The sequence below is a fragment of the Clostridium celatum DSM 1785 genome, assembly GCF_000320405.1.
Taxonomy (GTDB): domain Bacteria; phylum Bacillota; class Clostridia; order Clostridiales; family Clostridiaceae; genus Clostridium; species Clostridium celatum.
Window position 1 is genome coordinate 1 of record NZ_KB291624.1, and the last position, 57,671, is coordinate 57,671.

The following is a 57,671-nucleotide window of genomic DNA, read 5'->3' on the forward strand; positions in this document are numbered from 1 at the left end:
TAAACAGGGGGTTTTTCAACAAACTGAAAATACACATAATATTATTATGTGTATTTTAAAATATTTTTATTCTCTATTGGTTACTTAAAAAATTTACTAAATACTTACTATTGTTTAATGTACACATTTCTCCGCTTACTCTACGAAATGAGGACTTAAATTCTAAGCTCAATCTATGATTTCACTAAAAATTTAATGTCTCCTTGATAAGTAAAGCTACGTTCTCAGCAGTAGGATGTATCAACTCACTCACTTTGTTCGCTCTTTGACATCCCTTGTATGGAACGTGCTAAATACTTATCTTCGTCGCTCTCTCTCCCTGATAAGTAAAGCTACGTTCTCAGCAGTAGAATGTATCAACTCACTCACTTTGTTCGCTCTTTGACATCCCTTGTATGGAACGTGCTAAATACTTATCTTCGTCGCTATCTCTCCTTGATAAGTAAAGCTACGTTCTCAATATGAGCGGTATGTGGGAACATGTCTACTGGCTGAACTTCTATTGTTTTGTATCCATTTTCCTCTAATATAGCTAAATCTCTAGCTAATGTGCTTGGATCACAGCTCACATATACTATTCTTTCTGCATCTATATTAGTTATTGCATTTAATAATTTAATATCACAGCCCTTTCTAGGTGGATCTACAACTACTACATCAGCTTTTACTCCGCTATTTATTAAATCTGGAATAACAACTTCTGATTCACCAACAAAGAACTCTACATTATCTACATTGTTTTCTCTAGCATTTATATTTGCATTTTCAATAGCTTGTGGAATAATTTCTACTCCATAAACCTTTTTAGCCTTTTGTGATAAGAATAATGTAATAGTTCCAGTACCACAATATGCATCAAATACAGTTTCATCTCCAGTAAGTCCTGCATACTCTAAAGCCTTGCCATATAAAACTTCAGTTTGAATAGGATTTACTTGGAAGAATGATAATGGTGAAATATTGAATCTAAATTTATCTATATAATCACTTATAGTTGGCTCACCCCATAGTGTTATACACTTCTCACCTAATATAACATTAGTAGGCTTAGAATTAACATTTTGAATTACACTTTTAATTCCTGGTATATTATCTACTATTAAATTTATAAATTCCTGTTTATAAGGTAGATTTTCACCATTTGTCACTAATACTACCATAACTTCATTACTAGTAAAGCCACGTCTTATCATTATATGTCTAACAATTCCTGTTTCATCATAATTTCCATCTATATTGTATGGTTTTATATTATATTTTTTTATCCATTCTCTTGTTAATTCAACTACCTTATCTGCTATTTCATCTTGAATTAGACATGTTTCCATATCAATTATTTCATGACTTCTTGGCGCAAAGAAACCTATCTTTAACTCTCCATTAACTAATCCTATAGGTAATTGAACTTTATTTCTGTATCTCCATGGTTCTTCCATACCTAATGGAAATTTAACTAAGCTTGAATCTAATTTTCCTATTTTACTTATACAATCCTTAACTCTCTCAAATTTAAAGTTTAATTGTTCATTATATTTTGAATGCTGTAATTTACATCCACCACATCTATTATGTATTTTACAACTAGTTTCACATCTTTCAACTGAAGGTTCTATTATATTAATAAGCTTTCCATAAGCAAAATTCTTCTTAACTTTTACTATTCTAACATTTACTTTTTCGCCTTTTAATGCTCCTTCTATAAATATAGGATAACTATCATTTATTTTAGCTATACCTTCTCCTTCATATCCTTGAGAAACTATATCTACTATGTACTCTTTATTCTTTTCTACCAAATCTATCACCTATCACTTAATTAAATTTGTTCTGTTTATCCTTAAGTATATTAAATTATAACATAATAAAAGTAAATTAAGAAATAATTTAGTTTATCTTCAAATTTAGAAGATTTATATTAATCACTTATAGCTAAATTCATCTCATAATATCTACTCTAGTATGTTTATTATTCAAAAAAAAAGACACCTTTCGGTGCCAAGTAATGAATCAGTTGCCTTTACCATTTTAATTCTTTCGAACTTCTATGATATTATCAATTATACCCTAAAATTGCAATAGCAATTGTTAACTTTTTGTTAACTTTTTATGAAAATAGCCATTTTTGCTAGTCTTTCTTGCATTTTTCTTTGTATTTTATAAATATCATGAATTTTTTTATTCATTTTCTTGTGTAAAACTCACTATATAACTATATAACTTTAATTTTTAGAAAGTTAAAATTCTATTTTTTTAGTATTCATAATATAAAAAAATAAGAAGTGTAAAATTACACTTCTTATTTTATGTTAATTATTCAACTACGCTTACTTTTAAAAGGTTTGTTGATCCAACTTTGTCTAATCCAGCGGCTATTACAACTGTGTCTCCAGCCTTAGCAAATCCATTTTCAACAGCTAATTTAGTAGCGTTAGCCATCATAGCATCTGTTGAATTTTGATCTTCAGCAACAACTGGATATACTCCAAAGCTAAATGCTAAGCTCTTAGCAACTTTTTCACATGGAGTTACAGCTACGATTGGACAATCTGGTCTGCATTGAGAAATTCTCTTAGCAGTTGATCCACTCTTAGTTGAAGAAACTATTGCAGCAGCTTTTAATTCGTTAGCGGCATTGCAAGCAGCTCTTGATATAACTCCTGATATAGCTGGAGTGTGAGATTTAGCTTTAGAAACAGCAGTTTCGTAGCTTAATTTCTTTTCAGTTTCAACAGCTATCTTAGCCATAGTTTGAACTGATTCTACTGGCCAATCTCCGTTAGCTGATTCACCAGATAACATGATTGCATCTGTTCCATCTAATATAGCGTTAGCAACGTCAGAAACTTCTGCTCTTGTTGGTCTTGGGTTTCTCATCATTGAATCTAACATTTGAGTTGCAGTAACAACTGGCTTTCCAGCAGCATTACATTTTTCGATCATCATCTTTTGAACAGCTGGTAACTTTTCGAATGGAATTTCAACTCCTAAATCTCCTCTAGCAACCATTAAACCGTCTGAAGCTTCTAATATAGCATCTATATTATCAACACCTTCTTGGTTTTCTATCTTAGAAATGATCATGATGTGTTCTCCACCATTTTCATTTAATATTTGTCTTATAGTTTCAACGTCTGAAGCTTTTCTTATGAATGATGCAGCAACAGCGTTAACTCCGATTTCACAACCGAATTTTAAGTCAGCTATATCTTTTTCAGTTAAAGCTGGTAATTTGATTGAAACTCCTGGAACGTTAACTCCTTTGTGAGTTGCAACAAATCCTGTGTTTTGAACTGTACAGTGAATCTTGTTTCCTTCTATAGATTCAACTGTTAATCCTACTAAACCGTCATCGATAAGGATAGTATCTCCTGGTTTAACATCATTAGCTAATCCAGCATAAGTTACTGAACACTCTTCAGTGTTACCAACAACATCTCCACCTGCATGAACAGTGAATTTAGCTCCTGCTTGTAATTCAACCTTCTTAGGTTCAAATTTACCAGTTCTGATTTCTGGTCCTTTTGTATCTAACATAACAGCTATTTCTTTGTTGTGCTTCTTAGCTAATTCTTTAACTAAGTTTATTCTTGCTGCATGTTCTTCATGATCTCCGTGAGAGAAGTTGTGTCTTGAAACATTCATTCCTGCTTCTATTATTTGTGATAATATTTCTGGGTTTTCACTAGCTGGACCGATAGTGCAAATGATCTTTGTCTTTCTCATTTAAAACTCTCCTTTAATCTCTAAAATCATAATGTATTTAAAATAAAATTATTAGTATATTAATCTAATTTACAAATTAGAATTTAATTATTTAGAAATTTCTTCTGAAATTTCATATAATTTTTCATCAAATTTTCTATCTAATGCTAAAGCTTCATCTATGTCTTGGTCAAATATTTCGTTGTCTTTAATTCCAACAACTCTTGAAGTCTTACCTTCCATTAATAGTTCAATTGCTTTTGAACCCATTCTTGAAGCTAAAACTCTATCAAAAGCACTTGGGCTTCCACCTCTTTGGATGTGACCTAAAACAGTTGCTCTAGTTTCAATTCCTGTTTGAGCTTCTACGTATTTAGCTAATTCTGAAGCGCCACCAACACCTTCAGCAAGTAAAACTAGGTTATGCATTTTTCCTGATTTCTTACCTTCTAGGATAACTTTACATAATTCATCTTTGTCATATCCTTTTTCAGGTGTAATTATGTATTCAGCTCCACATGCAACACCTGTGTGAAGAGCGATATCTCCACAGTTTCTACCCATAACTTCTACAATAGATACTCTTTCGTGAGAAGTTGATGTATCTCTAATTTTATCTATAGCATCAACTACAGTATTTAATGCTGTGTCAAATCCTATTGTATAATCAGTGTAAGTTAAATCATTATCTATAGTACCAGGTAAACCTATTGTTTTAACTCCTAGTTTTGATAATAATTTAGCACCAGTGAAAGATCCATCTCCACCGATAACTACTAAAGCATCTACACCATTATCTGCAAGTATTTGTGCAGCTTCTTTTCTTACTTCTTCTTGTTTAAATTCTAAACATCTAGCAGTTCTTAAAATTGTACCGCCTCTTTGAATTATATCTGAAACTGATGATCTATTCATTGGGAATAACTCACCATTAATTAATCCAGCATATCCTCTTTGTACTCCCATAACTTCAATACCGTTATGTATTGCAGTTCTTACTACTGCTCTTATTGCAGCATTCATTCCTGGAGCATCTCCACCACTTGTTAAAACAGCTATTTTTTTCATAAAATATTCCTCCTCGATACTACTAAGGACTCTGCATGTCCACACACTTTGAAATATTCCTTATTATTCTTACATTGTTTATTATTAAACTTTTTACCACCTTATTTATTTTACTTGTAAACTGAAAGTAATGCAACTAAAATAAACATCAAATTGTCTAAATTTATCGATTATTTAAATTATTATGTGTATATTATACCCTATATTTATTGAAAATATATATTATATACGCTTGCCAAATTCTTTTATAGACTGTTTTCATTTATACATAATATCAAATTTATAGCTTTTAAGTAAAATTAACTAAAATTCACTTGAAATAATAAATATTTTTCTATTTTTTATTAAAAAATCTTTCCTCTTTTATTTTATAAAATTTATAATATATTTTATATTGTAATTTTTCACAAAATTAAAAAAATAAAGTTCTTAGCAAAGTTTATTGCTAAGAACTTTATAAATATTTTTTCTAATTTTCATATTTATTAAAATTATGCATTATTATCTATTCCACAATTTTAACATTCTCTTCTCCAAAGCTTTTTATTAATTCAATAACTACATCACTATTTAAATCAACCCACATTTCTTTTGGCATACGATAATTCTTTCTATCTTTTGCTGTAAATACATATATAGGTGTATTTCCTCTATATTCATTCACTATCTGCACTAACTGCGGTTTAATTTCTTTAGCTTTTTCTAAGCTTTCTACTCTTAAATAAAGTTTTTCACTATTTACTTTTTCTAGAGGCTCAATACTTTCACATATAAGCTTTGGCTCTTCATCTTCCTTAATACTAACTCTACCTTTTATTATTACCATAGAGTCTAAAGTTATTAAATTTCTAACTTTATCTAGTGTCTTAGGAAACACAACAACCTCAATAACACCACTTAAATCTTCTAACTTTAAAAATGCCATCATAGAATTATTTCTAGTTACTTTTTGATTTACTTCAGCCAGTATTCCACCTAAAACAACTCTTTGATTATCTTGAATTAAATATTCATCATCACCTAATCCATCCATTATAGCTTCATAGGAATTAAAAATAGTTTCTACTGTTGTTGATGTCATTACCTTTAAGCTCTTTTCATATTCATCTAAAGGATGACCAGTTATATAAAGCCCAGTCATTTCTTTTTCCATTGATAATAAATTATTTTTAGCAAACTCTTTAATATCTGGATATTTTACTTCCGGTGCTTTAATACTTTCCTCAGCCATTCCAAAAAGACTAATTTGTCCATCTATATTTCTTTTCTTTTCATTTGATATACTATCCATAAGCTTTTCATAGACAGCTAAAAGCTTAGATCTAAACACTTTAAATTCATCAAAAGCTCCTGCTTTAATTAAGCTTTCTACTGCTCTCTTATTTATAGTTGATAAATCTATTTTGTTTATAAAATCAACTAATGATTCAAAATTACCTTTTTCTTTTCTAGCTGCTACAATTCCTTCAACAACATTTACACCAACATTTTTTATTGCTGCAAGACCAAATCTAATACTATCATCTTTAACTGTGAACTTTGAGTAACTTTCATTTATATCTGGTGGTAACACTTGTATTCCTAAGCTTTCTGCAAATTTTATATAATGTGCTACCTTCTCATTTATACCCATAACAGAATTAACCATTGCTGCTATAGTTTCAACTGGATAGTAATGCATTAAATATGCTGTTTGATATCCTATTACTGCATATGCTGCAGCATGACTCTTATTAAATGCATATGAAGCAAAGTCCATCATTTGGTCGAAAATTTCATTAGCCGCTTTTTCACTTATACCATTTCTCAAGCAACCTGGAACTTCTACATTGCCATTTTCATCAACTATTCCATAAATAAAATTCTTTCTTTCTTGCTCCATAACGCTGTGCTTTTTCTTTGACATGGCTCTTCTAACCATATCACTTCTACCTAGTGAGTATCCTCCTAGATCTCTAACTATTTGCATTACCTGCTCTTGATATACCATTACTCCATATGTAACATCTAGTATACTTTCCAGTTCTGGTGTCTCATAATGCACACTGTCTTTATTTCTTTTACCTTCTATATATCTTGGAATTTCTGACATTGGACCTGGTCTATATAGAGATATACCGGCTATAATATCTTCTAAGCAGTCAGGTTTTAATTCTTTCATGAATGATGTCATTCCTGGAGATTCTAATTGGAATACACCAGCAGTCTTTCCTTCACCAATCATGTTATAAACATTTTTATCTTCAAAATCTATCTTATCTAAATCAATATCTACTCCGCGATTTTCTTTAATCATCTTAACAGCATCACTCATAACTGTTAAAGTTCTAAGTCCAAGGAAATCCATCTTTAGAAGACCAAGTTCTTCTAATGTTGTCATATCAAATTGAGTTACTATCATGTCTTCATTTCTTTGAAGTGGTACATATTCAACTAATGGCTTAGATGCTATAACTACACCTGCAGCATGAGTTGATGAATGTCTAGGTAACCCCTCTAAAGTTCTACTAACATCAATTAGTGTTTTTACTCTATCTTCACTTTCATATGCTGCCTTAAGTTCTGGATTTAAATCTAATGCCTTTTCTATAGTTATTCCAAGCATTGTAGGAATCATCTTAGCTATTCTATCAACTTCTGCATAAGAATAATTCATAGCCCTTCCTACATCTCTTAAACATAATCTAGCTGCCATTGTACCAAATGTAATTATCTGTGATACATTTTTTACTCCATACTTATCAACAACATAGTCAATTACTTCTTGTCTTCTTTCATAACAAAAATCCGAATCTATATCAGGCATACTCACACGTTCTGGATTAAGGAAACGTTCAAATAGCAAACTATATTTTATTGGGTTAATTTTTGTTATTCCAAGAGTATAAGCAACAATTGAACCTGCAGCAGATCCTCTACCTGGTCCTGTTGGTATTCCATGATCATTTGAGTATTTAATAAAATCCCATGTAATCAAGAAATAATCAACATATCCCATTTGATTAATTACTCCAAGCTCATAATTAAGTCTATCAACATAACATTTTGCTTCTTCATTACTTTTACTAAACTCATTTATTGCACTAACATCTATAGGCTTCCCCCTAAACTCATCAAATACATCGTATCTTTCTACAAGTCCATCAAAACAAACTTCTTCTAAGTAATCAAAATGAGTTTTATACTCCTCTGGAACAGGGAAATTAGGTAACTTAGATACATGGAATTCATAATCAAAATTACACTCTTCTGCAATCTTAACTGTGTTTTCTAATGCTTCTGGAACGTAAGAAAACATATCCCACATTTCTTCTGGTGATTTTAAATAGAATTGATTTGAAGGATATCTTCTTCTATTTTCATCATCTACAGTTTTACCAGTTTGAATACACATAAGAATATCATGAGCCGTTGAATCTTCTTGCTTTATATAGTGAACATCATTTGTTGCAATTAAAGGTATACCCGTTTCTCTAGATAACTTAATGTTTCCTTCTGTAACCTTTCTTTGCTCTTCCATTCCATGATCTTGTATTTCTAAATAAAAGCCATCTTTAAATATGTCTCTATACATAAGAGCTACTTCTTTAGCTTTTTCGTAATTCTCATTTAATAAATTTTTTTGAACTTCTCCACCAAGACAAGCACTTAAAGCTATTAACCCTTCACTATGTTTTCTTAAAAACTCATGGTCAACTCTCGGTTTATAATAAAAACCATCAATAGATGCTGCTGATACTATTTCCATTAAATTCTTATATCCAACTTCATTCTTTACTAATAAAACTAAATGATATGTACCATTATCTTTATCATTGATTTTAATGTCCATAGACTTGCCCGCAACATAAACTTCACAACCAAGTATAGGTTTAATTCCTTGTTCTATAGCCTCTTTATAAAAAGCTACACATCCATACATAACACCATGATCAGTAATTGCTATACTTTTCATCCCAAGCTCTTTAGCTCTACTAATAACTTTTTTTATCTTAGCAGAACTATCAAGCAAACTATATTCTGTATGCAAATGGAGATGACAAAACTCCTTATTTTTCAATAAAAACACCCCCTTTGGAAAACTAAAAGTGAAAAGCTAAAAATTAAAGCTATTTAAAGATTTTCCTTTTTATCTTTTCACTATTAATAAATTAATAATTTCCACTTCTAATTTCTTCTGCTATTTTTTCTATTTTTCTTAATCTATGATTTATTCCGGATTTACCTACTGGTGGATCTAGCATTTCACCTAATTCCTTAAGTGATTCGTCTGGATAACTTAATCTAAGTTCTGCAACTTCTTGAAGATTTTTAGGTAATCTTTTAAGTCCTATGGTACTTTGAATAAGCTTTATACTTTCAACTTGTCTTACTGCTGCATTTACTGTTTTACTAAGATTAGCCGTTTCACAATTAACAAGTCTATTTACATTATTTCTCATTTCCTTCATTATTCTTATATTTTCAAGTTCCAGTAATGACGTATGAGCACCAACAATGTTTAAAAGGTCAACTATTTGCTCACCTTCTTTTATATATATTATAAAGCTATTTTTTCTTTGAATAACTTTAGAGTTTAACCCAAAAGAATTGATAAGTTTACACAAATCAATTGCATACTCCTCACTATGAGTTACAAATTCTAAATGATATGTTTTTTCAGGATTAGTAATACTTCCTCCCCCTATAAACGCACCTCTAATATATGCTTTTTTGCATTCTTCTGTCCTAACCATTTCTGGATCTATTTTATAATCAAGAGTTAATACTCCATCAATTTCTTTAAATATTCCTGTTTCTGTTAATAAATCCCTAACGCCCATTTCCTCTTCTATTAAAACCATATATATATTATTCTTCTTTAACGAATTACTCTTCTTAACCATTAATTTTTGAATGTATATCAAAGTGTTCCTTTAATATAGTGAAGATATGTCTTGCTGAAGCTGGATTTTCCGTTGTTATTCTAAAGCTAAGACCTTTCCCACTAAACCCTATAGTTCCACTACCCTTCATTATTGCTGAAAGCTCTGCTAAAGCTTCCTCTTTAGATATGTCTATGTACCTACATATTTCTCCCTTTACTTTCGCTGAAAACGACATTTACTAATTCTCCTCACTACTTAAATAATATATTTCATTATATCATAAACTGTGCCGTATGTGTCATACTATAATATTGGAAACTTTAATAAATACTATTATATTAATAACTAAATTTCAAACACTCATTTTTATATAAATATTAATATCTATATTTCATTTTTATATCACTATATCAATACCATTATCTTAAATAACTTTTCCTCAAAATTTAAATTTAAATTTGAAAAATATTGATATAAATCAACGCAACATATATGCTAAATTCTAATTTAATACTTAGTAAAAGAAAAATTGAATTAATAGCCAACTCAATCGATAAAATGACTAAAAACTTAATCAATCTTCCTTAAACTAAATATAAAATTATTGCTAAAATATTATATCAATACTTTTTCATTTAATTTTTATTTGCAATAAAAGTTCTATTTTTTCTTTGATATCTTCTTTGATACGTACATATACTCAATTATTTTCTTTCTATCATAAAGTAATTTCTTATCTAAGATAGTAGTCATTAATATTTGTGCTAAATGCTTTGAATCGTGTTTTACGTATCCTTTTGTTATTTTAACTAAATCTGTTTCTATAACCTCAACACCTAATTTGTCTATTTCTTCATAATCTAATTGCACTAATTTTGAACCTTCATTTTTATATCTTTCTTCAATATCTTTAGGTATAGTTCCATTATTAGCAATTACATATTGCACACTGTCTTTTCCACTATATTTCATTAATGTTTTAATATGATCTGATACTGTAAAATCATCTGTTTCGCCTGGTTGAGTCATAACATTAGAAACATAAATTTTAATAGCATTACTTCTTCCTATACTTTCTACAATATCTTCAACTAAAAGATTAGGAATTATACTAGTATAAAGACTTCCAGGCCCCATAATAATTGCATCGGCATCTTCTATAGCCATTAATGCATCTACTAACGGTTTCGCTTTTTCTGGATTAATTTTAAGAGTCTTTATTCTACTATTTTGTTTTAAAGCCTCACTAGGTATTATTGACTCACCTTCTATAATATTACCATTTTCAAGCTCTGCTATTAATTTCATATCATCTAAAGTAACAGGTAATACCTTTCCTGTTACTGCAAGTACTGAACTCATCTTTTGTACTGCATCTTCAAAATTCTCACTTATTCCAGCCATTGCTGCTAAAAATAAATTACCAAAGTTTTGACCTTTTAACGTTCCCTCTGTAAATCTATATTTTAGTAAATCCTCCATTATTGGTTCAGTATCTGCTAAAGCTAATATACAGTTACGTATATCCCCTGGTGGAAGCATACCAAGGTCAGCCCTAAGCTTTCCTGAACCACCACCATCATCACCAACAGTTACTATTGCTGTTATATTATCTGTGTAAAGCTTAAGTCCTCTAAGCATAGTAGAAAGCCCAGTTCCCCCACCTATAACTACCACCTTAGGTCCATTGACATGAACTCTTTTTTCATCAACTAACTCTTCAATATTCTTATTGCTAATTGTAATTTTAACCTTTTCACTATTAATTAATGCTATTGAAGATTTAATAATTTCAGAAAGTGAAATAACCATTATTACAATTCCTAATATTGTTAAAAACAAACTAAAAACCTTTCGGCTTAAAGTATTATCAACACTTGAAATTAATCTAATTATTCCAAATATCAAAATTACTAATCCAATAAAACCAGTAAATAACCATCTTTTAATTTTTATACCTGGTTTCATCAAAAAATCCATTATCATAATTTCTTATCCCCTTTATGAACATCCTCTTTTATATCTCTATGCTCTATATATACATTATAATTTTTCTCGTGTAAACTTTTGTAAATTTCATTAGCTATAGCTACAGATCTATGTCTACCGCCTGTACATCCAATAGCAACTATAAGTTGTCTCTTACCTTCCTTTTTATAATTAGGTATTAAGAAATCTAACATGCCATTTAGTTTTTCTAAGAATTCTATAGTTTCTTCTTGTTCTAATACATAATCATTAACAGGCTTATCTAAACCTGAAAAAGGCTTTAATTCTGGTATATAGAATGGATTTGGTATAAATCTAACATCAAAAACTAAATCTGAATCTACTGGTATTCCATACTTAAAACCAAAACTTAACACAGTAATTGCCATTTGTTTTTCTGGAATGATTTCATCACCAAATCTTTTAGTCATTTCTTCTCTTAAATCACCAATTTTATATTTTGATGTATCTATTATTATATCTGCATTTTCCTTTACTTCTCTTAATTTTTCTCTTTCAAGTTCAATTCCCTTTATAACTCTACCATTTCCAGCTAACGGATGACTTCTTCTCTTTTCTTTAAATCTTTTTACAAGAACTTCATCACTTGCATCTAAAAATAGAATTTCATATTTAAATTGTTCTTTAGATAACTCCTTTAAACTTTGGAATAAATCATTAAAGAAAACTCCCCCTCTAATATCTATAACTAAAGCAACCTTGTCTATTTTACCAGCGCTTTGACTGCAAGCTTCAGCAAATTTTGTTATTAAAGTTGGTGGTAAATTATCTACACAAAAATACCCCATATCTTCTAAGCTTTTAGTAGCTTCTGACTTACCTGCACCTGATAATCCTGTTACTATAATAAATCTCATCTAATACCTCCAAAATCCTGTTTTTTACTGCTAGTATAACTTCATTATAACATACTACTTATTTCTAAATGCTTATCTAAAACCTAAAATTTTATATTTTATTATTACTAATTTCTTATTATCAATATTCTTCAAATAATAAATGAAAAAAGTTGCTAAATAGCAACTTTTTATTCTTCACCTATTATTCTAACTTCAGGATGAAGATCTACACCAAATTGTCTTTTTACTTCATCTTGAATGTATTTTATTAAATCTGTAATATCTTTAGCTGTAGCATTTCCTTTATTTATAACAAATCCAGAATGCTTTTCTGAAACAGCTGCTCCACCTATAGAATAACCTTTTAATCCAGCATCTTGTATAAGTTTTCCTGCAAAGTAACCTGTAGGTCTCTTAAATGTACTTCCTGCTGATGGATACTCAAGTGGTTGTTTTGACTCTCTCTTATTTGTTAAATCATCAATTAACTCTTTAATAGTTTTAACTGTACCTTTTTTTAAAGCAAAAGTGGCAGATAATACTACATATCCTTTTTTCATCACTAGTGATGATCTATATCCAAAATCTAACTCATCTTTTGTAAGAGTAACTACTTTTCCGTCTTCATTTATTACATCTGCACTCTCAATTACATGAGATATTTCTCCATCGTAAGCTCCTGCATTCATAAATACAGCACCACCTATAGTCCCTGGAATTCCACAAGCAAATTCAAATCCTGTTAGTGAATTTTCCATTGCTTTATCTGAAACAGCCTTTAACATAGCACCACATTCAGCTATTATTTTATCATCTTTTACTGTTATATTATTAACCTTCTTTAATGATATAACTACACCTCTAAATCCACCATCTCTAACTAATATATTAGAACCGTTACCTATAACATAAAATGGAATGTTATTTTCTTTACAAATATTAATGCTCTTTAATACTTGTTCTTCATTTTCAGGAATCAATAATATGTCTGCTGGTCCTCCAACTTTAAAATTAACATATCCACTTAACTTTTCATCTATTTTAACATCTGTTTCATTGTAAAATTCATTAAATAAACCTATAAATTTACTGTATTTATTCATTAATAAGCTCCTTAAACTACAAATTATTTTATAGTTTAATAGTATAAATTAATTTATGCTATTAAACAAGTGAATTTATTTTAATTATTGCCATTAAAGTAAATAAAAATACTTTCTGCCGATTTTTTATCTATTGATGGTGTTTCCAATAATTCTTCTATTGTAGCTTTCTTTATATTATCTACACTACCAAACTTTAAAAGCAAAGCTCTTCGTCTTTTTTCTCCAACATAAGGTATGTCATCTAATATGGAATGTAATGTTCTTTTATCTCTTAAACTTCTATGATATGTTATTGCAAATCTATGCACCTCATCTTGGATTCTTCTTATAAGTTGCATTAAATTAGAACTTCTATTAATAATTAACTCTTTATTATTATATATAATCCCCCTTGTTTGGTGCTTATCATCTTTAACAAGACCACATACAGGTATGTCTATATTTAAGCTTTGTAGAACCTCTAATGCAACATTAATCTGTCCTTTTCCACCATCCATCATTATTAAATCTGGAAAGTTCGAAAATTTTCCTGCGGAGAATTTTAGTTCCCTCTCTTGAATAGCTTTTATTTCCTCTAAACCATGATTAAATCTTCTAGTAAGTATTTCTCTCATACTCTCATAATCATTAGCACCCTTTACAGTTTTGATTCTAAATCTTCTGTAATCACTATTTTTAGCTCTTCCTTCTTCAAATACTATCATTGTGTTCCAACAGAATCAACGCCTTGAATATTTGAAATATCATATGCCTCTATTCTAGTAGGCCATTCTTCTAAATCCAATAGATTTTGAAGTTCTTCTAAAGATACTCTATTAATCTCTTTTTCCTTAAAGAATTTATCTTTAAATTTTTCTAAAGTTATTTTTGCATTGCTCTTAACCATTTCTAGCATTTCTTTCTTTTGACCTTTTTGAGGAACTTTTACCCAAACCTTTGACCCTCTTTTAATTGTTAAATATTCCTCTATTAAGTCATTATCAGAAATCGCTGGTACATATATAGTTTTAGGTACTTTAGCAGTGCCTCCATAAAATGATGTTATAAATTCCTCAAGCATTTCTTCAATAGACTCATTTGCAGTATTTTCAAATATAAAATGTTCTCTACCAATTACTTTTCCATCTCTTGAGAAAAATACTTGAATACAACTATCTTTTTCATCAAAATCAATATTGATAAAATCCTCATCACCTTCCATAGTTTTAAATATCTTTTGTTTCTCCACTATAGCTTCTATTGATAGTATTTTATCTCTTAAGGCCGCTGCCTTTTCAAATTCTAATTCTTCTGCTGCTTTTTCCATATCGGCTTTTAGCATTTTAGTTATGTACGTATCTTTTCCACTAAGTATGTCTATAATATCACTTATCATCTTTCCGTATTGTTCTTTTGATACATGCCCACCACATGGTCCTAAACATTTTTTTATATGGTAATTTAAGCAAGGCCTTACCTTCTCACCATTTTCTCTTATAGCTAATTTGCAAGTTCTTAATGGAAAAATCTTGTTTATTAAATTTATAGTTTCGTAAACGGCTGTCCCATTTGTATATGGGCCAAAATATTTGCTACCATCCTTAGCATAATTTCTCGTTACAAAAACTCTAGGAAAATCATCCTTTATTGTTATCTTTATAAAAGGATAAAATTTATCATCCTTTAATAGTATATTATATTTGGGACTATATTTCTTTATTAAATTACACTCTAATATTAATGCTTCCATTTCAGAATCAGTAACTATATACTCAAATTCAGCAATATTTTTCACCATAACTCTAACTTTTTCAGAGTGCTTTTTCGCATTTTGAAAATAACTTTTAACACGATTCTTTAAAATTTTAGCTTTTCCAACATAAATTACTTCACCTAAAGAATTCTTCATTAAATAAACACCAGGCTTATCTGGTAAATTCTTTAAATGATACTCAAAATCAAAAATAAAAACACCTCCGTTTTATATAGTTTAGATTTCTAGCTAGGAAGCTAGGAAGTTAGTAGTTTAAGGAATGAAATTAACTTTTTTAACTTTAAAATATATATTTTTTTAATTTAAGTACATAGTTTTATCATCAATTCCTAACCACTAACTCTTAACATCTAACTACTTCTAGTATCCTAAAACTGCTTGCCTTACTACTTGACTTGCTATTATGGCTGCTGATCCTGCTCCACTTTCACCATTTTCAACTATGACAGCTACTGCTATTTGTGGATCATCCATAGGTGCTACTGAAATAAACCATCCATGTGGTACTGCTTCAGTTCCATCTTCTAATGTATAATCTGCAGTACCTGTTTTTCCACCAGCATTAGTTCCTTCAAATGCAGGCCATCTCCATAAATTATTATCAATTAAATATTTCATATAACTTTGAACTGTTTGTGCATCCTCTACAGACATAACTTGCCTTAATTCTTTGCTATCTACTGTTTTAATAGTATTTTTATCTTTATCAACAACAGAATTAACTAATTTAGGTGTCATTAAAACTCCATCATTTCCTACTGTTGCTGCTACTAATGCCATTTGCATAGGAGTTGCTAAAACAGCACCTTGACCTATACCACTTTGTGCCATATTACCAAGTTCTGAGCTATTTAAAGTTGGAAATGTACTAGCAGATATAGTTACTCCTGGTCCTCTAATTACTGAGTTAAATCCAAAATCCTCTGCAGTTGCCTTTAACTTATCATTTCCAAGTTCCATTGCTAATGTTCCAAAAACAAAATTACTTGAAACTCTATATGCATACTTTAAATCAATATCTCCATGTGCTTGATAAGCATAATTATTTAAAGTTGTTCCATCTTCAAATTCAATTTTTCCTGTATCATGGAATATTTCTTCTGTAACTCCAGGTATATTTTCTAAAGCACTTGTTAATGTTACTGTTTTAAATACTGAACCTGGTGGATATATACCATCTATAGCTCTATTTATTAATGGCGTATCATCAGCACTACCTGCATTTGCTGCTTCCATTGCACTATCTAAATCATTAGGATTGTAACTTGGTTTTGATACCATTGCTAATATCTCTCCAGTTTTAGGGTTTATTGCAACTACTGCACCCCTATTATCTCCTAGTGCATCATATGCAACTCTTTGTAAGGTAGTATCTAATGTTGTGACTACACCATTTCCTACTTTATCTGATTCACCTAATATTTCATTAAATTTAATTTCACTAATAAATTCATTGAAGTTTTCTTTAAAATTAACACTTCCTGTAGACTCTTTATCGCTTTTAATATTTGATATAAGTCCTTTAATATCTATACTAGATAAAAAGTTTCTAAAATTATTTCCAAACATATTGTAGTTAGTAAGTTCATCATTATACTCTTCTTCTAATCCTGTTATTCCATATATTGAACTTACATAACCTAAAGGATGAACAAATAAATCTCCCTGAAGATAGGTTCTATCTTGAGTTGTTTCACTTGTTTTTTCACTTGCTGTAAGTGCTTCTCCATTTCTATCATATATAGTTCCTCTTAAAACTTCATTTTGCTTTGCCATAACTATAGTATTTCCTGGCATTGCATTTATTTCTGGCGCTTTAAAAATTTGAAAATATGCTATATAGGATATCAATGCTATAAAGCAAAAAAGAAAAATTGTCATTACATTTTTTACCCTCTTAGCTAAATCATTCATATCCTATGCCTCCTCCGAAATCTTTTGTAATATTCCTAACGCAAAGAATATTGTTAGTACTGATGATCCACCATAACTTATTATTGGTAGAGTTATACCTGTTAATGGTATAACTGAGAATATTCCACCTATAATAACTAATGTTTGACAAGCTATCATAGTACTAAATCCTACTGCTATTAACTGTGAATATTTATCATTAGTTATAAATGCTGCTCTTATTCCTCTATAGAACAATAAGAAGTATATTATCATTATTCCTATTGCAAATATTATCCCAAACTCTTGGCATATTACTGCATAAATCATATCACTATCACTTACTGGTAAACTATCTATATATCCTTGCCCTAATCCTGTTCCAGTAAATCCACCAGCAGAAATTCCATATAAACCTTGAACTATTTGAAGTGATTCATCATATTTATATTCCCACAAGTTTTTCCAAATCATAACTCTTCTTTGAACATGTGGAAATACTAAATATCCCCCTATAGCTCCTATTACTGATAATCCTAAAGCTGTAAACACATACTTTTTCTTTGAAGTTGCAACATATAATAATGTTATTGAAATACCAAAAAATATTAAAGTGGTACCTAAATCTGCTTGTAATACCATACAACCTAAAGAAAATATCGCTACTAATGCTGGTTCTAATAATTGCTTAAAATCCTCTTTAAAATTCTGTTTATTTTCATATGTTGTAGTGCTGAAGCTAAATATAAAACTAGAGCTATTTTACCAAATTCTGATGGTTGAAGCATAAATGGACCAATTGCAATCCAGTTCTTTGCTCCTCCAAATGTGCTACCAAATATCAGTGCAAGTGGCATTATTACAATTGTAACTATCATAAATTGCTTTCTATACTTTGCAAAACTCTTCAAATCTGGCAATATAACTACTATTAATATGTAACCAACAATTCCAACTGTAACCCAAATTAACTGTTTAATTGCGGTTATTTTATCTATCCTATATAACGTTGCTATTCCTACTACTGCTAATACACTTGCAAAATTTAATATGAATTTGTCCCCATCTGGAAAAAATCTTCTAATTACAAAGTGGGAATAGCCTATTAAAACACATAAGACTACTCCCATAATTATTGCAAATTTATCAAAAGGCTTTTCTATAAAGCCTAAAACAGTGAAAAGTAATAAGCATAGCAAATATATCATTCTTAATAATCTTTTTTCTTGCTTTAATGCCTTCATAAATTCACCTCTATTATTTAAATGAAACACCTTTTCATATTGTTAAAGATGTAATCTAAACTAACTAAATTAAAGATTTAAAATGTTACTTACCTGATCTTAATACTTTAAAAACAGCACTTCCTATTTTAATTTCATCATCAGCCATAAGTTTAAATTGTTCCTCAATTTTTTGATCATTTACATATATTCCATTAGTACTATTTAAATCTTCTATATATAAACTATTATTCTTTACATATATTTTTCCATGATTTCCTGATACAAAAGGTTCTGTAAAAATAATTATGTTATCTTGCTTTCTTCCTAAAGTAACATTTCCTCTTATAGGTATAACTGATCCTTGTTCAAGAGTTGAATTAACTCCTGCCTCAATAACTTCAAGCCCATATACTCTATCTGAATTGTTACCTTTAGTTTTTCCGCCGGTTTTAACATCTTTATACATTATTTTTAATGAATAATATATTATTAAATATAATATTATAATAAAAAGTATTCCACCTATAAAAGTCATTAACTTGGTAATATTCATATTTTCACCTCAAAATTTAACTAATATCCTCCATTATATATTAAATCTATTTCTAAAAAATAACAAGTCATAGCATATTAACTTAAAAGTTTCTTAAGATATTTACCTGTGTAAGACTTTTCTTTCTTTATTATATCTTCCGGCCTTCCTTGAGCTACTAATGTACCACCTTTATCTCCGCCTTCAGGACCTAGATCAATTATATAATCAGCACACTTAATCATATCTAAATTATGTTCTATAACAACTACACTATTTCCTGCATCAACTAATCTTTGAAGTATTTCAACTAATCTATTAACATCATCAACATGAAGTCCTGTTGTTGGCTCATCTAAAATATACAATGTTTTTCCTGTGCTTCTCTTAGATAATTCAAATGCTAATTTAATTCTTTGAGCTTCCCCTCCTGATAGTTGTGTAGATGGTTGACCTAATCTAATATATCCAAGACCAACATCATTTAAAGTTTGAAGTTTATTTTTTATTCTTGGAATATTTTCAAAGAACTCTAATGCTTCTTCAACTGTCATATTTAAGACATCATCAATATTTTTACCCTTATACTTTACTTCTAATGTCTCTCTGTTATATCTCTTACCTTTACATACTTCACAAGGCACATAAACATCTGAAAGGAATTGCATTTCAATTCTTATAATTCCATCTCCAGAACAAGCTTCACATCTTCCACCTTTAACATTAAAGCTAAATCTTCCTGGTTTATATCCCCTCATCTTAGCTTCTGGCGTTTGAGCAAATAACTCTCTTATAATATCAAAAGTTCCTGTATAAGTTGCTGGATTTGAACGTGGTGTTCTACCTATAGGACTTTGATCAATATCAATTATCTTATCTATATTTTCATATCCTGTAATTTCTTTATATTCACCTGTTGGATTTTTACTTCTATTTACTATTTTATTTAATCCTTTATAAAGAATTTCGTTAACTAATGTACTCTTACCTGAACCTGATACCCCTGTGACCATTGTTAACATCCCTAATGGGAATTTAACTGTTAAATTCTTAAGATTATTTTCTTTAGCTCCAACTACTGTAATAAAGTTTCCATTTCCTTCCCTTCTTACTTCAGGAATCTTAACTTCCTTTTCACCAGTTAAGTACTGACCAGTTTTGGATTCCTTACAAGCCATAATTTCATCAACAGTACCTGCTGCAATTATTTGTCCTCCATGTTCCCCTGCTCTTGGACCAATATCTACAATAAAATCCGCCTCTTTCATTGTATCTTCGTCATGTTCTACAACAATAACAGTATTTCCTACATCTCTTAAGTTCTTTAATGTTTGTATTAATTTGTCATTATCTCTTTGATGTAATCCAATACTAGGCTCATCTAATATATATAAAACTCCCATTAATGCAGAGCCAATTTGAGTTGCAAGTCTAATTCTTTGTGCTTCTCCACCAGATAAAGTCCCTGAGCTTCTTGAAAGATTTAAATAATCTAAACCTACGTTAACTAAAAATTGTAATCTACTTTTAATCTCTTTTATTATTTGATCACTTATTATTCTATCTTTTTCGCTAAACTCTATTGAGTTAATAAACTCTAACTCTTCCCTAATTGGCATTTGAGTAAATTCATATATATTTTTATCTCCAACTGTAACAGCTAATACTTCATTATTAAGTCTAGCCCCCTTACATTTTGGACAGTATTTATTACTCATATATTGCTCAATTTCACCTTTTAATACATCAGAATTTGTTTCTATATATCTTCTTTGAAGTGAATTTATTTCTCCATCATAAGAATAAAGATATTTAGCTGTTACACCTTCTTTAGTATATGTAACTGTTAATTTATGTCCTTTAGTTCCATAAAGTAATAAATCTACATGTTCCTTAGATAATTCCTTTATAGGTCTATTTAAATCTAAATCATATTCTTCGCTCATGGCTTTTAATATGGCATATGTCCATGAATCTTCTTTTAATCTTCCTTCACCCCAAGTAGATATAGCACCTTCCATAACACTTAATTCTTTGTTGGGAATAACCAAATCTGGATCTATCTCCATTAATGTTCCTAATCCATCACATTTTTCACATTTTCCAAAAGGAGCATTAAAAGAAAACATTCTTGGCTCAAATTCTTGTATACTTATTCCACAATCAGGACAAGCAAAATTTTCACTAAGTAAAATATCTCGTTCTCCAATTACATTTATAATAACCAATCCTTCTGCTAACTTTAAAGCTGCTTCTAAGGACTCACTTAATCTACCTTCTATTCCTTCTTTTATAATAAGTCTGTCAACAACTGCTTCTATATTATGTTTTTTATTTTTTTCTAATTTTATTTCATCTTCCGAAAGTTCATATATCTCGCCATCAACTCTAGCTCTTACATATCCGCTTTTCTTGATATTTTCTAATACCTTTTCATGAAGTCCCTTTTTTCCTCTTATAATTGGAGCTAAAACTTGTATTTTAGTTCTATCCCCAAGAGACATTACTTGATCTACTATTTGGTCAACTGATTGCTTACTTATAACCTTTCCACACTTAGGACAATGTGGAATACCTACTCTTGCGTATAATAATCTTAAATAATCATATATTTCTGTTATTGTTCCTACTGTAGATCTTGGATTTTTACTTGTAGTTTTTTGATCTATAGATATAGCTGGTGATAAACCTTCTATATAATCAACGTCTGGCTTATCCATTTGGCCTAAAAATTGTCTTGCATATGCTGATAAAGATTCAACGTATCTTCTTTGACCTTCTGCATATAAAGTATCAAAAGCTAAAGAAGATTTCCCTGAACCTGATAACCCTGTAAAAACTATTAACTTATCCCTTGGTATTTCTAAAGATACATTTTTTAAATTATGTACTCTAGCACCTTTTACTATAATTTTATCTTTCATTTTATACCCCTCTAGTAAATGATAAATTTAAAATGATAGTTATGCCTAAATAAAAACTTTAATTACACATAAATTCTTTCCATTTAAATAATCATTTCCTTAACTTCTATTATTATATTTTTATCAGAAAGAGTTTAATTTACTCTCGAACAAATATTCTTTATTTCATTTTAGATTTGTTATTTTTTATTGTCAATTAAATTTTAGCATTCTTTACATTTAACCTTTAAATATAACTAATTTTAATAAAAACTAATTAGTTTTAAACATAAAAAAACCTATAAGATAGTTTTTAACATTCTATCTCATAGGCTATATATTTTTAATATCTATAATTTTGTAGTGGTAAAAATTTTATGTTTTTTAAAATAACTGTATAACAAAATATATATTAATACTTAGTATCTTCTAATCCACAGAATGCATCTACTGGACTTACACCCTTAAATTCTGAACGTCCCATCATTTTATCAACTAATGCTTTAAGCGTATAATCTTTACTATCATAAGTATTTATATAAGTCTTAACTTGTGGTACATCAGCTAAATGGAATGGACATTGTACTGAAACAAAGATAGTAGGTATTTCATTTACATAGAATGGAATATCTGGAGTACCTTTACTTGGTGGCCATTGAAGACGCTGGTCAACACTTGCCCCTACATCAGCTAAATTTATAATTAAATCATATTTTGAAGTTAATTCAGCTATTGGACGCTTACCAGCATAAACATTTCCAAGTGCTGCACCCATTTCTTCTTTTGGTAATTTCATAATTTTGTCTATTGGTGATTCATATATTTCTATTTGGAATCCCTCTTCTTCTAATAATTCTTTCATTATATCTACAGGACCTTTTTGTACTCCTTGCATAAGAGCTATAAATTTACCAAATCCACCTTCGAAACCTTTAGCATTTACAAGTAATACTTTTTTAGTCTCATTTGGTGAAATTGGGAATATATCTTCATTATTCTTAACTAAAGTTATTCCCTTATCAGCTATTTCTAAAGCCGCTTTCTTATTTTCTTCTAAACCAATCTTGGCCATAGCTTCTTCTTTTGGTTGTAATATTTCAGCCTTAGCCTTCTTATGTAATCCTAAAGAAGCTTTTAAACCTAATATTCTAGCTAATGCATCATGAAGTCTTTCTTCAGTTATAACTCCATTTTTATATCCTTCCATCATCCATTGGAAATCTTCATCTGGATCATTGAAAAATAAGAATAAATCACTACCTGCTGCAATTGCAGTTGGTAACATATCTTTACGCTTCATAGCAGAAGTCATAGCAACCATATGAGATGCATCAGTTACAACTAATCCATTGAATCCCATTTGACCTTTTAATAAATCTGTTAATACGTATTTACTTAAAGTTGCAGGCATATTCATTTCTTGAATTGTAGCATTTGGATTGAAGTATCTTACGTATTCTGGTAAAGCAATATGTCCAGCCATTATTGATGGAAGACCTGCTTCAATTAATCCAGAGTATACTTTTCCAAAAGTAGCATTCCAATCTTCAACTGATAAAGTATTTGGAGCAAATGATAAGTGTTGATCTCTTTCATCTATACCATCCCCTGGAAAATGCTTAGCAGCTGGTAAAATTCCTGATTCCATTATACCTCTCATATACTCTAAAGATAATTCTAAAGTTTGATCAGCATCTGCAGACCAAGTTCTAGTAGATATTATTGGATTTCTCCAGTTCCTATTTATATCAACAATTGGGGCAAAACTCCAATTACATCCTATAGCAGATGCTTCAACCCCAGATATTCTTCCTAATTCATAAGCATAGTGTGGATCTTGAGTTGCAGCAATTTTCACTTCATTACCAACATATGTTCCATCTGTACAGGCTCCATTTCCACCCATTTCTGTATTAGCAGCTATTAATAGTGGAATTTTAGAATTTTCTTGTAATATTCTGTTTTGTTCATATACTTCTTCAGCTTTGCCTGGATTGTAACGAACAGCCCCTATGTGATAATTATCTAAAACACCCTTTAAATATTCTTCATCACGGCTCGCTCCCATGTTTACAAATAGTTGTCCTATTTTTTCTTCAATAGACATATTGTGTATTGTATCCTCTACCCATTTTATAGCTTCTTCATCTAAATTATATGGTTTTACTTTTAAATTTACCATTTAAGTTTCCTCCTTATATTCTAACATTTTTAAGTATACGTATACTTATTGTAGTTAATTTTATTAAGCTGCTCTTCTTTCTTCTAATGCTTTATTCATTTCAGCAACTTTTTTCTTAGAAAGATTATATACAAATATTAAAACTATTGTAGTTAATATAAATCCTCCTGCAGCCATTCCTATCCCTATATTTTTAATACCAATTCCAATACTTTCTGCTTGTACTGTAGCTCCTGATTGATATCCTAGTAAAGACAAGGCAAATCCTCCCATACCACCAGATATAACTTGTCCTAATTTTCTAGCTAATGAATATGAAGAATAAACTGTACCTTCATTTCTTTCTCCTGTAGTATATTCTTGATAATCAATAGCATCTGAAACTAATGCCCAAATTATTGTATTTACTAAACCAGATCCTAAGCCTGCTAAAAACGATAATACAAGAAATATTGATACTGTTAAGTTAGGAATAAATAACATTACTATATACATAGAAGCTGCAAAAGTTGATCCTAACACTGCTGATTCCTTTTTACCAAGTTTTCTAACTATTGCTCCTGCAAATGGTATTACAACTACAGAGGCTACCATACCAATCATTCCACCCAAAGCTGTAAAATTAGTAGCTTTAAAATAATCCTTGAATATATATACATTTAAACTGCTTAATGTAAATGTACCACCTAACATTAAGAATGAAGCTATTGCTACACCTAAAAATGCTCTATTCCTAAATAATAATCCAACTGTTTCTATAATCCCTTTTTTACTATTAGTTGTCTTGTGTACTATTCTTTCTCTAGTTAATCTAAAATTAAAGAAGAATGATACTGTTGAAATAATTGCTAAGATTACTGCACAAATTATAAATCCTTCTGCTGTAACTTCACCTTGTGCATTGAATATTATTTTTGGTACTAATACCATTACTAAAATATTAGCTAACATAGATCCAAGATTTCTAAAAGTTGATAAAGCTGTTCTTTCATTAGAATCATTAGTCATTACTGAAGCTAATGAACCATAAGGTATATTAACTGCTGTATACAACATTCCATATAAAATATATGTGACATATGCATATGGTAACTTAAGATTATCTGGTAAGCCTGGTATTGCTGTAAAAGCTAATATTCCAACAATAACCATTGGTAAACCAAATCTAATAACATATGGTCTAAATTTACCATGTTTAGTAGCTTGTGCCTTATCTAAAAGAACTCCCATTATAGGATCATTAATAGCATCCCAAAATCTAGCTACTACAAATAGAGTACCTACGGCTGCTGCACTAACTCCTAAAACATCTGTATAGAATACCATTAAGTAACTACTTACAAAAGCAAAGAATGCTGCACATCCAAAATCCCCAAATGCATATCCAACTTTATCACCCATATTAAACGATTTCACTTGTTCTTCTTTTTTACTTATTAAATCAAGAATCATAATTAATTTATCCTCCCAAACAATTCTTCATGAATACATTTACATTTTATTTTTTATGGTACCTTTATATAGAATGGAAAAATCATCTGCTTGAAATTTCCATTCTAATTTATCAATGATTATCTTTTAAAATATTTCTCTGAGTTTTTATAACAAATATTTTCTATAATTTCCCCTAATATTTCTTCATCATAAGGATATTGACCTGATTCCACTAAACCTCCTAAATAATTACATAATATTCTTCTAAAATATTCATGTCTTGTATATGATAAAAAGCTTCTTGAATCAGTTACCATTCCTACAAATTGACTTATAAGGCCTAGTTGAGATAATGCCATCATTTGTCGTTCCATTCCATCTTTTTGATCGTTAAACCACCATCCAGATCCAAATTGAATCTTTCCAGCTATATTTCCGCTTTGAAAATTACCAATCATTGTTCCAATTACTTCATTATCTTTAGGATTTAAGCAATATAAAATTGTCTTTGGAAGTTTATCTTCCTTATCTAATTCATCTAGTATTCTTGAAAGTGAATATGCTATTTCTCCATCATCAATACTATCAAATCCTGCATCTGCTCCTACTCTATTAAACATTCTTGTATTATTATTTCTTAATGCTCCTATATGAAGTTGCATTATCATTTTTCTTTCTGAATACATCTTTCCTAATGCTATTAATAATGCGCTTGAGTATTTTGATGCTTCTTCATTTGTTACGTACTCATCATTTAATGCCTTAGTAAAAATCTTGTTAATTTCTTCACATGAGTAATTATAAAAAATAACTCTTTCTAAGCTATGATCAGTAATCATGCATCCGTTGTCATAAAAATAGTCTAATCTAACCTCTAGAGCCTTTTCTAAATCACTAAATGATTTTATTTCAATCTTACTAACTTCTGATAATTTATTTATATATTCTTTAAATCCTTTATTTTGTATCTTCATTGCTCTTTCTGGTCTAAAGCTTGGATTAACTGAACATTTAAAATTATTATCCTCTTTTATTTCTTTATGATATCTTAAATCATCTATAGGATCATCTGTAGTTCCAATATAAACTACATTTGCCATATCTATTAACTTTTTTGCTGTTAATTTATTTTCTTTTATTGCTTTATTGCATTTTTTCCAAATTATATCTGCTGTTTTTTCACTTAATGTTTCTTCAACTCCAAAGAATTTCTTAAGCTCTAAATGTGACCAGTGATAAATTGGATTTCCTATTAAATAAGGCATCATTTTTGCAAATTGATAGAACTTATCATAATCACTAGCATCTCCAGTTATGTATTTTTCATCTATACCAAAGCTTCTCATAGCTCTCCACTTATAGTGGTCATGGTATAGCCACATTTCTGTTATATTTTTAAATTCATGATCTGTGGCTATTTCCATAGGAACTAGGTGACAGTGATAGTCAAACACTGGCACCTTTGAAGCGTAATTATGGTATAAAACTTTTGATACTTCATTTTCTAGTAAAAAGTCTTTATCCATAAATTTCTTCATTTTAATATCCCCTTACAAATTAATTATTCTTGTTTATTCTTTTTAATTGCCTCAATTAGTCCATTAATATACACTGCACCTAATGCTCTATCATATAATCCATATCCTGGTCTACCTGTTTCTCCCCAAATCATTCTTCCATGGTCTGGTCTGTAAGGCCCTTGGAAATCATAATCACAGTAAGCTTTAACTATTTCATAAAAATCTAAAGAACCGGCTTCGGATAAATGAGCTACTTCATTAAAGCTACTATCTCCTGTTATTTTTACATTTCTAAGATGAGCAAAATGTATTCTATTTCTTTCTTTTCCAAAATAATTAACCATTTCAACCATATCATTAACTTTTGTACACCCTAGAGAGCCTGTACATAATGTTACTCCATGATAAGGACTATCATATAAATCTATAAATCTCTTTAAATTATCAAAATTAGTTATAATTCTTGGTAATCCAAATATTCCCCATGGTGGATCATCCGGATGTATTGCCATTTTCATTCTTACTTCATCAGCAACTTTCATTATTCTTTGTATAAAATAATTTAAATTACTCCATAATATTTCTTCATCTATATCTTTATATTGCTCTAGTAAACCTTTAAGTCCACCTTCACCATAAGATGTATCCCATCCTGGTAATTCTAATTCACCTAATGCCGGATCCATCTTTTTAACTTGCTCTTCATCATATATTAGACAAGTTGAACCATCCTCTAATTCATAATTTAAATCAGATCTTGTCCAATCAAATACTGGCATAAAGTTGTAACAGATTGTATCTATCCCAGCCTCTGCTAAATTTCTGATTGTTTGTATATAATTATCTATATATTTATCTCTTGTTGGTAACCCAAGCTTTATATCTTCATGTACTGGTACACTTTCTATTACAGAAAGCTTTAATCCATGACTTTCTATCTCATTCTTTAATTCTAAAATTCTTTCTAATGGCCATACTTCTCCAACTGGAATATCATATATAGCCGTAACTATTCCTTTCATACCTGGTATTTGCTTGATGTATTCAATTTTAACTGGATCATCTTTTCCATACCATCTGAACGTCATTTCCATGATTTTTCCTCCATTTTAATAATTTAATTATTATTTTCAAACTTCAATGCTACATCCTTGTAAATACTAGTATACAAGTTTTCTTAAAAATTTTAAGCTTTAATTTTATCCATTTTTTTAACGAAAGCTTTAGCTGTATTTTCTATATCCTCAAGTGTTCCTTTTATTAATGAGCTTCCAACTCCAACACAAGAAACTCCATTTGCAAACCATTCATCAATATTATCTACTGATACTCCACCTGTTGGCATTATTTCAACATGTGGAATAGGTGCTTTTATTGCTTTTACATATTTTGCACCAAAAACATCACCTGGGAATAGCTTAATCATTTTATTTCCAGCATCCATAGCTTTCATTATTTCACTTACTGTCATACAACCTGGTAAATAAAGAACTTTCCTTTCTTTACAAACCTCATTAACTTCCTCACTATATCCTGGACTTACAACATACTTTGCACCAGCTTCAATTGCGTCTGAAGCCATTTTACCATTTAAAACACTTCCAACTCCAATTAATGCTTCTGTATGTGAGGTATATTCTTTTATAAGATCACATACATTGGGTATTGTATAAGTAAGTTCCAATGATTTAATTCCGCCTCTTAAGCAAGCTTCCATGTAACCTCTAGCTTCTTCATGACTTTTACCTCTAACTACAGCTACAATTCCATTTGCTTTTAATTCATTTAAAATCATTTTCCCTTTCCCCCTTATACTCCTGAATAAGCAGAAAATGCTCCATCTACTGGAATAACTACTCCATTTACAAATCCTGATGCTTCTTCAGATACTAAATATAGTAATGTTCCTATTAGTTCATCAGCTTCACCAAATCTTCTCATAGGTGTACTATTAAGAATCTTTTCAGTTCTTGCTGTTGGTGTTCCATCTTCATTAAATAATAATTTTTGATTTTGAGCTGTTACAAAAAACCCTGGTGCTATTGCATTAACTCTAACCCCTACTTTAGACATATGTACCGCAAGCCATTGAGTAAAATTGCTTACTGCTGCTTTTGCCCCTGAATATGCTGGTATCTTTGTAAGTGGTGTAAATGCATTCATAGATGATATGTTGATTATTGTAGCACCATCTTTATTAAGCATATCCTTACTAAATTCTTGTGATGGAAGTAATGTACCTAAGAAATTTAAATTAAATACAAATTCTACACCTTTTGGATCTAAATCAAAGAATGTTGTTAATTCATCATTTTCTAAATCTTCAATTTCTAAGTATTCTTTAGTTGTAGTTCCTTTTGGATGATTTCCTCCAGCTCCATTTATTAATATGTCAACTGACCCAAATTCTTTAAGAATTATTTCATGAGCCTTTCTTAAACTTTCTTTATCTAAAACATTGGCTTCAATACCAATTGCTATTCCACCTTTTTCATTTATCTCTTTAGCTTTATTATCACAAGCCTCTTGTCCTAATGCTAAAATTGCAATTTTTGCTCCACATTCTGCAAGTGCATCAGCCATTGCTCCGCAAAGAATTCCTGTACCACCTGTTACAACGCAAACTTTATCTTTTAAATCAATATTAAATGGTAATTTCATTTTCCATTCCTCCTTGCAATTACTATACTTGTATACTAGCATATTAATATATAAATTACAATAACTTTTTTGAAAACATTTAAATTTTTTTATATACTAAAAAAACCATATAATATTAACTTTAATATTATATGGCTTCCTTTTATATTATTATTTATATTTTTAATAAATTTATTTATTAATTCTTCAATATTTTCTCTCATTATTTAAATATATTTTTTAATTAAACTATATATTTTGCTATTTCAGAGTTCTCTTTTATCAGTTTCTTCCATTGCTCAACTGGTTCTTTTATATGATGTGATACAACCTCTTCAATATGATTTATATCTTTATTTTTTATAATATCTAAATACGTTATATGTTGGTCAACTAAAAATTCTTTATTTAACTTTAATTCAGCTAATAATCTCATTCTATTATAATGAGTACTTATATTACAAATAGATTCCCATACATTAACCTTATTTATACCTTTAAATAATAATTTATGAAATTCTTTATCTAAGTTATGGAATTCCAATAAATTATCACCTTTTTGTGCAACTAATTTTTGTGCAAATAAACATTTCTCCATTTCCATTAATGTATCTTCTGAAAATTTTTCACATGCTTCTTTTAATGCTTCTTTTTCTAAGTTATATCTAATAAAAATAGCTTCTTCTATTAAATTCCAATCTATTAACGAAACATAAGTTCCTGCCTGTGGCTTAACTTCTATCAACTTTTCAGCCTTAAGTTTTATTAAAACCTCTCTTATTGGTGTTCTTGATACATTTAAGCGTTTTGCTAATTCTGACTCACTTAACAACTCGCCTGGCTTTAATTCTAAACACATAATATTATCTTTTAATACTCTATATACATAATCTTTTCCAGTTTCTTTATCTAACTTATCATAAAGTATCACCTATAATTACCCCCTAATATTTTTGCTAATTTATAAATTACGAGACCTTTTATCCTAGTACACTAGTATAATTACATTTTATTATATCATAAAAAAATTAGGTATATATACTATACCTAATTTTTTTATTAATTTTATTAATATCTTATTTCTTATAGCCGAAATTTGGTATATTAGTCCATCTTTCACGTAAAGAATGAGCTATCATCTTAGGCTTTCTTTCTCTAGTAAATATCCCCTTTTTATTACCTTGGACTCTTATTATACCTTGACTTGTAGCAAAATCTGCAAAATTCCACGTTTGTTCTCCAACAAAGTTTTTACATTTGTCTACAACTTCATGATTAGCTTCATAATATTGTACTTGATATTCTTCAGTAAACATAACTGGTACTGTATCATGCATTCCTGCAACAGTGTCTGCACCATACTCTGTAAACATTATAGGCGTATTAGGACATCTTTCTTCCCAACCTCTTAGTTCTTCAGCAAGCATTCTTTTAGCTTCCTCTAAATCTCCACCTGCTACATACCATCCATAATATCTATTAAGGCATAATACATCTACTATATCCCCAACTTTACATTTATCCGGAGTAGAGTATAAATATGTAACTACAGTCACAGGTCTCTTTTGAGGATCTAATTCCTTTGTTAACTTTATTAATGGTTCAAAATATTCCTTTGCTCCTTCTGAATCAGAATCTGGTTCATTTGCTACAGACCACATTACAACACATGGATGATTTTTATCTCTTGAAACTAATTCTCGTAAGACTTGTTCATGTGCTTCTTTAGTACCTATCTCTTTCCATGTATCCCTTTTTACAGAATCACCAAATAATCCAGTGGCCATAAAGTTTAAATGTAATCCCACTGCTGGAGTTTCATCAATTACAACTATTCCTTCTCTATCTGCAAGTCTCATTATTTCCTCTGAATAAGGATAATGTGCAGTTCTAAATGAGTTTGCTCCAATCCATTTCATTAAATTAAAATCTTTTATATTAACAGCTTCGTTCATTCCTCTTCCATTTATATAAGAATCTTCATGTTTTCCAAATCCTTTAAAATAGAATGGCTTATTATTAATTAAGAACTTTCCTTCTTTAACTTTAACTGTTCTTACACCAAAATCTTCAAAATAAGTATCGATTACTGTATTATCATTTAATAATTCAACTTTTAATTTATATAGATATGCATTCATAGGTTCCCATAACTTAACATTATCTATAACTAAATTTCCACACTTTCCTGTTTCTTGTGAAACTACATTATTATTCTCATCAATAATTGATACATTAATATTCCCTTCTCCTACAGTCTTAATTTCATAATTAACATATCCTACTGTTTCTTTAAAATCAGTAACAATTGTTATGTCTTCTATATAATTCTTAGGAGTTGTATAAATTTTTACAGGTCTATGTATTCCTGCATAATTGAAAAAGTCAAAATTAACTAAATTTTTTACAACTCTTTTTCCATTAACCTCTACCTCTTTTACTAATCCAACTGGTAAAGTGCTCTCATCTATTATATTATTTACAGCAACAGTTAATCTATTTTCACCTTGTACCAATAGATTATTTATTTCAGCCTCAAAAGGAGTAAATCCTCCCTTATGCTCAACTAATAATTCTCCATTTAAATATACTTTTGCTTCATGAGTTACTGACCCAAATCTTAACACTATTCTTTCATTAGTTAAAAACTTAGGAACAATAAAATTTCTTTCATACCATACCCATCCAACATGATCTCTAATTTCTTGATTTTCTACTAAATCATTATATGAAGCTGGTACAGCCATTTCTATAGTATTTTTTAATGGTGATTTTCTCCATTCTTCTGTAAGGCCATATTCCTTATCTAGTTTAAACTTCCATATACCATTTAAATCTATTAATTGTCTTGATTCTGTAACTATTGGATATAACATAATAACCCCTCCAAAAATTTATTTTAATAAAATTTATTATTTTTTTAAAATTTTACCTTTTTACATTGCATAATCCATTATCTATAACTGAATTAATTGTATCTTCATCAATAATATTTATATCTCCTATTATTGAATGCTTCAAAGCACTAGCACATGTTCCAAATTCTACAATTCTTTCATTTTTCATTTCATTTAAAATTCCGTGAAGTATCCCTGCTGTAAAAGCATCACCACCACCAACTCTATCTAATATGTCAAATGTATGCTTATTTGATTTAAATAACTGATTTCCATCAAATAAATACCCCTGTAAAGTATTATTGTTTATTGAATTTACAATTCTCTTAGTACATGCTACATATTTTAAATTTGGATATTTTTTAAATAGCTTCTCGTAATTATATTGTAATTTTTCCTCAACCCCTAAATTATTATCCTCAAACTTTAATATATTTTCCATATCTAGCTGTCCTAAAAAAGCAAAATCTATATATGGTAATATTTCTTCTAAAACTTCCTTTGCCTCATCTATAGACCATAACTTCGATCTATAATTAGAATCATAAGAAACTAGTATTCCTTGTCTTCTACATTCCTTTACAATATCTATTATTAACTCTTTTAAATTATTGCTTAAAGCTGGAGTTATTCCTGATAAATGAACTAATCCAACATCTTTTAGCATTTTTTTTATATCAAATTCTTCTTTTTTAGCCATGGAAATTGCTGAATACTTTCTATCATATATAACTTCAGTACTTCTAAGTCCATGTCCTATTTCAGAATAATATACACCAAGTCTACCTTCACCTATCACAACATCGTTTACATCTACATTATAACCCCTAAACTTACTTATGACTTTTTCTCCTAAATAATTATTTGGTAATTTAGTTATAAACTTAGTATCATGACCCATAATAGCAAGACTTGCTATTACATTTGCTTCTCCTCCAGAATATACAGCCTCGAAAGAATTAGCTTGTATTATTTTTTGATTATTAGGAGGCGTAAGTCTTAACATTATTTCTCCAAAACCTAATACTTTTTTACTTTTGAATTGTATGTTTCTCATCCTACCCCTATCCTTTCCCAATTATATATAAGATTATTTAGATAAATTTAATCTAAATTCATTTATAACTTTTTCTTGATATTCACCTATATATAAATCACCAATAAATTTTTCTAAAGCCTCTTTAGTAAATCTTTCCCAAGAATCTTTTTCTTTTTTAACCATTATTGGATAATATAAAACTTCATTTGATTCAGCAGCTTTAAGATCTCCTAAAGCATCACCTACCATTAAAACCTTTGTTCTATCATATCCCTTTTCAATAAGCTTACTTATACAATAAGCCTTTGATCCAATATTTTGAGTTAAAACTATATCAACATTTTCTAAAAGTCCATTATGACTCCATTCATCTAAAACTGCTTTTTCATTTGCAGATGATACTATTGCTATATCTGCAATTTTTTTAGCTGCTATTATAGCCTCTTTTACTCCTTCGAATGGACATTTTTCATCGTCACTTAATAAATCTATTGATTTATTTACAGCTTTTGACCATTCTAAAGCCCTTTTTATACAAATATTATTTGTCTTTTCTAATTCAGCTTCTAAAGATTCATTGGAAAGTTCTAAAGTTTCCTCTGTCCATTTTAAAAATTCATCTAAACCTTCAATTTTTATATATTTATCATTAATTTCAGTAAGAGCTACTGCTAACCCCTTAAATCTATTTATTCCCCTAGTTAATGTATAAAGATTAACTTCATTCCAACTATCTAATATAGTCTTTCTCCACTTTTCAAGATTCCATTCTGTAATCATACAAGGTCCAAAACACTTTATATGCTTTATATCCATAGTATCTATTTCACATCCATCAGAATCTATACAAATAAGAAAATCTTTATTTTTTATAAACTTTTCTAATATATTACTCATCTTGTCAACTACTATTGTATTTTTATATTATATTTGGAGTTAGTACTTCAAATCAGTGTGTAGACTTTTGAGTATTATTAAAATTTTCCAATTCCCTAATAACATCAAATTTTGGTAATATTGCTTAAGTATAAAAGAATGGTACTAACTCAAATATAATAATTATAAATTTACTTTATACGAAAGTATTTATACTAGTGTATACTAGCATATTAATTTCCACATTTCAACTACTTATTTATTACTAAATTAGTTCACAACTATAAAAAGCAACTATATAAATATATAATTGCTTCCTTAATAAAAATATTTATTAAATTATTTACCTAAAAAATATATTAATTCCATACAATAGTTATTTTTAAATTCTCATCCTCTACTTCAGCACTTATTCTCTGGCCTAACTTCTCCACTAAAACATTAGTTATATATAAACCTAATCCTGTATTTCTATCGCTTCTTGATTTATCCACAGTATAAAATCTATCAAAAATCTTATCCACATTTTGTTCATTTAATCCTATTGCTTTGTTAATAAATTCTGTTATTATGATATCGTCTTTTTGTTTTAAAGTTATTTTTACAAACTTTTCTCCATGTTTAATCATATTACCTATTAAATTTGAAAATATTCTAATTACAGCACTTTCATCACATATTATATCTCTTATATTTTCATCTATTTCTATAATAGGCTCAATATTATTATTTATAAAATCATTATAGAACAATGCAATATTTTCACATAATATTTTGCTTAAATTTATTTTTTTATAATTAAATTTATATTCATTTCCTTCAATTCTTGATAAATCATAAAAACCATTAATTAATTCTTGCAAGGACTTTGTCCTCTTCTCTATTATTTCTAAATACTCTTTTCTTTCAATTTCTGAAAGATCCTTTTCCTTAACCATTTGCATATATCCCATTATAGAAGTTAACGGTGTTCTCAAATCATGAGACATATTAGATATACTTTGTCTTAATTCTTCTTCTGTCTTCTTTTTTGCAGCTACTACTTTTTGTCTTTCGTCATATAGCAAGTTGATATTAATCACTAATTTTTCTATATCTTTATCAATAGTTGAAGTTTTTATATTAGTATATTCATTTAAGTTTTTTTCAATTTGCATACTTATTTTTCTTAATTCTGTTTTATTTTTAATAATAATACTTATTAAAACAATAATTACCACTATTAAAAGATATATTATTCCCATTAATTCTCCTTTTCTACATATCAATATTATATATCTATCTTATTGTATTTTTATCATTAAATTTAACACTATAGTAATTACTTAATTATATTCTAAGTATTAAATATTTCCAATATAATACCTTTATAAACATAATAAATAATTTCACCTTCAATATTATTCATAATTCTAAAAAAATGATCGGTTATAGTTACCGACCATTTTTATTCATTAATTAAAACTATTACTTTTTTATACTAAAGTTCTTTAAATTTAGTTACTCCTTGATTAATTAATACTTCCCATGCAACTACTAACATTACTAATAATATTATAGCAACTATACTTAAAAACATTATAAAATTACTTATTCTAAATAAATATACTGCACCTATTCCTAATCCAATTGTGGCCATAACAAATACCATTGTAATAAATACACTTGTGCTTTGTTTTACTACTACTGTAGGGTTTGTCCAGTCCAATTTAGGGAAATATAAATTTCCTATCAATCCTACAACTGGTGATAATAATGAAAATATTAAGCTTATTACAAGATTAAATATTAAATACTTAATTTCATAATTTAATCCTATAAATAACAATATATTAGAAATAATTGTAGCAGGAACTGTTATAATTAAATTCATTAAAATCTTACCTTTAAATATTTTTACAGTATCAATAGGTAGTGATTTAATTATCCATAATCTATTACCTTCTAATGAAATTGATGAATTAGTAGTACATGATAACCCTATAGTAAATACCATTAATACTAATGCCATCATAGGAATTAAATCTTCCATTCCTTGATACCCTAATAAAACTAAAATCTGTTCTCTACTTAAAAATAAACTGACAACAGATGCTGATACTAGCAATACCATTGCAAATGCTGTATTAAAAATATATATTGGTGTTGCTATATATCTCCTTAATTCTTGTATCATTAATGCTTTTAGGATACTTTTTTCTTCTAAACTTCCAACCTTATAATTGGCTCTTCTATAAGTTTCAGATAGCTTTCCATTAATAATCTTAAATGTTTTTGCAAATACAAATATAAAAATCATAAATGGTATTATCGATATAATTATAAACTTAACTAAACTAATAAAATCAATATTTATTAATGCATTTTTTAAATATAAAGCCGGTGGATATATACTAGATAATCCATTTACTATTGATTCACTATTAGCTATAAATTCATTAACATATTTTTGTGAATTAAATGAGACTGCCATAATACCAAGTAAAATTATCATTCCTACTATTACAGTTGCTATATTTTTATGCTTAAATCTTGATGATATAAATGTTATTATAACTGCGATTATTGAAGCTGCTACTATAGGTATCATTGGTACAAATATTAATGATATTGTTAATATTAAAAAATACATCCATGATAAACTTCCATTATATCTAAAATAAACTATAGATGCTGGTATTAATATAAGTGCTGAGCTTATAAAATTTATAGACATAAGGCTAATTATTTTACTAGCTAATATTGTGGTGTTCTTTATAGGCAAAGACATTAATAAATCATAATCTTTTGCATTAAATAAAACACCTTGAGCCTTGTATATTGATGTAAAAAGTCCTAACATACAACTTACCAATATAGCCATTACTAATAATAAATCTAAATAACCTATTTCTTGTAATGCTTCCGCCATCATTAATGAATATGTCGTTGACATAAAGCAAATTAAAGCTCCAATAAATATCAACATAAATGTTGAAAATAATAGCTTTTTCTTCTCTTTACCTCCATTTATTCCATTAGCTAAAGAATTAATACCTGTATTATTTATAAATGAATTTTTTAATATAACTAATAAATTACTCATTATCAATCAACTCCATAAATACATCTTCTAAAGAGCTATTTCCTTTAACCTCTTCCATAGTTCCTTCTGCTACAATCTTTCCACCTTTAATAATTGCAATCTTATCACATAATTTTTCAGCAACTTCTAATACATGAGTTGAGAAAAATATAGAACTTCCTTCATTACATATTTCTCTCATTATTTCTTTAAGCGTATGAGCTGCCTTAGGGTCTAGTCCAACAAAAGGTTCATCTAAAATTAATAGCTTTGGCTTATGAATTAATGCTGATATAACAGCTAGCTTTTGCTTCATACCATGCGAATATGACGATATTAAATCCCCTAAATACTTAGTTAACTCTAATTTATCTCCATAATATTTAATTAATTTTTCTCTTTGAGCTTTACCAACCTTATATATATCTGCAATAAAGCTTAAATACTGAATGCCAGTTAACGCTTCATAAAGATCTGGATTATCAGGTATATAGGCCATAATTTTTTTACATTCTATTGTATCATTTTTAATTGATTTTCCATTAACTAATATATCTCCATCATTAAAATCTAATATTCCTACAATAGCTTTAATTGTTGTAGTTTTTCCTGCTCCATTATGTCCTATAAAGCCAAATATTTCTCCACCATTTACATTTAAAGATATATTGTCTACTGCTTTTTGTCCTTTTGAATATTCCTTAGAAAAATTCTTTATATCTAACATACTAACTCCCCTTTTTATCATTGATCTATTTATCCTAATTTATAAATTTGAGATTAATGCAAAAACTTGAATAAATATAGCTAAAACTGAAATAATTAACTGTCTTTTCCACTGATCAGTTTTACCATTCTTATTAGGTAAAAATCCTAATGCATATACTCCAATAGGTAAAATAACAGCCAATACTTTTGGCATATAGTTTTGTAATTGCCCACTAGCTGAAATTTGCATTCCTACTTTATCTGGCAATAGCCAAAATGAAACAATTCCTAAAATAGCAATTAATATGCCAAAGCCTAATTTAATATAATTTGATAATTTTCTATTTTCCATCTCTTTTTACCCGTCCTCATTAATTGTTGTTATACTATCTTTGTCTTTATTTTATATCCTGAGTCTTAAATATTTTTATTCCAAATATTAATGCAATTACAATGGTTATTGAAGCTATTATCATGGCTCTTAATACATCAGTATTACTTGAATAAATCGAAACAGCTAATGCTGAATTATAAAATGGTAATACTTCATATATCTTATCAAACCACGGATAGATCCCATAAAGAAATCCCCCTAGTGTTGGAGCTCCTATAAACAATGCAACTGCTATCCCTATAGTAGCACCATTACTTTTAACTAATGTAGCTATAATCATTATTAATGATGCAACTGCTAAATTGGTTAGAATTGCAGCTATAAATACCTTCATCATTCCTAATAATTGTGATAATTCAAAATTTTGTCCCCATCCATTAATAATAGTTGTACCTATGGTTGGAATTATTGTTAATAATGCTAACAGTATTGTAATTGCTATTACCATTGCTAAAAACTTTGATATATAAAACTCCTCTCTTTTCTTTCCATAAGCTAGGAAATTCTTAATAGTTCCTTGTGAATATTCCTTAGCCATTAATGAAGCTACTAAAATTCCTATTAATATCTCCATAAAACCAGATCCAAATGAAGAATGATATATTTCCAATGCTGTTGGATTCATTATATCTTTTGCTTGAATTTGAATTCCTAACGCCCCTGGGGTAACTATAGCTTCACTTTCTACTGAATTCATCATTTCTTGTATAAATATTTCTTTTTGATTCTCGGGCATATCCCCTAAGCTATCCATTAAAATTTTTTCTATAACAGATGATGCCATAACAACTGTTAAGATTGACATGGCAATTACTATAGTAACTATAACTTTAAATGTCCTATTTTTGAATAACTTATATAATTCTGCTTTTAGCGATTTAATCATTTAAATCACCTCCAATAACATTCATAAAGTATTCTTCTAAATTTTCTCCTTTTATTCCTATACTCTCAACTATAACTCCAGCTTTAGAAATAGTTGAATTAATGATACCAATGCTATCTAGATTTGAAAATATCTTTATTTTATTACCTTCCCAAACTTCATAATCACTTATATCTAATTCCCTTTCTAACAAAGCAACAGCTTTTGCTGTATCATCCACTATTAAATCTATATATTGTCTACACTTTTCATTTAATTCATTTGCAGTTATTTCTTCAATCAATCTACCCTTAGATATTATTCCATATGTGGTTGCAAGTTCTGATAATTCACTTAATATATGGCTGGATATTAATATTGTCATATCCTTTTCTTTATTTATCTTCTTTAATAACTCTCTTATTTCAACAATTCCCATTGGATCAAGCCCATTTATAGGTTCATCTAGTATAAGTAATTTGGGATTTCCCATTAATGCATTTGCAATTCCTAATCTTTGTCTCATACCTAAAGAAAAGTTTTTAACCTTTTTCTTTTCAACATCATTTAATCCAACTAAATTTAATACCTCGTCTATACAATTCTTTCCTGGTATGTCTCTTACTAATCTAGATACTTCAAGGTTTTCTCTTGCAGTCATATTCCCATAAAATGATGGTGTTTCAATTAAACTTCCTATCATAGTTCTTGCTTCATTTAATGCTTTTTCACCACTACCACCAAATAATTCTATCTCTCCATTACTTTTATGAATTAATCCTGTTATAAGTCTAATTAAGGTTGTCTTTCCCGCTCCATTTTGGCCTATAAAACCATATATATCTCCTTTTTTAATTGTCATATTAACATTATCTACAACTATTTGATTACCATATTTTTTTGTAAGGTTATATGTCTTTAATATAAGTTCTTTCACTTTTAATTTACCTCCTTATTAAAATTATCTATTACTCATTAGCTATTCCTTATTTAATTCTCTACTGTAAATTACAGTGTATATTTACAGTTATAAGATAGCTTAAAGAAAATATTAAGAAAGTATTAAGTTTGTAAAAAAGCAAAAAAATCAGCCTGGTTATTTCCTTGCTGATTTTTTTCTATTCATTAAAAATATTTTAATAATACTACTGCTAATAAAACTGTTATTACTCCACTTACTACTCCCAAAACAATCTTTAATAAATTTCACTATTATTAATTTTAAGTATAAACTTATTATTCTTTTAATTTAAATCCAATACCCCATACAGTTTGAATATATTCATTCTCTTTATCAGTCTTAGATATTTTAGACCTTAGATTACTAATATGAACATTAACAGTATTATCATCTCCAATAAAATCATCTTTCCACACAGATTCAAAAAGGTTTGCTCTAGTAAAAACTTTATTAGGATTAGTAATTAAAAGTTCTAATATATCGAACTCTCTAGCTGTTAAATTTATTTCTATATTATTAACATGAACTTGCCTGCTATCAATGTCTAATACTAAGTTTTTATGCTTCAATTTGTTATTTCTATTATCTTGATGTGAAAATCTAGTATATCTTCTTAACTGTGCTTCAACCCTAGCTAATACTTCATTAATATCAAAAGGCTTACTTATAAAATCATCAGCTCCCATTTTTAATACGTTAATTTTATCTTCTGAGCTAGTTTTAGCCGATGCTACTATTATAGGCATAACATGTAACTTTCTTATTTCCTTTATTAACTCTTCACCACATATTCCAGGTAGCATTAAATCTAAAATAATAAGATCATATTCATATTGTTCAACACACATTTTAGCTTCAGTTCCTGAATATGCACCTCTTACTTCATAACCGTTTTGAATTAATATTTTACATAAAAGTCCATTAATATCCCAATCATCTTCTACTACTAATATTTTTTTATTTAAATTCATTTTTCTTTCTCCTATAAACCAATTAACTATATAAATTATACCAAATTTAAAATTAATTAGTATTATACCGTTATCTTTAAATATAAAAATACTATAATACTATCTATAGATACAAGTCTTATTTCTTTTTAAATAAAAAATACTGATTTCTATAGATTATAGAAATCAGTTGTATATGTTATTTGCTATGATAGTTTGAAGTACTAAATGTTTTTCTTTTATAATAATTTATAAAACTTTTATCTTAAATAAATTTAATACTTCTAATAACTATATTTCAAAACATTTCTCATTTATTATATCACAGCTAAATAAATTCAATTATGAATATTATAAATGATAAATATAAAAATTGTTAATAATTAGATACTATATTAAAATTCAATCTCTACATATAGTTATTTTCATACACCTTATTTTACTCTTTAAGTTTATTAATCATATCTCTAAGTTCTGCAGCTCTTTCAAACTGAAGATTTTTAGCAGCATCTTTCATTTCATCAGTGTATTGTTTAATTAACTTTTTCTTATCTTTAGCACTTAATTCAACAGCTTCTTCTACATTATATTCTGCAGAGTCTTCAGCAACCTTGGTTGCTTCAATTACATCTCTTATCTCTTTAATAATAGTCTTAGGTGTAATGCCATGTTCTTCATTATACTTCATCTGAATTTCTCTTCTTCTATTAGTTTCTTTAATTGCTCTATCCATAGAGCCAGTTATTTTATCAGCATACATTACTACTTTGCTCTCAGAGTTTCTTGCAGCTCTTCCTATAGTTTGAATCATTGAAGTTTCAGAACGTAAAAAGCCTTCTTTATCAGCATCTAAAATTGCAACAAGTGCTACTTCTGGAATATCTAATCCTTCTCTTAAAAGATTGATTCCAACAAGAACATCAAACTCACCTAATCTTAAATCTCTTATTATCTCCATTCTTTCAATAGTTTTTATATCAGAATGCATATAAGTTGTCTTAACTCCAAGTTCAGTTAAATATTTAGTTAAATCCTCTGCCATTCTCTTAGTTAATGTTGTTACTAATGTTCTAAATCCTCTTTCTGTAGTCTTTAAAATCTCTGCATAAAGGTCATCTATCTGTCCTGTTACTGGTCTTATTTCAACTACTGGATCTAATAGTCCTGTTGGTCTAATTATTTGTTCTGCTATATTAGTAGAATGATCTAATTCATATTGCGCTGGTGTTGCTGAAACAAATACAATCTGATTAATTTTATTTTCAAATTCCTCAAACTTTAATGGTCTATTATCATAAGCACATGGTAATCTAAATCCATACTCAACAAGTGTATCCTTTCTAGATCTATCTCCTGCATACATTGCCCTACATTGTGGTAATGTAACATGACTTTCATCTATAAACATCAAATAATCTTCTGGAAAGAAATCTAATAATGTTTTAGGTGGTGTTCCTGGTGCTCTTCCATCTAAAATTCTTGAATAATTTTCTATCCCACTGCAATATCCCATTTCCTTAATCATTTCTATATCATAATTTGTTCTTTGTCTTAATCTTTGAGCTTCTAATAATTTATCTTGAGATGTTAGCTCTCTTAACCTTTCTTCTAATTCATCTTCAATTTTACTTATAGCTTTATCTAAAGTTTCTTTAGATGTTGCAAAGTGTGATGCTGGGAATATAGCAACATGCTCCCTTTCTCCTAATATCTTACCTGTTAAAACATCAAACTCTCTTATTCTATCTATTTCATCTCCAAAGAATTCAATTCTTATTCCTTTTGTTGAAGATGATGCCGGAATAATATCTAATGAATCTCCCCTTACTCTAAAAGTTCCTCTTGAAAAATCAATATCATTTCTCTCATATTGAATTTCTATAAGTTTCTTTATTACTTCATCTCTTTCTTTTTCCATACCAACTCTTAATGAAATAGTAAGCTTTTTATATTCATCTGGATTACCTAATCCATAAATACAAGATACTGAAGCCACTATGATAACATCTCTTCTCTCAAATAAAGCTGATGTAGCTGAGTGTCTTAATTTATCTATTTCATCATTTATAGATGCATCTTTTTCAATAAAAGTATCAGTTTGTGGTACATAAGCTTCCGGTTGATAGTAATCATAATAAGAAACAAAGTATTCAACTATATTATCAGGAAAGAATTCTTTAAATTCTGAACATAATTGTGCTGCTAATGTCTTATTATGTGCTAAAACTAAAGTTGGCTTTTGAACTTTTTCTATAATATTTGCCATTGTATATGTCTTACCAGAACCAGTTACTCCTAATAGAGTCTGATATTTTTCATTTTTATTAATTCCATTTGCTAAACTCTCTATAGCTTGCGGTTGGTCTCCTGTTGGTTTAAATTTTGAATGTATCTTAAATTCTCCCATTATATCAACTCCAAGTGTTCTCATATATATTAATTATATTTTACTTTTAAATTTTACTGTATTCAAATATTTTCCCCTATCTGTATTAACCTATATTCTATACAAATAACTTAGAAAATTCTATATAAATAAAAAATAATATTAAATATATTACACTCTAAATCTCTTCTTAAACTAAATAGAGACTGTTACAAATTTGATTTGTACAGTCTCTATTTATGTGAAGAATACTTTCTTTTGTTGAATCTATGTATCTCAATAACAAAATATAAATCTTTTTACTTCACTTATATATCATTTTTTACTTTTAAGTTCCTCTAGTATCCTCTTGAAATCTTCTGTATCAGCACCAACAATATCTTCAACTTTAACCATTTTAGGCACTAATAAAATTCCAATCCTTTTATTTCTAGGTTGAACAAAATATTCTAATACTTGTCCAGATTTTTTCTTAACACTCAATTGCATTTTAAACATACCATCTTTAGCAGCTTTTAAAATATCTGCTTCTGATGTAACAGATGTCCCATTTATACTTAGTATTTTATCACCACTTCTAATTCCCGCCTCATATCCTGGTAAATTTGGTGCTACTTCAAGAATCATAATTCCCTCATCATCACTAACATATAAATGATGATTATTATCATTTTCAAGCTTTCTATCATATCTAATTATAAATTCATATGCTAATGGCATAAAAGCTATAGCAATTATTTGCCCTATTATATTTAACCTAGAAAGTTGTGCGATAACTAATATGGATATTCCTAATATAAATATTAACAATCCTGATAACAATGGTTTTTTATTCTTTTCCTTTGTAAAAGTAACGCTATTATATCCCATCACTCCATATAAAGGAATACATGCCATCATTGCAGTAGTTAATAAATCTAATATTCCATTTGTCTTTATTATTGGCCACCAATTTGGCGTTTCTATAGCTATAGTACTAGATGATGATATCAATTCATTGTTAAATATCATTAATATAGCAATTGGTAGCGCCCAATATCTATTAAAAGAAAATCCACCTATTATTTTATTATCTTTTTTCGTAAATACAGGAATTGCGCCTCTTCCTCCATCTATCATAATCAATAAAGCTTCTATTATGTACATAACTGCTATAAATGTAGTAAGTGCTAGTATATCTACATCAAAATATAATTTTTTACCTACTATTACTTGAACAATATTCATAACTATTCCTATTGCTCCTAAAATAGCTCCAGTATACGCAAAAGAAATAAATTTCTTTTTATAAAAAAGCATTAATATTGATATTATAAATAAAAACTCTATGCCTGAATTTTCTTTAAAAGTTACTCCTAAAATAGTTAATATTATAGTACCAATTGCACCTGCTAATATTCCTAATACAATTTGAGATAAAGTTAATTCTAAGGGAGAGTTTATCCTCTCCCCTATTGTCATCCTTTGAATAGCTGATATTTTTTTATTTTTCAAATAAAACAATATCCCAAATATAATAAGCATCAGTAAATGCAATGGCTCAACTATTGCTACTGCTACAGCTTTTAAGCTATAGATTATTAAATCCATCTTGAGCCTCCTAATTAGTCTTTTCTCTTATTACCTCTAATGCTTTTTGGAATTGAGGATCTATACTTCTGTCATACTCCATTGTTGCTATTTCTTGAGGGATTTCAACTACTATATCTGGTGCTATACCAGTTCCATGAATATTTTCACCATTTGGAGTATAGTACTTTGATGTAGTTACCTTTAATCCACCCATATCATTTGAAAGTGGTATTAATTGTTGAACTATTCCTTTACCAAAAGTATTTGTTCCTATTATTGTTCCTGCATTATAATCTCTTAATGCTCCTGTTACAACCTCTGATGCACTTGCACTACCACCATCAACTAATATAACTAATGGCATTCCTATAGCATCTCCTCCTATTGAGTCAGAAACTATCTTCTCATCATATTTATCAACAGTATAAGTAACTACATTACCTTTTTCAATAAAATTAGATGCTATTTCAACGCATTGATCTAAGTATCCACCTGGGTTTCCTCTTAAATCTAATATTAGTTTCTTCATTCCTTTATCTTTTAATTCATTTAATTTGTTAGTAAATTTTTGACTAACTTCTTTATCACTAAAAGTAGTTATTTGAATATATCCTATATCATCTTCTAATATCTCACCTTTTACTGATTCAGTTTGTATTTCCTCTCTTACAATTTCCACTTCAAATGGTTCTGAATCTCCACGTACAATGGTTAATGTTACAGGAACTCCTTCGTCTCCTCTAACCCTTGAAACAACTGCATCAGTATTTAAATCAACAACTTCATAATCATCAACTTTAATAACTACATCCCCAGCTTTTAACCCGGCTTTTTCTGCTGGTGAACCCTCTAATGGCGCTATAATTGTTATTTGATTATTTCTAACTCCAAGCTGAGCTCCTATTCCATAAAAACTACCTTCACTGGATTCTAAAAAAGTCTTAAACTCTTCATTATCCATATAAACTGTATATGGATCACCTAAAGATTCAGCCATTCCCTTCATAGCACCTTCTAATAATTTATTATCATCAATTTCACCATCATATTTTGCAAACAATAAACTTCTTAATCCAAATAAATTAGAATATTTATCAGAATCCTCTATATTTTTTAAATCGTTTAATGCATTGCTAGGAATACTATTTAAGACTAACCCTTTAACAGCTAGAGTATTTCCTAAGTAAAACACACCACAATATGTTATTAAAAGTATTATTACTATAATGGTATACTTTATAGGTTTAAACTTTTGTTTATTTTTTTTACTCTCATTGCTCTCCATTTCTTTCTTCCTTTCACACCTTAAATTTATTTATATTTATTTAAAACTACAACTTCAAATAAAGAAGTTGTAGTTTTATCTTTAACTAATATTTATTATTTTACCTATTATTTAATTCTATATACTAAACAACTAAGAACTTTCTTAATGCAAATATACTTCCTATTGCTCCAACTATTACTCCACCAATAAGGAATAATCCTAATAATGTAGTTAATACAAATTGTGGTGCAACTAAATTTACGATAAACATTGAATTTACTATCCAATTAAATACTCCACTATAAGTAAAGTATAGTAATATTGTAGAAGCTACTGATCCTATTGCACCTATTACTATTCCTTCTATTACAAATGGCCATCTTATAAACCAATCTGTAGCACCAACGAATTTCATAATTCCAACTTCTCTTCTTCTTGAGTAAACAGTAAGCTTTATTGTATTCATTATTAAGAATACAGAAACACCTATAAATACTATAAATAATCCAATACCTACTATTTGAATTATATTAACAAATTTACTTATTGTATCTATGACTTCTTGTTGATTTCCTATGCTTTCAACACCGGTCATACCTTCTACAGCTTTTGTTACTTCAGTTGCTGCTGAAGGATCCTTTAATTTAACTATAAATGAACTTGGTAATGGATTATTATTTAAATCATAACCTTCCATTAACCCTTTGTTATCACCTAAATTTTCTTGTAAGTTTAAAAATGCCTCATCTTTTGATTCATATGTAACTTCACTTACTTGTGGTTGTTCTGCTAATTTAATTTCTATTTCTCTTTGATCAACTAACTTTATGTCATCATTTAAATAGACCTGAATTTGAATTTTTGATGCTACATCTTCTATACTCTTGTTAAAGTTAAGTGCTAATAGAGTAAATGTACCAAAAATAAAGAATGTTATTAGTACTGTTATCATAGCTGCAAAACTTATTGTTCTATTTCTCTTTATGCTTTTAAAAGCATCCACTATAACATAATTTAAACTACTAATTTTCATTTTCGTACATCCCCTTTCTATCATCCCTTATTACAGTACCCTTATCTATTGCTATAACTCTCTTTTTCATATTATCAACTATATCTTTTGCATGTGTTGCCATTAATATCGTAGTCCCTGATTTATTTATTTCATCAAGTAACTCCATTATCCCATTAGCTGTTTCTGGGTCAAGGTTTCCTGTAGGTTCGTCCGCTATTAAAAGACTTGGTTTATTAACTATAGCTCTTGCTAAAGAAACTCTTTGTTGCTCTCCTCCTGATAACTCATTAGGGAACATTTTATACTTACGATCTAGTCCAACTTTAGCTAATACCTCAGGAACTCTTTTTCTTATTTCCCTTGGTGATGCTTCAACAACTCTCATTGCAAATGCAACATTTTCATATACATTTAATGTTGGAATTAATCTAAAATCTTGGAATACCATTCCTATTTTTCTTCTATAATAAGGAGTTTGCCTTCTAGTAATTTTTGAAAGCTCTTTCCCTGCAACTATTATTTCCCCTGTAGTTGGATCAACTTCTTTTAAAAGCATCTTAATAAATGTAGATTTACCTGCACCAGATGCTCCAACTAAGAAAACGAAATCTCCTGATTTTATTTTTATGCTTACATTAGATAAAGCTTTTACATTGTTATTATATATCTTAGATACGTCCTTAAATTCTATCATAACTTAACACCTCTTACCTCATTAATTTAGCCAAAATACTAAACCTATAGAGTCATTATATCATAGAACTGACATAACACCAACATTTAAGAGCTCTTTCCCTATATTTTCCGTTTTTTAATAATCTGTAAAACCCTTTCCTAGGACTTCTGTAGATTCATTAACAGTTATAAAAGCATCAGGATCTTCTTCTTTTAAATACTTCTTTAATGTTATAAATTGTTTAGTATTTAGAACAGTATATATTATTTTAACATTACTTCCTGTATATCCACCATTACCATTTAATATAGTACATCCTCTATCTATGTTTTTAGTTATATATTGAGCTATTAACTTTTCCTTGCTTGTTACAATAAATACTTGCTTACATGTATTAAATCCATCAATAAATTTATCAATAACTAAGCCTATTAATATAACGCTAAAGAAGCCGAATAATCCTTTATCAACACCAAATACGCTAATTGCCATAATACAAACAAATGAATCTGTAAGTAATACTGATATACCAATTCCTATAGGAGTAAATTTACTAATAATTGCTGCTATAATACTTGTTCCACCTGTTGATGCTCCTTGATGAAATACTATAGCTGCTCCCATACCTAATATGGCTGATCCAAAGAAACTAGCTAAAAACATATTTTCTGTTAATATTCCTGGTGTAAAAAAATTCTCTATTATCCACATAAATACCGAAAGCATTATAGTTGCATAAATACTCTTGCCTCCAAAAGACTTTCCTAATACAACAAATGCCAATATAAATAGTAATATATTAAGAAATAATACAACTACACTTGTATCTAACCCTATCAGTTTATTAATAACTAAACCTATTCCAGACACACCACCTGCAGCAATATCACACGGGAAGAAAAAATATTCTAGTGCTATTGCCGTTAGTGCTATCCCTAATGTTGTTAATAAATATTCTTTAATTTTTTCCATAAGTATCTCCTATAACTTTTAATTTTTATTCATCATCTATATGCTTAAACCCTTCACCCATAACTTCATGTACTTCTCCAACTGTGATAAATGCATTCTTATCAATATTACTAATATGCTGTTTTAACTTTATAAACTCATTTCTTTCTAATATTGTGTAAAGAATTGCAGTATCTTCTCCTGTAAATCCCCCCATTCCTTTTATAAAAGTACATCCTCTCTCTAAATCATTTAAAATAAATTTACTTATTTCTTTGTTACTTTTGCTTATTATTGTTATTTCATTTCTAACATTAAATCCAGCTATTATTTTATCTATTACTACTCCATTTATTATTACTGATAATAATCCATAAAGTCCTATATCTATACCAAAAGTTAATGCACCAAGTAACGTTACAAAAAAATCAACCATTAATAAAGACTTTCCTATATCAAAATGGAAAAATCTATTTAATATTTTTGCAATTATATCAGTACCTCCAGTAGAAGCATTTGCATTAAATACAAGCGCCATCCCACATGCACTTATTAGTGTGCCAAATATAGTTGAAATAATCAAGTCATTAGTAACTGTATAAGGTAAGAACTTTTGCATTATCCACATAGATGAAGATAACAAAAGACTTGAGTATATTGTTTTTGCCCCAAATTTACCTCCTATTACTAAAAACGCTACAATAAATAAACATACATCCATTATTAATACTAAAGGTCCTATTGATATAAATGGTATATAATTATTTATTACTATAGCTAATCCTGTAATTCCTCCTGCTGCTATATTATTAGGTTCAAAAAAATAAACCACAGATATTGCCACTAGCAATATTCCAATAGTTATTAGGGTAAACTCTCTAAACTTATTTTTACTCATAAAATTCTGCTCCCTCTGATAAATTATTATAAATATTTATTATTTTTCCTCATTTATACAAATTTATCCTAAGTCTCTTTATTCTCTTTAATTATATATCTTTTTAAATTCAAAAAAAACTGCGATTTTTAATCGCAGTTTTGGTGGTAAAAAATAACTGTTTTGTGGTTTTAGTTTAAATCTATTTTTTTAAAGCAATTGCCTCTTTTACTTTATTAACTATATCTTGTGCAGTTAAACCATAAGCTTTTAATAATTCTTCTGGTTTACCACTTTCACCAAATACATCTTTAACCCCAACTCTTAAAACTGGAATTGGATAATTTTCTGATATAACTTCAGCAACAGCTGAACCTAATCCTCCAATTACACTATGTTCTTCAGCAGTTATAATAACCCCAGTTTTTTTTGCTGCATTAATTATTAACTCATTATCTAAAGGTTTAATTGTATGTATGTTTATAACCTTAGCATCAATTCCCTCTTTAGCTAAAATTTCTTTAGCTTCAATTGCAGCATCTACCATTATACCAGTAGCAACTATTGTAGCATCTTTACCTTCTGATACAACAACACCTTTTCCTAATTTAAATTCATAAGTATTTTCATCATTTATAACATTAACTGCTGCTCTTCCTAATCTTACATAGCAAGGTCCTTCATACTTTGCTATAGCCTTAATTGCTGCTGCAGTTTCAACAGCATCTGCAGGCGATACAACTACCATATTAGGAATACTTCTCATTAATGATAAATCTTCAACAGTTTGATGAGATGCTCCATCTTCTCCTACTGTTAATCCAGCATGAGTAGCACAAACTTTAACATTTAATTTAGGATAACATATTGAGTTTCTTATTTGTTCAAAAGCTCTTCCTGCTGCAAACATAGCAAAGGTACTTACAAATGGAATTTTTCCACAAGTTGATAATCCTGCTGCAACTCCCATCATATTTCCTTCAGCTATTCCCATATTGAAAAATCTTTCTGGGCAAACTGCTTTAAAATCAGCTGTTTTAGTAGATTTAGAAAGATCTGCATCTAATACTATTACATTTTCATTCTCTTTTGCTAATTCTGCTAATGCTTTTCCATACGCTTCTCTTGTAGCAATCTTTTTACTCATTATTTGTCTCCTCCAATCTCAGCTAAAGCCATTTCACATTGTTCCTTGCTTGGTGCTGTTCCGTGCCATCCTGCTTCATTCTCCATGAATGATACACCTTTACCTTTAACTGTTTTACAAACAACAACTGTTGGCTTACCGCTGCAAGCCTTCGCTTTTTCTATAGCATCTATTATTTCTTCGAAATTATGTCCATCTATAACTAATACATTCCATCCAAAAGCTTCAAACTTTTTGTCTATTGGACATGGATTCATTACTTTTTCTATATCTCCATCGATTTGTAATCCATTGAAATCTACAAATGCAGTTAAATTATCTAACTCATAATGAGCCGCTGACATTGCTGCTTCCCAAACTTGACCTTCTTCTAATTCTCCATCACCTAAAATAGTATAAACTCTATATGATTTCTTATCTATTTTACCAGCTAAAGCCATCCCAACAGCACTTGAAATCCCTTGCCCTAAAGATCCAGTTGACATATCTATTCCTGGTAAACACTTCATACTTGGATGACCTTGTAATCTTGATCCAAACTTTCTTAATGTAGTTAATTCTTCTACTGGGAAAAATCCCTTTCTTGCTAATGCACTATATAAAACTGGTGCTGCATGCCCCTTTGATAATACAAATCTATCTCTATCTGGATTCTTTGGATTATTGGCATCTATATTCATTTCTTTAAAGAAAAGTGTTGTTACTATATCAGCCGCTGATAATGATCCCCCTGGATGTCCTGATGCTGATTCTGTTAACATTGAAACTATATCTTTTCTAATTAGTTTTGCCATTGATTTTAATTCTTGTACATTATTAACCATTAAAAATCCTCCTACATTACAATTCATAATATGTATTTGCTTATCTCTATATTATGTAAGTTATCTTAAAATTATTTTATCATAAATTGTCGACTTTGTATATACTATTTTTTAATTAGTGTATACTATTTATTTTTTATTTGTTTATAGTATATCACCTTTAACATATGTAATCATAATCACTGGTACATATCATAATTTCAATATACCAAATATTAATTTAATCAAATTTAGTATATTCAATTAATAATTTTTACATTATTATAGTGTAATATAAAAAAATAAAAGTAAATTAACATTTAAGTTAATTTACTTTTAATATTGTAAATTTAAGCTAAGCTTATACTTATAAGTAAAGACTTGTCTACCTTTTTCATATCGGCTTCAGTCATATGGCCAATTTTTTCTTTAAGTCTTTTTTTATCTAAAGTTCTAATTTGCTCTAAAAGTACAACAGAATCTCTATTTAGTCCATACTCTTCTGAAGAAATTTCTACATGGGTTGGAAGTTTAGCCTTATTAATTTGAGAAGTTATAGCAGCTACAATAACTGTAGGACTATATTTATTCCCGATATCATTTTGAATTATTATAACAGGTCTAATTCCTCCTTGCTCAGAGCCTATAACTGGACTTAAATCTGCATAAAAAATATCCCCTCTTTTTACAACCATAGTCGTCATTTAAAAATCTCACACTCCGCAAAGCCATTTCTCATATTCATTTATATCATCAAATTTATATTTAAGAGACTTTCGTGATGGATTTACATCCCTTGCAAGTTCTAAATTAATATTGGCCATTTCTTTATAACCATTTTTCATTAATTCAAAAAACTCCTTGGATTCTTTATCCTCACTATATATTATTAAACTTTCCTTTATAAATTTACTACTTTTTGAAAAATCTACATTTATTTTACGGACTTTTGTACTACTTATATCTTTTGACATAATCGACCTCCTAAGAGTTCATCATTTCTATGTATAAGAAAATTATATTTCAAATTATGTCAATTTGTAAATAGAAATGTCACTTATCTTGTATTTTTTTATATATTTTTTGTATTTTTGTAAAAAATAGTGTTTTATTGTCAAGTTATATCATCTATTCATTTTATATTTAATACAATATGTACTCTATCTCACTTATATTAAACTATATCTGATTTTCCTGAATACTTTGGCTATTTTTTATTAATTATTTTTATAATTTATTATAATAATTTTTACTTTTAATAATTTATCGTTATAATATTCTCTATTCTATAAAAGAATAAAAGTTTATCTTACTATATAAATAGTTCTTTTATTTAGTTAGGTGAAGTATAATCACCTAACTAAATCATTAATTCTATAATTATTTATCTACAAATTAAATTTAAGTTGAAAATTTATCACTATCTATTTCCTTAACTTTATTAAAATCCTTATATATGATTCTTACTGTTTCTTTTCCTGATTTATCATATATTACTATTCCTATTGGCGCTTTATTTTTTTTATCTATAAATATTCTAGCAGTATTAAGATGATCATTTTGTAAAAATAACTCTGCATCTACTTGTATATATATTGTATCTCCCCACTCTTCTTGTCCTTCTTTTAATGAATCACTTTTTAAAGGGCATGATAATATTTTATTCATAAATGCAATAGAATGTAGATAATCCATACTAACATCAATTACATATTCAGTATTTGATATATTATCTTTTACGTAAATGCCATCATTTTTATAAATTTTTACTCTATCATCACCAAACTCAACTCTAACGCCTTCCTCACTGCTATAATATTGAGTTGTTTCTTCTGTTTCTTCTCCTCTATCGTTTCTAATTATGTACTCTACTTTTGTTTCATAATAATTTATATTTTTTAGTGATTTTATTATCTCCTCATTGCTTGGCATTAAAAATCCCCTAAAAATAATAACTATTAATATTGATATAAATGGTATTATTAATAATAACGATAAAATGATTTTCTTTTTCATTTTTCCTCCTATAATCATTATTCCATTATTACTAATATTATGTTGTTCTTAAATTTATTCATAATTTATATCAAATCATTCATAACAAATGGTATTTTTTTATTATATCTGTTGCTAATACAGAATATTTATCTTCTGCTACTATATCTCCACATTTCCCATGTAAATATACTCCAAGTAAACATGCATTTAATTTGCTATATCCTTGGCCAATTAATGAAGTAATTATTCCTGTTAAACAATCCCCCATGCCACCTGTTGCCATCTTACTGCTTCCTGTATTATTTACATATACTTTATTTCCATCTGTTATTACGGTATTGTAACCTTTTAAAACTAATACACATCTATTATCTTTAGCATAATTTTTAGCTATATTTATTCTATCTTTTTCAATTTCTCCTATTGTCTTATTTACTAATCTAGACATTTCACCTAAATGAGGCGTCAATACAACTCTATCTTGTAATTTTTTAAGTAAGCTTTTATCCCTACTTAACATATTTATTCCTTCAGCATCTACTACTATAGAGTTACTATAGTCATCTATTATGCAGTTTAAAATATTTTTATCTTTTTCATCCCCTCTAATTCCTGGTCCAAATGCAATTACATTCGCATTTTTTACTACACTTTTAACTCTATCTAGTTCTGTATAGTTAATAGTCATAGCTTCTATTAATTGATTACTGACTATCTTTTGACATTCTTCTGTTGTAATAAGTGTAGTTAATCCTGCTCCAGTTTTAACACATGATTCAGTGCATATATAAGAAGCTCCTGAAAATCCTAGACTTCCTGCAACAAGTACGCATTTTCCATAATCTCCTTTATGACCATAGATTGCTCTCTTCTTTATTAAACCTTTATAATAATCATCGTCAAAAATATATACGTTCTCACTAAACTTTTCTTTAACTTCATTAGGAATTCCAATAGATATAGTTTCTATTTTACCTAAATATTCTATAGCTTTATAATTTAAAAATCCTTTTTTTATTACTTCAAATGTATATGTACTATTTGCTCTAATTGAATTTCCTAATGGTATGCCTTCGTTACAATCTAATCCAGATGGAACATCTATTGATAAAATATCTTTGTTAGATAAATTTATTTCATTAATTAAGTGACAATAAAATTCATTTAATGTCCTATTTAATCCAACTCCAAATATTCCATCAATAATAACATCATATTCTTTTATTGTATATTTAAGTTGCCCTATTCCTTTAAAATCACTTATATACTCTATATCTGAATTTAAATTTTTTAATATTTCATAATTAATATTAAAATCACTACTATAATTTTTTTTAGGATTAATTATTATAATCTTAACTTGATAATTATTTAATAATAACTTTCTTCCAATGGCTAATGCGTCTCCTCCATTGTTTCCAGTACCACAAATAATTAAGAATTTATCGTACTTATTTTTAATTCTTAAATATATTTCATTAGCTGCATTTTCCATCAATATTATGCTAGGTATTTTTAACTTCTCTATTGCATACTTATCTATCTCTTTACAATTACAAGATGACATTATATACATCCTTATACCTCCAAAATTACAAACGCAATTGCACTTGTTTTATTATGGGATATTGATACATGAAAGTTATATTTTTCTTCTTTTATTACTTTATCTATTTTTTCAGATACTTCTATAAATGGCTTTCCAAGATTGTCCCTAAAAACTTCAATATCTTTAAATCCTATTTCCCTCATTCCAGTTCCTAGTGCTTTACTAACTGCCTCTTTTACTGCAAAGTTCCCAGCAATACTTTCAATTCTAGGATTATCTAAATTGAATTGCTTCAACTCTCTTTCAGTGAATAACTTATCTAAAAATTTAGGTGTATTTATTATTGCCTTTTTTATTCTATCAATTTCTATAATGTCTGTACCAATTCCTAAAATCACTTAATCACCTCTTTTGTTAATATTCTATTTTTATCTTATATTTTGTTTAAATTTTATTAAATAATTAATTACTTAAACTCATTACGTATTCATCTGAGTATTCTCCAACTATATCTACTAGATGAATAGGAGATACTACCTTACTACATAACATCTTAGCGATATCTTCTACTTTTTCTTTGTTATTAGATACTACATTTATAAAATCCCTTTCTAAATTAACCACCTTTCCATCTATGAAATCATGTCTTTCTATTTCTATACCATATACTGTATCATTTAGTATATTTCCTTCTGTAACTCTATAGAAATATTTCATATTTTTCTCTTCTTCATTAAGTTCCATACTTAAAGATTCTATAATTTTCATTCCCCCACCCCTTTACATAATGTACTAATAAAACAATAACATATTTTATAATACTTTTATGTCAAACGATGGTATATTATTTTTCAAATTTTCCTTCACTTTTCAACATAAATGTAATAAATTTCACTTTTTTTATTGAATTATATATATTTATAATTTATCTTTTATTTATCATCATCCTAATATTGTCGAAAATAAAAAAAATTCGAAGTATATCATATATACTTCGAAATTTTTTTATTCCTCACCGATTACTTCATTGCCATCCTTTGGTTCTCTTCTATTTCCTACAAACTTAAAATCCTCTGCTACAACTTCAGCTAAATATTTCTTGTTACCTTGCTTATCTTCATAGCTTCCTGTTTTTAATCTTCCACTTAAGCTTATATAACTTCCTTTTTTCATGAACTTACATATTACTTCAGCTTTTCTTCCCCACATAGTTACTGGTATTAAATCTGATTTTCTAGTACCATCTGCTGACTTAAAATTCCTCTCCACTGCAACTATAAACCTAGTAAAAACTTTTTCACCATTATCAATAGTTTTTAGTTCAGGGTCCTTAATTAATTTTCCTAATAATACTATTTTATTCATTTTATCGCACCTCCTGAATATTTCATCTTGAAGTATATCCATTTATATACTTTCTATTCATAAAAGTGCATTTTTCTTTTAACGTATGGATAAATTATTTTTTCTTATTACCATAACTGAATTAACCTCTCCACCTAAAATGAGTATTATTGATGTTATATAAAGCCAAGTGATTAAAATTATTATTGCTCCTAAACTTCCATATATTTTAGAGTAATTACTAAAATTATTTATATAAAATGAAAATATTAATGAAACAATTAACCATCCAACAGTACATACTACAGCACCTGGAAAGACCTCTCTCCATGTTAATCGTATAGATGGTGTGTACCTATACATTACTGCAAAAATTAAAATCATCATTGCTATTATTATTAAATATCTTAATAAATTCCATAATTGGTATATTATAATCGGAAATGGTAGATATGAAACTAATAAATCACCTAGTAACTTACCAAATACCAATAATATTAAAGTTGCTATTATTAGAAAAGCTAATGCAAATGTACATATTATAGCAATAATTGACCTTACTATAAAAGATCTCTTCTCCTTAACTCCATATGCTTTATTAATACCCTTTATAACAGCTCTAAATGCTGATGATGCTGACCAAATAATTAACAATA

44 protein-coding genes and 3 pseudogenes (1 of these 47 running past the window's edge) are annotated in these 57,671 nt (G+C 28.5%); all 47 read right to left on the bottom strand.

All coding sequences use genetic code 11. The annotated features are described in order from the left end of the window. Positions 1-425 precede the first annotated feature (425 nt). On the bottom strand, positions 426-1,796 hold the full coding sequence (rlmD, locus tag HMPREF0216_RS05435; RefSeq protein ID WP_040419056.1) for a 23S rRNA (uracil(1939)-C(5))-methyltransferase RlmD: 1,371 nt from the start codon (positions 1,794-1,796) through the stop codon (positions 426-428). Between the two features lie 514 nt (positions 1,797-2,310). Then, entirely contained in the window at positions 2,311-3,723 is a 1,413-nt protein-coding gene (gene pyk / locus HMPREF0216_RS05440) for a pyruvate kinase (protein WP_005212148.1), read from the bottom strand. Positions 3,724-3,810: 87 nt separating this feature from the next. Beyond that, a complete protein-coding gene (pfkA, locus tag HMPREF0216_RS05445) occupies positions 3,811-4,770 on the bottom strand; it encodes a 6-phosphofructokinase (RefSeq protein WP_005212150.1) in 960 nt (319 codons plus the stop codon). A gap of 505 nt (positions 4,771-5,275) precedes the next feature. Next, a complete protein-coding gene (locus tag HMPREF0216_RS05450; protein ID WP_040419059.1) occupies positions 5,276-8,830 on the bottom strand; it encodes a DNA polymerase III subunit alpha in 3,555 nt (1,184 codons plus the stop codon). A gap of 91 nt (positions 8,831-8,921) precedes the next feature. Next, positions 8,922-9,873: pseudogene (whiA, locus tag HMPREF0216_RS05455) on the bottom strand (DNA-binding protein WhiA). Between the two features lie 425 nt (positions 9,874-10,298). Next, complete coding sequence (gene yvcK / locus HMPREF0216_RS05460; RefSeq protein WP_040419061.1) at positions 10,299-11,627, bottom strand: uridine diphosphate-N-acetylglucosamine-binding protein YvcK; 1,329 nt, start codon at positions 11,625-11,627, stop codon at positions 10,299-10,301. Then, a complete protein-coding gene (rapZ, locus tag HMPREF0216_RS05465; protein ID WP_005212178.1) occupies positions 11,621-12,505 on the bottom strand; it encodes an RNase adapter RapZ in 885 nt (294 codons plus the stop codon). Before rapZ ends, yvcK begins: the two co-directional genes overlap by 7 nt. A gap of 170 nt (positions 12,506-12,675) precedes the next feature. Next, positions 12,676-13,590 carry a UDP-N-acetylmuramate dehydrogenase gene (murB, locus tag HMPREF0216_RS05470; protein WP_005212180.1) on the bottom strand — a complete coding sequence of 305 codons (915 nt, stop codon included), beginning with the start codon at positions 13,588-13,590 and terminating at the stop codon, positions 12,676-12,678. Positions 13,591-13,670: 80 nt separating this feature from the next. Further along, positions 13,671-15,538: pseudogene (gene uvrC, locus HMPREF0216_RS05475) on the bottom strand (excinuclease ABC subunit UvrC). A 168-nt stretch (positions 15,539-15,706) separates the two neighbouring features. Further along, entirely contained in the window at positions 15,707-17,260 is a 1,554-nt protein-coding gene (locus HMPREF0216_RS05480) for a peptidoglycan D,D-transpeptidase FtsI family protein (RefSeq protein WP_005212186.1), read from the bottom strand. A 3-nt stretch (positions 17,261-17,263) separates the two neighbouring features. Continuing rightward, positions 17,264-18,483 (bottom strand): annotated as a pseudogene (locus HMPREF0216_RS05485) (FtsW/RodA/SpoVE family cell cycle protein). Between the two features lie 85 nt (positions 18,484-18,568). Then, a complete protein-coding gene (locus HMPREF0216_RS05490; RefSeq protein WP_005212192.1) occupies positions 18,569-19,018 on the bottom strand; it encodes an FHA domain-containing protein in 450 nt (149 codons plus the stop codon). A 77-nt stretch (positions 19,019-19,095) separates the two neighbouring features. Then, on the bottom strand, positions 19,096-21,921 hold the full coding sequence (gene uvrA, locus HMPREF0216_RS05495; protein ID WP_005212194.1) for an excinuclease ABC subunit UvrA: 2,826 nt from the start codon (positions 21,919-21,921) through the stop codon (positions 19,096-19,098). A gap of 391 nt (positions 21,922-22,312) precedes the next feature. Continuing rightward, complete coding sequence (locus HMPREF0216_RS05500; RefSeq protein ID WP_005212195.1) at positions 22,313-24,082, bottom strand: glycoside hydrolase family 3 protein; 1,770 nt, start codon at positions 24,080-24,082, stop codon at positions 22,313-22,315. Positions 24,083-24,145: 63 nt separating this feature from the next. Continuing rightward, complete coding sequence (locus HMPREF0216_RS05505) at positions 24,146-25,534, bottom strand: MFS transporter (protein ID WP_005212198.1); 1,389 nt, start codon at positions 25,532-25,534, stop codon at positions 24,146-24,148. Positions 25,535-25,653: 119 nt separating this feature from the next. Then, positions 25,654-27,054, bottom strand: coding sequence for a glucuronate isomerase (uxaC, locus tag HMPREF0216_RS05510; protein ID WP_005212199.1), 1,401 nt, complete (start codon positions 27,052-27,054; stop codon positions 25,654-25,656). A gap of 23 nt (positions 27,055-27,077) precedes the next feature. Continuing rightward, positions 27,078-28,130, bottom strand: coding sequence for a mannonate dehydratase (gene uxuA, locus HMPREF0216_RS05515; protein ID WP_005212200.1), 1,053 nt, complete (start codon positions 28,128-28,130; stop codon positions 27,078-27,080). 92 nt (positions 28,131-28,222) lie between these two features. Beyond that, positions 28,223-28,831, bottom strand: coding sequence for a bifunctional 4-hydroxy-2-oxoglutarate aldolase/2-dehydro-3-deoxy-phosphogluconate aldolase (gene eda, locus HMPREF0216_RS05520; RefSeq protein WP_005212201.1), 609 nt, complete (start codon positions 28,829-28,831; stop codon positions 28,223-28,225). Between the two features lie 14 nt (positions 28,832-28,845). Further along, entirely contained in the window at positions 28,846-29,697 is an 852-nt protein-coding gene (locus tag HMPREF0216_RS05525; RefSeq protein ID WP_040419064.1) for an SDR family oxidoreductase, read from the bottom strand. A 223-nt stretch (positions 29,698-29,920) separates the two neighbouring features. Then, positions 29,921-30,607: a GntR family transcriptional regulator gene (locus HMPREF0216_RS05530; RefSeq protein ID WP_005212203.1), complete on the bottom strand. Its 687-nt coding sequence runs from the start codon at positions 30,605-30,607 to the stop codon at positions 29,921-29,923. A gap of 145 nt (positions 30,608-30,752) precedes the next feature. Beyond that, positions 30,753-32,552, bottom strand: a complete 1,800-nt coding sequence (gene uidA / locus HMPREF0216_RS05535; protein WP_005212204.1) for a beta-glucuronidase — start codon at positions 32,550-32,552, stop codon at positions 30,753-30,755. 52 nt (positions 32,553-32,604) lie between these two features. After that, complete coding sequence (locus HMPREF0216_RS05540; protein ID WP_005212205.1) at positions 32,605-33,630, bottom strand: sugar kinase; 1,026 nt, start codon at positions 33,628-33,630, stop codon at positions 32,605-32,607. A gap of 33 nt (positions 33,631-33,663) precedes the next feature. After that, positions 33,664-34,509: an HAD family hydrolase gene (locus tag HMPREF0216_RS05545; RefSeq protein WP_005212212.1), complete on the bottom strand. Its 846-nt coding sequence runs from the start codon at positions 34,507-34,509 to the stop codon at positions 33,664-33,666. A 338-nt stretch (positions 34,510-34,847) separates the two neighbouring features. Then, positions 34,848-35,732 (bottom strand): sensor histidine kinase, encoded by an 885-nt coding sequence (locus HMPREF0216_RS05550; RefSeq protein ID WP_005212221.1) that lies wholly within the window; start codon positions 35,730-35,732, stop codon positions 34,848-34,850. A gap of 236 nt (positions 35,733-35,968) precedes the next feature. Beyond that, positions 35,969-37,573 (bottom strand): ABC transporter permease, encoded by a 1,605-nt coding sequence (locus HMPREF0216_RS05555; RefSeq protein ID WP_005212223.1) that lies wholly within the window; start codon positions 37,571-37,573, stop codon positions 35,969-35,971. Further along, on the bottom strand, positions 37,566-38,279 hold the full coding sequence (locus HMPREF0216_RS05560) for an ABC transporter ATP-binding protein (RefSeq protein WP_040419066.1): 714 nt from the start codon (positions 38,277-38,279) through the stop codon (positions 37,566-37,568). The genes HMPREF0216_RS05555 and HMPREF0216_RS05560 overlap by 8 nt, the downstream gene beginning before the upstream one ends. Positions 38,280-38,318: 39 nt before the next feature. Further along, positions 38,319-38,612: an SdpI family protein gene (locus tag HMPREF0216_RS05565; RefSeq protein WP_005212226.1), complete on the bottom strand. Its 294-nt coding sequence runs from the start codon at positions 38,610-38,612 to the stop codon at positions 38,319-38,321. Between the two features lie 46 nt (positions 38,613-38,658). Next, positions 38,659-39,540 (bottom strand): ABC transporter permease subunit, encoded by an 882-nt coding sequence (locus HMPREF0216_RS05570; protein ID WP_005212228.1) that lies wholly within the window; start codon positions 39,538-39,540, stop codon positions 38,659-38,661. Next, the gene (locus HMPREF0216_RS05575) at positions 39,533-40,456 is read right to left on the bottom strand and encodes an ABC transporter ATP-binding protein (RefSeq protein WP_005212230.1); all 924 of its coding nucleotides are present in this window, start codon (positions 40,454-40,456) and stop codon (positions 39,533-39,535) included. Before HMPREF0216_RS05575 ends, HMPREF0216_RS05570 begins: the two co-directional genes overlap by 8 nt. A 299-nt stretch (positions 40,457-40,755) precedes the next feature. Continuing rightward, a complete protein-coding gene (locus tag HMPREF0216_RS05580; protein ID WP_005212232.1) occupies positions 40,756-41,451 on the bottom strand; it encodes a response regulator transcription factor in 696 nt (231 codons plus the stop codon). Between the two features lie 418 nt (positions 41,452-41,869). Then, a complete protein-coding gene (gene uvrB / locus HMPREF0216_RS05585) occupies positions 41,870-43,837 on the bottom strand; it encodes an excinuclease ABC subunit UvrB (protein ID WP_040419068.1) in 1,968 nt (655 codons plus the stop codon). 294 nt (positions 43,838-44,131) lie between these two features. Continuing rightward, the gene (locus tag HMPREF0216_RS05590) at positions 44,132-45,406 is read right to left on the bottom strand and encodes a PDZ domain-containing protein (RefSeq protein ID WP_005212242.1); all 1,275 of its coding nucleotides are present in this window, start codon (positions 45,404-45,406) and stop codon (positions 44,132-44,134) included. Between the two features lie 10 nt (positions 45,407-45,416). Next, positions 45,417-46,673 (bottom strand): S41 family peptidase, encoded by a 1,257-nt coding sequence (locus HMPREF0216_RS05595; RefSeq protein ID WP_005212243.1) that lies wholly within the window; start codon positions 46,671-46,673, stop codon positions 45,417-45,419. Between the two features lie 124 nt (positions 46,674-46,797). Continuing rightward, entirely contained in the window at positions 46,798-47,688 is an 891-nt protein-coding gene (gene ftsX, locus HMPREF0216_RS05600; RefSeq protein ID WP_005212245.1) for a permease-like cell division protein FtsX, read from the bottom strand. Beyond that, positions 47,678-48,364, bottom strand: coding sequence for a cell division ATP-binding protein FtsE (gene ftsE / locus HMPREF0216_RS05605; RefSeq protein WP_005212247.1), 687 nt, complete (start codon positions 48,362-48,364; stop codon positions 47,678-47,680). The genes ftsX and ftsE overlap by 11 nt, the downstream gene beginning before the upstream one ends. A gap of 117 nt (positions 48,365-48,481) precedes the next feature. Continuing rightward, a complete protein-coding gene (locus HMPREF0216_RS05610; protein WP_005212249.1) occupies positions 48,482-49,318 on the bottom strand; it encodes a YitT family protein in 837 nt (278 codons plus the stop codon). A gap of 25 nt (positions 49,319-49,343) precedes the next feature. Then, positions 49,344-50,195 carry a YitT family protein gene (locus HMPREF0216_RS05615; RefSeq protein ID WP_005212250.1) on the bottom strand — a complete coding sequence of 284 codons (852 nt, stop codon included), beginning with the start codon at positions 50,193-50,195 and terminating at the stop codon, positions 49,344-49,346. A gap of 181 nt (positions 50,196-50,376) precedes the next feature. Continuing rightward, the gene (locus HMPREF0216_RS05620; RefSeq protein ID WP_005212251.1) at positions 50,377-51,321 is read right to left on the bottom strand and encodes a transketolase family protein; all 945 of its coding nucleotides are present in this window, start codon (positions 51,319-51,321) and stop codon (positions 50,377-50,379) included. After that, positions 51,321-52,145: a transketolase gene (locus tag HMPREF0216_RS05625; protein WP_040419070.1), complete on the bottom strand. Its 825-nt coding sequence runs from the start codon at positions 52,143-52,145 to the stop codon at positions 51,321-51,323. The genes HMPREF0216_RS05620 and HMPREF0216_RS05625 overlap by 1 nt, the downstream gene beginning before the upstream one ends. A 329-nt stretch (positions 52,146-52,474) precedes the next feature. Further along, complete coding sequence (locus HMPREF0216_RS05630) at positions 52,475-52,828, bottom strand: type II toxin-antitoxin system PemK/MazF family toxin (protein WP_005212255.1); 354 nt, start codon at positions 52,826-52,828, stop codon at positions 52,475-52,477. A 9-nt stretch (positions 52,829-52,837) separates the two neighbouring features. Continuing rightward, a complete protein-coding gene (locus HMPREF0216_RS05635) occupies positions 52,838-53,098 on the bottom strand; it encodes a hypothetical protein (protein ID WP_005212257.1) in 261 nt (86 codons plus the stop codon). 427 nt (positions 53,099-53,525) lie between these two features. Continuing rightward, positions 53,526-54,140 (bottom strand): germination lipoprotein GerS-related protein, encoded by a 615-nt coding sequence (locus tag HMPREF0216_RS05640; protein ID WP_051040666.1) that lies wholly within the window; start codon positions 54,138-54,140, stop codon positions 53,526-53,528. A 79-nt stretch (positions 54,141-54,219) separates the two neighbouring features. Next, on the bottom strand, positions 54,220-55,698 hold the full coding sequence (locus HMPREF0216_RS05645; protein ID WP_005212261.1) for an NAD(P)H-hydrate dehydratase: 1,479 nt from the start codon (positions 55,696-55,698) through the stop codon (positions 54,220-54,222). Between the two features lie 2 nt (positions 55,699-55,700). Continuing rightward, the gene (acpS, locus tag HMPREF0216_RS05650) at positions 55,701-56,069 is read right to left on the bottom strand and encodes a holo-ACP synthase (RefSeq protein ID WP_005212263.1); all 369 of its coding nucleotides are present in this window, start codon (positions 56,067-56,069) and stop codon (positions 55,701-55,703) included. A 64-nt stretch (positions 56,070-56,133) separates the two neighbouring features. After that, positions 56,134-56,439 carry a DUF6514 family protein gene (locus tag HMPREF0216_RS05655; protein ID WP_005212264.1) on the bottom strand — a complete coding sequence of 102 codons (306 nt, stop codon included), beginning with the start codon at positions 56,437-56,439 and terminating at the stop codon, positions 56,134-56,136. A 237-nt stretch (positions 56,440-56,676) separates the two neighbouring features. Continuing rightward, positions 56,677-57,036, bottom strand: coding sequence for a single-stranded DNA-binding protein (locus HMPREF0216_RS05660; RefSeq protein WP_040419072.1), 360 nt, complete (start codon positions 57,034-57,036; stop codon positions 56,677-56,679). A gap of 78 nt (positions 57,037-57,114) precedes the next feature. Next, positions 57,115-57,671, bottom strand: the 3' portion of a protein-coding gene (locus HMPREF0216_RS05665) for a YihY/virulence factor BrkB family protein (protein WP_005212268.1). 298 nt of this gene lie beyond the right edge of the window; only the last 557 of its 855 coding nucleotides appear in the window; its start codon lies beyond the right edge, outside the window; the stop codon is at positions 57,115-57,117.

Excerpts from the sequence above, each read along its gene's own strand:
- pyk (WP_005212148.1), bottom strand. The coding sequence starts at position 3,723 with ATGAGAAAGACAAAGATCATTTGCACTATCGGTCCAGCTAGTGAAAAC.
- pfkA (WP_005212150.1), bottom strand. The coding sequence starts at position 4,770 with ATGAAAAAAATAGCTGTTTTAACAAGTGGTGGAGATGCTCCAGGAATG.
- rapZ (WP_005212178.1), bottom strand. The coding sequence starts at position 12,505 with ATGAGATTTATTATAGTAACAGGATTATCAGGTGCAGGTAAGTCAGAA.
- murB (WP_005212180.1), bottom strand. The coding sequence starts at position 13,590 with ATGAATAAATACAGTAAATTTATAGGTTTATTTAATGAATTTTACAAT.
- HMPREF0216_RS05480 (WP_005212186.1), bottom strand. The coding sequence starts at position 17,260 with ATGAATGATTTAGCTAAGAGGGTAAAAAATGTAATGACAATTTTTCTT.
- HMPREF0216_RS05490 (WP_005212192.1), bottom strand. The coding sequence starts at position 19,018 with ATGAATATTACCAAGTTAATGACTTTTATAGGTGGAATACTTTTTATT.
- uvrA (WP_005212194.1), bottom strand. The coding sequence starts at position 21,921 with ATGAAAGATAAAATTATAGTAAAAGGTGCTAGAGTACATAATTTAAAA.
- HMPREF0216_RS05500 (WP_005212195.1), bottom strand. The coding sequence starts at position 24,082 with ATGGTAAATTTAAAAGTAAAACCATATAATTTAGATGAAGAAGCTATA.
- HMPREF0216_RS05505 (WP_005212198.1), bottom strand. The coding sequence starts at position 25,534 with ATGATTCTTGATTTAATAAGTAAAAAAGAAGAACAAGTGAAATCGTTT.
- uxaC (WP_005212199.1), bottom strand. The coding sequence starts at position 27,054 with ATGAAGAAATTTATGGATAAAGACTTTTTACTAGAAAATGAAGTATCA.
- uxuA (WP_005212200.1), bottom strand. The coding sequence starts at position 28,130 with ATGGAAATGACGTTCAGATGGTATGGAAAAGATGATCCAGTTAAAATT.
- eda (WP_005212201.1), bottom strand. The coding sequence starts at position 28,831 with ATGATTTTAAATGAATTAAAAGCAAATGGAATTGTAGCTGTAGTTAGA.
- HMPREF0216_RS05525 (WP_040419064.1), bottom strand. The coding sequence starts at position 29,697 with ATGAAATTACCATTTAATATTGATTTAAAAGATAAAGTTTGCGTTGTA.
- uidA (WP_005212204.1), bottom strand. The coding sequence starts at position 32,552 with ATGTTATATCCAATAGTTACAGAATCAAGACAATTAATAGATTTAAAT.
- HMPREF0216_RS05540 (WP_005212205.1), bottom strand. The coding sequence starts at position 33,630 with ATGAGAAACATACAATTCAAAAGTAAAAAAGTATTAGGTTTTGGAGAA.
- HMPREF0216_RS05545 (WP_005212212.1), bottom strand. The coding sequence starts at position 34,509 with ATGAGTAATATATTAGAAAAGTTTATAAAAAATAAAGATTTTCTTATT.
- HMPREF0216_RS05550 (WP_005212221.1), bottom strand. The coding sequence starts at position 35,732 with ATGGGAATAATATATCTTTTAATAGTGGTAATTATTGTTTTAATAAGT.
- HMPREF0216_RS05555 (WP_005212223.1), bottom strand. The coding sequence starts at position 37,573 with ATGAGTAATTTATTAGTTATATTAAAAAATTCATTTATAAATAATACA.
- HMPREF0216_RS05560 (WP_040419066.1), bottom strand. The coding sequence starts at position 38,279 with ATGTTAGATATAAAGAATTTTTCTAAGGAATATTCAAAAGGACAAAAA.
- HMPREF0216_RS05565 (WP_005212226.1), bottom strand. The coding sequence starts at position 38,612 with ATGGAAAATAGAAAATTATCAAATTATATTAAATTAGGCTTTGGCATA.
- HMPREF0216_RS05570 (WP_005212228.1), bottom strand. The coding sequence starts at position 39,540 with ATGATTAAATCGCTAAAAGCAGAATTATATAAGTTATTCAAAAATAGG.
- HMPREF0216_RS05580 (WP_005212232.1), bottom strand. The coding sequence starts at position 41,451 with ATGAATTTAAATAAAAAAATATTAGTAGTAGAAGATGATTGGGATATT.
- uvrB (WP_040419068.1), bottom strand. The coding sequence starts at position 43,837 with ATGGGAGAATTTAAGATACATTCAAAATTTAAACCAACAGGAGACCAA.
- HMPREF0216_RS05590 (WP_005212242.1), bottom strand. The coding sequence starts at position 45,406 with ATGGATTTAATAATCTATAGCTTAAAAGCTGTAGCAGTAGCAATAGTT.
- HMPREF0216_RS05595 (WP_005212243.1), bottom strand. The coding sequence starts at position 46,673 with ATGGAGAGCAATGAGAGTAAAAAAAATAAACAAAAGTTTAAACCTATA.
- ftsX (WP_005212245.1), bottom strand. The coding sequence starts at position 47,688 with ATGAAAATTAGTAGTTTAAATTATGTTATAGTGGATGCTTTTAAAAGC.
- ftsE (WP_005212247.1), bottom strand. The coding sequence starts at position 48,364 with ATGATAGAATTTAAGGACGTATCTAAGATATATAATAACAATGTAAAA.
- HMPREF0216_RS05610 (WP_005212249.1), bottom strand. The coding sequence starts at position 49,318 with ATGGAAAAAATTAAAGAATATTTATTAACAACATTAGGGATAGCACTA.
- HMPREF0216_RS05615 (WP_005212250.1), bottom strand. The coding sequence starts at position 50,195 with ATGAGTAAAAATAAGTTTAGAGAGTTTACCCTAATAACTATTGGAATA.
- HMPREF0216_RS05620 (WP_005212251.1), bottom strand. The coding sequence starts at position 51,321 with ATGAGTAAAAAGATTGCTACAAGAGAAGCGTATGGAAAAGCATTAGCA.
- HMPREF0216_RS05625 (WP_040419070.1), bottom strand. The coding sequence starts at position 52,145 with ATGGTTAATAATGTACAAGAATTAAAATCAATGGCAAAACTAATTAGA.
- HMPREF0216_RS05630 (WP_005212255.1), bottom strand. The coding sequence starts at position 52,828 with ATGACGACTATGGTTGTAAAAAGAGGGGATATTTTTTATGCAGATTTA.
- HMPREF0216_RS05635 (WP_005212257.1), bottom strand. The coding sequence starts at position 53,098 with ATGTCAAAAGATATAAGTAGTACAAAAGTCCGTAAAATAAATGTAGAT.
- HMPREF0216_RS05640 (WP_051040666.1), bottom strand. The coding sequence starts at position 54,140 with ATGAAAAAGAAAATCATTTTATCGTTATTATTAATAATACCATTTATA.
- HMPREF0216_RS05645 (WP_005212261.1), bottom strand. The coding sequence starts at position 55,698 with ATGTATATAATGTCATCTTGTAATTGTAAAGAGATAGATAAGTATGCA.
- HMPREF0216_RS05655 (WP_005212264.1), bottom strand. The coding sequence starts at position 56,439 with ATGAAAATTATAGAATCTTTAAGTATGGAACTTAATGAAGAAGAGAAA.
- HMPREF0216_RS05660 (WP_040419072.1), bottom strand. The coding sequence starts at position 57,036 with ATGAATAAAATAGTATTATTAGGAAAATTAATTAAGGACCCTGAACTA.